The sequence below is a fragment of the Sphingomonas sp. LR60 genome, from assembly GCF_036855935.1.
Lineage (GTDB): Bacteria > Pseudomonadota > Alphaproteobacteria > Sphingomonadales > Sphingomonadaceae > Sphingomonas.
Map to the genome: position 1 here is coordinate 3654169 of NZ_JASPFK010000001.1, position 55447 is coordinate 3709615.

At 66.4% G+C, this 55447-nt stretch carries 56 protein-coding genes, 1 tRNA gene and 5 pseudogenes (2 of these 62 running past the window's edge); 38 read left to right on the top strand and 24 right to left on the bottom strand.

Going from position 1 to position 55447, the window contains the following annotated elements:
• Together QP166_RS17470 and QP166_RS17475 are read right to left on the bottom strand one after the other, a co-directional pair.
• Window positions 1-43 carry the 5' end (the start) of a S10 family peptidase gene (locus QP166_RS17470; protein WP_333917058.1) on the bottom strand. 1583 nt of this gene lie to the left of the window's left edge, so 43 of the gene's 1626 nt are visible here — the first part of the coding sequence; it begins with the start codon at window positions 41-43; its stop codon lies off the left edge, out of view.
• A gap of 188 nt (window positions 44-231) precedes the next feature.
• A complete protein-coding gene (locus QP166_RS17475) occupies window positions 232-1230 on the bottom strand; it encodes a ligase-associated DNA damage response exonuclease (protein WP_333917059.1) in 999 nt (332 codons plus the stop codon).
• Window positions 1231-1303: 73 nt separating this feature from the next.
• Here QP166_RS17475 and QP166_RS17480 point away from each other — a divergent pair, with 73 nt between their 5' ends.
• The 5 genes and pseudogenes from QP166_RS17480 (at window position 1304) to pdeM (ending at window position 7219) form a co-directional block, all read left to right on the top strand.
• Window positions 1304-1483, top strand: coding sequence for a hypothetical protein (locus QP166_RS17480; RefSeq protein WP_333917060.1), 180 nt, complete (start codon window positions 1304-1306; stop codon window positions 1481-1483).
• A 267-nt stretch (window positions 1484-1750) separates the two neighbouring features.
• Window positions 1751-4083: pseudogene (locus tag QP166_RS17485) on the top strand (ligase-associated DNA damage response DEXH box helicase).
• 113 nt (window positions 4084-4196) lie between these two features.
• Window positions 4197-5048 carry an aspartyl protease family protein gene (locus tag QP166_RS17490; protein ID WP_333917061.1) on the top strand — a complete coding sequence of 284 codons (852 nt, stop codon included), beginning with the start codon at window positions 4197-4199 and terminating at the stop codon, window positions 5046-5048.
• Between the two features lie 59 nt (window positions 5049-5107).
• On the top strand, window positions 5108-6502 hold the full coding sequence (locus QP166_RS17495) for a M20/M25/M40 family metallo-hydrolase (protein ID WP_333917062.1): 1395 nt from the start codon (window positions 5108-5110) through the stop codon (window positions 6500-6502).
• Window positions 6503-6542: 40 nt separating this feature from the next.
• Window positions 6543-7219: pseudogene (gene pdeM / locus QP166_RS17500) on the top strand (ligase-associated DNA damage response endonuclease PdeM).
• Window positions 7220-7224: 5 nt separating this feature from the next.
• Here the strand turns inward: pdeM and QP166_RS17505 are convergent.
• Window positions 7225-7917 carry an aspartate/glutamate racemase family protein gene (locus QP166_RS17505; RefSeq protein WP_333917063.1) on the bottom strand — a complete coding sequence of 231 codons (693 nt, stop codon included), beginning with the start codon at window positions 7915-7917 and terminating at the stop codon, window positions 7225-7227.
• Window positions 7917-9146 carry a UbiH/UbiF/VisC/COQ6 family ubiquinone biosynthesis hydroxylase gene (locus QP166_RS17510; RefSeq protein WP_333917064.1) on the bottom strand — a complete coding sequence of 410 codons (1230 nt, stop codon included), beginning with the start codon at window positions 9144-9146 and terminating at the stop codon, window positions 7917-7919. Before QP166_RS17510 ends, QP166_RS17505 begins: the two co-directional genes overlap by 1 nt.
• Window positions 9147-9259: 113 nt before the next feature.
• Here QP166_RS17510 and QP166_RS17515 point away from each other — a divergent pair, with 113 nt between their 5' ends.
• Complete coding sequence (locus QP166_RS17515; protein ID WP_333917065.1) at window positions 9260-11578, top strand: FtsK/SpoIIIE family DNA translocase; 2319 nt, start codon at window positions 9260-9262, stop codon at window positions 11576-11578.
• A gap of 52 nt (window positions 11579-11630) precedes the next feature.
• Here the strand turns inward: QP166_RS17515 and QP166_RS17520 are convergent, their stop codons facing one another.
• A complete protein-coding gene (locus QP166_RS17520) occupies window positions 11631-12323 on the bottom strand; it encodes a dienelactone hydrolase family protein (RefSeq protein WP_333917066.1) in 693 nt (230 codons plus the stop codon).
• A 143-nt stretch (window positions 12324-12466) separates the two neighbouring features.
• Here QP166_RS17520 and QP166_RS17525 point away from each other — a divergent pair, with 143 nt between their 5' ends.
• The 6 genes from QP166_RS17525 to QP166_RS17550 are packed head-to-tail and all read left to right on the top strand — an operon-like array spanning window position 12467 to window position 18003.
• Window positions 12467-12703, top strand: coding sequence for a DUF6489 family protein (locus QP166_RS17525; RefSeq protein ID WP_333917067.1), 237 nt, complete (start codon window positions 12467-12469; stop codon window positions 12701-12703).
• Window positions 12700-13974, top strand: a complete 1275-nt coding sequence (gene mnmE, locus QP166_RS17530) for a tRNA uridine-5-carboxymethylaminomethyl(34) synthesis GTPase MnmE (RefSeq protein WP_333917068.1) — start codon at window positions 12700-12702, stop codon at window positions 13972-13974. Before QP166_RS17525 ends, mnmE begins: the two co-directional genes overlap by 4 nt.
• Before the next feature lie 9 nt (window positions 13975-13983).
• Window positions 13984-15699, top strand: a complete 1716-nt coding sequence (mnmG, locus tag QP166_RS17535) for a tRNA uridine-5-carboxymethylaminomethyl(34) synthesis enzyme MnmG (protein WP_333917069.1) — start codon at window positions 13984-13986, stop codon at window positions 15697-15699.
• Window positions 15696-16304, top strand: a complete 609-nt coding sequence (rsmG, locus tag QP166_RS17540; protein WP_333917070.1) for a 16S rRNA (guanine(527)-N(7))-methyltransferase RsmG — start codon at window positions 15696-15698, stop codon at window positions 16302-16304. The genes mnmG and rsmG overlap by 4 nt, the downstream gene beginning before the upstream one ends.
• The gene (locus QP166_RS17545; protein ID WP_333917071.1) at window positions 16304-17086 is read left to right on the top strand and encodes a ParA family protein; all 783 of its coding nucleotides are present in this window, start codon (window positions 16304-16306) and stop codon (window positions 17084-17086) included. Before rsmG ends, QP166_RS17545 begins: the two co-directional genes overlap by 1 nt.
• Window positions 17083-18003: a ParB/RepB/Spo0J family partition protein gene (locus QP166_RS17550; protein ID WP_333917072.1), complete on the top strand. Its 921-nt coding sequence runs from the start codon at window positions 17083-17085 to the stop codon at window positions 18001-18003. Before QP166_RS17545 ends, QP166_RS17550 begins: the two co-directional genes overlap by 4 nt.
• Before the next feature lie 305 nt (window positions 18004-18308).
• Here the strand turns inward: QP166_RS17550 and holA are convergent, their stop codons facing one another.
• Genes holA through QP166_RS17570 form a run of 4 tightly spaced genes read right to left on the bottom strand, consistent with a single transcriptional unit; the run spans window position 18309 to window position 22825 of the window.
• Window positions 18309-19319, bottom strand: coding sequence for a DNA polymerase III subunit delta (gene holA / locus QP166_RS17555; protein WP_333917073.1), 1011 nt, complete (start codon window positions 19317-19319; stop codon window positions 18309-18311).
• A complete protein-coding gene (gene lptE, locus QP166_RS17560) occupies window positions 19316-19786 on the bottom strand; it encodes an LPS assembly lipoprotein LptE (protein WP_333917379.1) in 471 nt (156 codons plus the stop codon). Before lptE ends, holA begins: the two co-directional genes overlap by 4 nt.
• 38 nt (window positions 19787-19824) lie before the next feature.
• Window positions 19825-22362: a leucine--tRNA ligase gene (gene leuS, locus QP166_RS17565; RefSeq protein WP_333917074.1), complete on the bottom strand. Its 2538-nt coding sequence runs from the start codon at window positions 22360-22362 to the stop codon at window positions 19825-19827.
• A 16-nt stretch (window positions 22363-22378) separates the two neighbouring features.
• Entirely contained in the window at window positions 22379-22825 is a 447-nt protein-coding gene (locus tag QP166_RS17570) for a DUF3576 domain-containing protein (protein WP_028967403.1), read from the bottom strand.
• A 267-nt stretch (window positions 22826-23092) separates the two neighbouring features.
• Between QP166_RS17570 and QP166_RS17575 the strand changes: the two genes are divergently transcribed.
• Window positions 23093-23743, top strand: coding sequence for a hypothetical protein (locus QP166_RS17575; protein WP_333917075.1), 651 nt, complete (start codon window positions 23093-23095; stop codon window positions 23741-23743).
• Between the two features lie 87 nt (window positions 23744-23830).
• Here QP166_RS17575 and QP166_RS17580 read toward each other — a convergent pair whose 3' ends face one another.
• Complete coding sequence (locus tag QP166_RS17580; protein ID WP_333917076.1) at window positions 23831-24343, bottom strand: thiamine phosphate synthase; 513 nt, start codon at window positions 24341-24343, stop codon at window positions 23831-23833.
• Between QP166_RS17580 and QP166_RS17585 the strand changes: the two genes are divergently transcribed.
• Complete coding sequence (locus QP166_RS17585; protein ID WP_443027228.1) at window positions 24342-25025, top strand: YggS family pyridoxal phosphate-dependent enzyme; 684 nt, start codon at window positions 24342-24344, stop codon at window positions 25023-25025. The genes QP166_RS17580 and QP166_RS17585 overlap by 2 nt on opposite strands.
• On the top strand, window positions 25022-25690 hold the full coding sequence (locus tag QP166_RS17590) for an HAD family hydrolase (protein WP_333917077.1): 669 nt from the start codon (window positions 25022-25024) through the stop codon (window positions 25688-25690). Before QP166_RS17585 ends, QP166_RS17590 begins: the two co-directional genes overlap by 4 nt.
• Window positions 25691-25966: 276 nt before the next feature.
• On the opposite strand, the pseudogene ribA reads toward QP166_RS17590, so the two are convergent.
• The 7 genes and pseudogenes from ribA to hemE form a co-directional block, all read right to left on the bottom strand.
• Window positions 25967-26988 (bottom strand): annotated as a pseudogene (gene ribA, locus QP166_RS17595) (GTP cyclohydrolase II).
• A gap of 44 nt (window positions 26989-27032) precedes the next feature.
• A complete protein-coding gene (locus QP166_RS17600; RefSeq protein ID WP_333917078.1) occupies window positions 27033-27815 on the bottom strand; it encodes an exodeoxyribonuclease III in 783 nt (260 codons plus the stop codon).
• Window positions 27816-28055: 240 nt separating this feature from the next.
• Window positions 28056-28667, bottom strand: a complete 612-nt coding sequence (locus QP166_RS17605; protein WP_333917079.1) for a LolA family protein — start codon at window positions 28665-28667, stop codon at window positions 28056-28058.
• Between the two features lie 63 nt (window positions 28668-28730).
• Window positions 28731-29466 (bottom strand): annotated as a pseudogene (locus QP166_RS17610) (TerC family protein).
• 138 nt (window positions 29467-29604) lie between these two features.
• Window positions 29605-30861 (bottom strand): transcription termination factor Rho, encoded by a 1257-nt coding sequence (gene rho / locus QP166_RS17615; RefSeq protein ID WP_333917080.1) that lies wholly within the window; start codon window positions 30859-30861, stop codon window positions 29605-29607.
• Between the two features lie 450 nt (window positions 30862-31311).
• Window positions 31312-31767, bottom strand: coding sequence for a CopD family protein (locus tag QP166_RS17620; RefSeq protein ID WP_333917081.1), 456 nt, complete (start codon window positions 31765-31767; stop codon window positions 31312-31314).
• A 2-nt stretch (window positions 31768-31769) separates the two neighbouring features.
• Window positions 31770-32789, bottom strand: a complete 1020-nt coding sequence (hemE, locus tag QP166_RS17625) for a uroporphyrinogen decarboxylase (protein ID WP_333917082.1) — start codon at window positions 32787-32789, stop codon at window positions 31770-31772.
• Between the two features lie 327 nt (window positions 32790-33116).
• Here hemE and QP166_RS17630 point away from each other — a divergent pair, with 327 nt between their 5' ends.
• From QP166_RS17630 to QP166_RS17680, 11 genes are all read left to right on the top strand, one after another.
• Window positions 33117-33947, top strand: coding sequence for a pyruvate, water dikinase regulatory protein (locus tag QP166_RS17630; RefSeq protein WP_333917083.1), 831 nt, complete (start codon window positions 33117-33119; stop codon window positions 33945-33947).
• The gene (locus QP166_RS17635) at window positions 33947-34534 is read left to right on the top strand and encodes a Maf family protein (RefSeq protein ID WP_333917084.1); all 588 of its coding nucleotides are present in this window, start codon (window positions 33947-33949) and stop codon (window positions 34532-34534) included. Before QP166_RS17630 ends, QP166_RS17635 begins: the two co-directional genes overlap by 1 nt.
• 295 nt (window positions 34535-34829) lie before the next feature.
• Window positions 34830-35645, top strand: a complete 816-nt coding sequence (locus QP166_RS17640) for a shikimate dehydrogenase family protein (RefSeq protein WP_333917085.1) — start codon at window positions 34830-34832, stop codon at window positions 35643-35645.
• On the top strand, window positions 35642-36259 hold the full coding sequence (gene coaE, locus QP166_RS17645) for a dephospho-CoA kinase (RefSeq protein WP_333917086.1): 618 nt from the start codon (window positions 35642-35644) through the stop codon (window positions 36257-36259). The genes QP166_RS17640 and coaE overlap by 4 nt, the downstream gene beginning before the upstream one ends.
• Before the next feature lie 10 nt (window positions 36260-36269).
• Window positions 36270-36959, top strand: a complete 690-nt coding sequence (dnaQ, locus tag QP166_RS17650; RefSeq protein ID WP_333917087.1) for a DNA polymerase III subunit epsilon — start codon at window positions 36270-36272, stop codon at window positions 36957-36959.
• Between the two features lie 54 nt (window positions 36960-37013).
• Window positions 37014-37604 (top strand): ribosome hibernation-promoting factor, HPF/YfiA family, encoded by a 591-nt coding sequence (gene hpf / locus QP166_RS17655; protein WP_333917088.1) that lies wholly within the window; start codon window positions 37014-37016, stop codon window positions 37602-37604.
• Between the two features lie 9 nt (window positions 37605-37613).
• Window positions 37614-38084, top strand: coding sequence for a PTS sugar transporter subunit IIA (locus QP166_RS17660; protein ID WP_333917089.1), 471 nt, complete (start codon window positions 37614-37616; stop codon window positions 38082-38084).
• Window positions 38074-38526, top strand: a complete 453-nt coding sequence (locus tag QP166_RS17665; protein ID WP_333917090.1) for a PaaI family thioesterase — start codon at window positions 38074-38076, stop codon at window positions 38524-38526. The genes QP166_RS17660 and QP166_RS17665 overlap by 11 nt, the downstream gene beginning before the upstream one ends.
• Window positions 38523-38852, top strand: a complete 330-nt coding sequence (locus tag QP166_RS17670; RefSeq protein WP_333917091.1) for a DUF1491 family protein — start codon at window positions 38523-38525, stop codon at window positions 38850-38852. The genes QP166_RS17665 and QP166_RS17670 overlap by 4 nt, the downstream gene beginning before the upstream one ends.
• 174 nt (window positions 38853-39026) lie before the next feature.
• A complete protein-coding gene (locus QP166_RS17675) occupies window positions 39027-39659 on the top strand; it encodes a cell wall hydrolase (protein ID WP_333917092.1) in 633 nt (210 codons plus the stop codon).
• Window positions 39660-39724: 65 nt separating this feature from the next.
• Window positions 39725-40216 (top strand): MmcB family DNA repair protein, encoded by a 492-nt coding sequence (locus QP166_RS17680; protein ID WP_333917093.1) that lies wholly within the window; start codon window positions 39725-39727, stop codon window positions 40214-40216.
• Between the two features lie 126 nt (window positions 40217-40342).
• On the opposite strand, the gene QP166_RS17685 is transcribed toward QP166_RS17680, so the two are convergent.
• Window positions 40343-40951, bottom strand: coding sequence for an ankyrin repeat domain-containing protein (locus QP166_RS17685; protein ID WP_333917094.1), 609 nt, complete (start codon window positions 40949-40951; stop codon window positions 40343-40345).
• 65 nt (window positions 40952-41016) lie between these two features.
• Here QP166_RS17685 and QP166_RS17690 point away from each other — a divergent pair.
• The 3 genes and pseudogenes from QP166_RS17690 (at window position 41017) to QP166_RS17700 (ending at window position 42711) form a co-directional block, all read left to right on the top strand.
• Window positions 41017-41603: pseudogene (locus tag QP166_RS17690) on the top strand (SCO family protein).
• Window positions 41591-42034, top strand: coding sequence for a YcgN family cysteine cluster protein (locus tag QP166_RS17695; protein WP_333917095.1), 444 nt, complete (start codon window positions 41591-41593; stop codon window positions 42032-42034). The pseudogene QP166_RS17690 and the gene QP166_RS17695 overlap by 13 nt, the downstream one beginning before the upstream one ends.
• Entirely contained in the window at window positions 42031-42711 is a 681-nt protein-coding gene (locus QP166_RS17700; protein WP_333917096.1) for a M48 family metallopeptidase, read from the top strand. Before QP166_RS17695 ends, QP166_RS17700 begins: the two co-directional genes overlap by 4 nt.
• On the opposite strand, the gene QP166_RS17705 is transcribed toward QP166_RS17700, so the two are convergent.
• The 4 genes from QP166_RS17705 to QP166_RS17720 all read right to left on the bottom strand — a co-directional run bounded on the left by QP166_RS17705 (window position 42681) and on the right by QP166_RS17720 (window position 46793).
• Entirely contained in the window at window positions 42681-44852 is a 2172-nt protein-coding gene (locus QP166_RS17705; RefSeq protein ID WP_333917097.1) for a transglycosylase domain-containing protein, read from the bottom strand. The genes QP166_RS17700 and QP166_RS17705 overlap by 31 nt on opposite strands.
• 124 nt (window positions 44853-44976) lie before the next feature.
• Entirely contained in the window at window positions 44977-45309 is a 333-nt protein-coding gene (locus QP166_RS17710) for a hypothetical protein (RefSeq protein WP_333917098.1), read from the bottom strand.
• A 534-nt stretch (window positions 45310-45843) separates the two neighbouring features.
• A tRNA-Leu gene (locus QP166_RS17715) sits at window positions 45844-45930 on the bottom strand.
• A gap of 92 nt (window positions 45931-46022) precedes the next feature.
• On the bottom strand, window positions 46023-46793 hold the full coding sequence (locus QP166_RS17720; RefSeq protein WP_333917099.1) for an MJ0042-type zinc finger domain-containing protein: 771 nt from the start codon (window positions 46791-46793) through the stop codon (window positions 46023-46025).
• A gap of 115 nt (window positions 46794-46908) precedes the next feature.
• On the opposite strand from QP166_RS17720, the gene ftsE reads away from it, so the two are divergent.
• From ftsE to QP166_RS17740, 4 genes are read left to right on the top strand one after another with little or no spacing between them, the layout of a single operon-like run.
• A complete protein-coding gene (gene ftsE, locus QP166_RS17725) occupies window positions 46909-47604 on the top strand; it encodes a cell division ATP-binding protein FtsE (protein WP_333917100.1) in 696 nt (231 codons plus the stop codon).
• Window positions 47601-48473, top strand: a complete 873-nt coding sequence (locus tag QP166_RS17730) for a cell division protein FtsX (RefSeq protein ID WP_333917101.1) — start codon at window positions 47601-47603, stop codon at window positions 48471-48473. The genes ftsE and QP166_RS17730 overlap by 4 nt, the downstream gene beginning before the upstream one ends.
• On the top strand, window positions 48470-49006 hold the full coding sequence (locus tag QP166_RS17735; protein ID WP_333917102.1) for a YdcF family protein: 537 nt from the start codon (window positions 48470-48472) through the stop codon (window positions 49004-49006). The genes QP166_RS17730 and QP166_RS17735 overlap by 4 nt, the downstream gene beginning before the upstream one ends.
• A 25-nt stretch (window positions 49007-49031) precedes the next feature.
• The gene (locus tag QP166_RS17740; protein WP_333917103.1) at window positions 49032-49685 is read left to right on the top strand and encodes a lysophospholipid acyltransferase family protein; all 654 of its coding nucleotides are present in this window, start codon (window positions 49032-49034) and stop codon (window positions 49683-49685) included.
• A gap of 6 nt (window positions 49686-49691) precedes the next feature.
• Here the strand turns inward: QP166_RS17740 and QP166_RS17745 are convergent, their stop codons facing one another.
• Entirely contained in the window at window positions 49692-50222 is a 531-nt protein-coding gene (locus tag QP166_RS17745; protein ID WP_333917104.1) for a YceD family protein, read from the bottom strand.
• Complete coding sequence (locus QP166_RS17750) at window positions 50219-50728, bottom strand: ubiquinol-cytochrome C chaperone family protein (RefSeq protein WP_333917105.1); 510 nt, start codon at window positions 50726-50728, stop codon at window positions 50219-50221. The genes QP166_RS17745 and QP166_RS17750 overlap by 4 nt, the downstream gene beginning before the upstream one ends.
• 120 nt (window positions 50729-50848) lie before the next feature.
• Here QP166_RS17750 and QP166_RS17755 point away from each other — a divergent pair, with 120 nt between their 5' ends.
• The 5 genes from QP166_RS17755 to QP166_RS17775 all read left to right on the top strand — a co-directional run.
• Window positions 50849-51316, top strand: coding sequence for an outer membrane protein assembly factor BamE (locus tag QP166_RS17755; protein WP_333917106.1), 468 nt, complete (start codon window positions 50849-50851; stop codon window positions 51314-51316).
• Window positions 51317-51431: 115 nt separating this feature from the next.
• Window positions 51432-51977, top strand: a complete 546-nt coding sequence (locus tag QP166_RS17760; protein WP_333917107.1) for an RcnB family protein — start codon at window positions 51432-51434, stop codon at window positions 51975-51977.
• Window positions 51978-52345: 368 nt separating this feature from the next.
• Window positions 52346-53542 carry a glycosyl transferase family protein gene (locus QP166_RS17765; RefSeq protein ID WP_333917108.1) on the top strand — a complete coding sequence of 399 codons (1197 nt, stop codon included), beginning with the start codon at window positions 52346-52348 and terminating at the stop codon, window positions 53540-53542.
• Window positions 53543-53988: 446 nt separating this feature from the next.
• Window positions 53989-54564, top strand: a complete 576-nt coding sequence (locus tag QP166_RS17770; RefSeq protein ID WP_333917109.1) for a hypothetical protein — start codon at window positions 53989-53991, stop codon at window positions 54562-54564.
• Window positions 54565-54604: 40 nt separating this feature from the next.
• Window positions 54605-55447 carry the 5' portion of a sulfite exporter TauE/SafE family protein gene (locus QP166_RS17775; RefSeq protein ID WP_333917110.1) on the top strand. 72 nt of this gene lie beyond the right edge of the window, so the window shows 843 of its 915 coding nt (coding positions 1-843); it begins with the start codon at window positions 54605-54607; its stop codon lies beyond the right edge, outside the window.

Here is a 55447-nt window from a genome sequence, read left to right on the forward strand (position 1 = left end):
TCGTCGCAGCGGCGAGCAGGAGGGCGGCATATCCGAAGCGCATCAGGCGATCCCCTATAGGTCAGGGATGCTGGTGTAATCGTCGCAACGGAAACGATGCAAGCCGTTGTAGCCCCTCCGTTACTCCGTCATTCCCGCGCAGGCGGGAATCCAGACGCGCAGGTCCGTCGATGGAGACGCGAACGTCAGAGATTCTGGATTTCCACCTGCGCGGCAACGACGGAGGCGGCTTCAATCATCCTCGTCCTCAAATCCTACCAGGGCCAACGCGCGCGCGCGGATCTGGCGGGTCATACACCAATGGACCAGAGCCTCCTCGCGCCCATGCGTCACCCAAACCTCGCGCGGCGAGATTTCGCTCAGCGTCTCGGTGAGTTCGTCCCAATCGGCGTGGTCGGAGAGGATCAGCGGCAGCTCGACGTTCTTCTGCCGCGCACGCTGCCGCACGCGCATCCAGCCGCTCGCCATCGCGGTGATCGGGTCGGGCAGCCGCCTGGACCAGCGATCGTTGAGCGCCGACGGCGGGCACATCACGATATGCCCCGCCATCTCCGCCTTCGCGACGCCGGTTGCCGGGCGCAGCTCTCCAAGCGGGACCCCATGCGCGGCATAGAGGTCGCACAGCCGCTGCAGCGCACCGTGGATATAGATGGGTGCGCTATGCCCGCGCACGCGCAGCTCGGCGATCACGCGTTGCGCCTTGCCGAGCGCGTAGGCGCCGACGACGATGCAGCGCTCGGGATTGGCGTGGAGCCGCGCGATCAACTTGTCGATCTCGTCGCCGGTATCGGGATGGCGGAACACCGGCAGCCCGAAGGTCGCCTCGGTGATGAAGACATCGCATTTGACCGGCTCGAACGGCGCACAGGTCGGATCGGCGCGGCGCTTGTAATCGCCCGACGCCACGACGCGCTCGCCGCGATGATCGAGCACGATCTGCGCCGAGCCGAGCACATGCCCCGCGGGCACGAAGCCGACCTCGACATCGCCGAGCCGGACGCTCTCGCCATAGGCGACCGGTCGGCCGACCTGCTCGCCATAGCGCGCGTCCATGATCGCGAGCGTTTCAGGGGTCGCCCACACCTCGCCGTGACCACCGCGCGCGTGATCGGCATGACCATGGGTGACGAGCGCCCGTGCGACCGGGATCGACGGATCGACCCACGCATCGGCGGGGCGCACGTACAGCCCGTGCGGGTGCGGTTCGAGCCAGTCGCCGAGCGTTGCCATGCCGCAACAACCGCGCGCGCGGATCGAAGTTCATCGACGCGTCGTTGACCATCCGACATACAGGAGAGAGCCAGTGGCAGGCGACAGTTTGTGGAGCTTCGTGGTGATCGCCGGGCCGATCATCCTGGTGGTGGCATTGTTGTTCGCGATGCTGCGCAACCGCCGCAAGCCGCATGAGGAAGCGCAAACGGAACAGGCGACGCGCGAGCTGTACAAGCAGCAATCCGCCGAGGATCGTACACGGACGCCGTGACTGTTCGTCAGACGCCACAACGCCTCCGTCATTACCGCGAAGGCGGGGATCCAGAACCTCTGACCTTTGTGGCTCTCACGACGACCCGCGCGTCTGGATTCACGCCTTCGCGGGAATGACGAAGTGGTGGGCAACCGGTTGCCCATCCCGCGCCACCCCTTACATCCCTGACATGCCCACCCGGACATCCGATTGACCACCCTCCCCGCCGTCCTCACCGACTGGTTCACGCGCCGGGGGTGGCAGCCGCGTCGGCACCAGCTGGCGATGCTGGACGAGGCGCGGGCCGGGCATCACGCGCTGCTGATCGCCGCCACCGGTGCGGGCAAGACGCTGGCGGGTTTCCTCCCGACGCTGACCGAACTGATCGAGGCGCCGGTCGACGGGCTCCACACGCTCTACGTCTCGCCGCTCAAGGCGCTGGCGGTCGATATCCAGCGCAACCTGCTTGCACCGATCGAGGAGATGGAGCTGGACTTGCGCGTCGAGACGCGCACCGGGGACACGCCGTCGGACCGGAAAGCGCGACAGCGGGTCAAGCCGCCGCAGATCCTGCTGACCACCCCCGAGTCGCTGTCGCTGCTGCTCAGCTATCCCGACAGCTTCACGATGTTCGCCGGGCTGCGGACGATCGTCGTCGACGAGGTGCACGCCTTCGCCACCGGCAAGCGCGGCGACCTGCTCAACCTGTGCATGGCGCGGCTTCAGACGATCGCGCCCGCGATGCGCCGCGTCGCGCTGTCGGCGACGGTCGCCGACCCGGACGGCTATCGCGCATGGCTCGCGCCCGATGGCGACATCGACCGGGTGGCGTTGGTCCATGGCGATGCCGGGGTCGATCCCGATATCGCGATCCTGCTGCCCGAGGGTCGCGTGCCATGGGCCGGCCATTCGGGGCGCTATGCCGCCGAGCAGGTGATGGCCGAGATCGAGACGCACAAGACCTCGATCGTCTTCTGCAACACCCGCAGCCTCGCCGAGCTGATCTTCCAGGATCTGTGGAAGGCCAATGCGATGCAGCTGCCGATCGGCATCCACCACGGCAGCCTGGAGAAGGAAGCGCGTCGCAAGGTCGAAAACGCGATGGCCGACGGCCGGCTGCGCGCCCTGGTGGCGACCGCCAGCCTCGACCTCGGTGTCGACTGGGGCGACGTCGATTGCGTGATCCAGATGGGTGCGCCCAAGGGCTCGTCGCGGCTGCTCCAGCGGATCGGGCGCTCGAACCACCGGCTCGATCAGGCGAGCGAAGCGATCCTCGTTCCCGGCAACCGCTTCGAATATCTGGAGGCACGCGCCGCGCTCGACGCGGTCGAAGCGGGCGAGCTGGACAGCGACGTGTTCCGCATGGGCGCGCTCGACGTGCTCGCGCAGCATGTCATGGCCTGCGCCTGCGCCGCGCCGTTCGAGCAGGCGGCGATGCTGGACGAACTCCGCTCCGCCCTGCCATATTCGGCGCTCACCGAAGAATTGTTCGACCGCGTGCTCGGGTTCATCCGCGACGGCGGCTATTCCTTGCGCGCCTACGACCGCTTCAAGCGGCTGACGCAGGATGCCGACGGGCGCTGGCGCGTGAGCCACCCAAAGTTCGTCGCACAGCATCGGCTCAACGCCGGGATCATCGTCGAGGCGACGATGCTCAAGGTGCGGTTCCGCAACGGACGCGCACTCGGCAAGGTCGAGGAAGGTTTCGCCGCGACGCTGAGCCATGGCGACACCTTCTTTTCGCGGGGTTGAGCCTCGAGGTCGAGAAGATCGACACCGAGGATCTGATCGTCCGCGCCACCAGCCGCCCAGCGCGGATCCCGACCTATGGCGGCAGCCGGATGCCGCTGTCGACAAACCTCGCCAACCGCGTGCGGCGCTTCCTCGACACGCCCGCGGAATGGCACCGCTTTCCCGACGACGTGCGCGAATGGCTGGAGATCCAGCAGCGTCGCTCGACCCTCCCCCACCCCGAGCAATTGCTGGTCGAGACCTTCCCGCGCGAAGGACGGCATTACATGGTCGCGTACAGCTTCGAAGGCTGGAACGCGCACCAGTCGCTTGGGATGCTGGTGACGAAGCGGATGGAGACGCTGGGGCTCAAGCCGCTCGGCTTCGTCGCCAACGATTATGCGATCGCCTGTTACGGGCTGGAGAAGGTCACCGATCCCGCCGCCTTGTTCAGTGCCGATATCCTCGAACATGAGTTCGTCGAATGGGTCGAGCGCTCGCATTTGCTCAAGCGCGCGTTCCGCGAGGTGGCGGTGATCGGCGGGCTGGTCGAGCGCCAGCACCCGGGCAAGCGCAAGACCGGGCGTCAGGTGACCTTCTCGACCGACCTGATCTACGACGTGCTGCGCCAGTACGAGCCCGGTCATGTGCTGCTCCAGGCCGCCTGGGCCGATGCCCGCGCGCGGATGACCGACGTCGGGCGGCTCGCCGATCTGCTCGACCGCGCCGCGGACACGATGGTGCATGTCGATTTGCCGCGGGTCACGCCACTGGCGGTGCCGGTGTTGACGCTGATCGGACGCGAAAAGGTGGCGACCGGCAGCGCCGACGATGCGCTGCTGATCGAGGCCGAAGCGCTCGCTGCGGAGGCGATGCGCGTGGATTGATCGCGTACGCGGCGAGGCGTAGGCTGTGCGTAATGGAGAGATTGCTCGCGCTGCTGCTTGCTTGCGCTGCCGTGCCGGCGACCGCGCAGCAGGCGCCTCCGCCCGAGCCTCCCATGCCGCCGACCGCTGCCGTCGGCGAGGATCTTGCCTTTCTAGATCAGGAAGACCGGATGACCGTCCCGGTGCGGATCGACGGCGCCGGCCCCTATCCGTTCATCATCGATTCGGGCGCGCAACGCAGCGTCATTTCGCGCCAGCTCGCGACCCGGCTCGCGCTGCCACCCGGCCCGACGGTTCGGATGACGACGATTACCGGCACCAGCATCGTCGATACGGTCGTGATCCCGTCGCTGTCGGTCAGCACGCTGGGCGCACTGCGCGTCGAGGCGCCGGCGCTCGACGCCAAGGATCTGGGGTCGCTCGGTATTCTCGGCATCGACGCGATGCAGAATCATGCGCTGACGATCGATTTCGACCAGCAACGGATGGCGGTGACGCCGGCAGTGGGCGTAAAGCCGCCTCGCCCCGAACCCGGCGAGATCGTCGTGCGCGCGAAGAGCCTGTTCGGCCAGTTGGTCGTCACCAACGCCACGGTCGCCGGGCGGCGCGTGCGCGTCGTGCTGGATACCGGGACGAGCGTGAGCATCGGCAATCTGGCGCTGCGGCGTTTGCTGACGCGGCGCGGCGGCGGGATACCGATCGTCTTCACCAGCGTCACCGGTGAGAGCATCACGACCGATTATGCCGCGTTGCCGATGCTGACGCTGGGCAGCGCCACGATCCGCTCGCTGCCGGTCGGCTTTGCCGATGCGCGGCCGTTCGCGGCCTTAGGGCTGGAGGGGAAGCCGGCGCTGCTGCTCGGGATGGATGTGCTGCGGCTCTTCCGCCGCGTACATATCGACTTCGCGCGCCGCGAGTTACGGCTGCTGCTGCCGCGCGACGCGGGGCGCGCACGCGTCTTGTGAGATATTGCACCCCTGCCGTTTCGCTGCGACGGTCGCCGCAACGACGAAGGGGAATGTGGATGCATAACGTGGCGATCGCGGCCGGCGTACTGACGATGCTGGCGACGGGCGCCGCGGCGCAGACACGCCCCGACCAGAAAGCGTTCTTCGACCTCTACAAGGAGATGGTCGAGACCAACACGGTCGTGAACGTCGGCAGCTGTACGCAGGCGGCGGCGCAGGTCGGCGCGCGGTTGAAGGCGGCGGGCTTTGCCGATGCCGACATCACCAGCTTCTCCGTCCCCGAACATCCCAACGACGGCGGCATCGTCGCGATCTTGAAGGGCAGTGACGCCAGCGCCAAGCCGATCCTGTTGCTTGGCCACCTCGACGTCGTCGCCGCCAAGCGCGAGGATTGGCAGCGCGATCCCTTCAAGCTGGTCGAGGAAGACGGCTATTATTATGCGCGCGGCACGGTCGACGACAAGGCGATGTCCGCGATCTGGGCCCATGCGATGATCCGCTTTCGCCAGCAGAATTATCGCCCGAAGCGGACGATCAAGCTGGCGCTGACCTGCGGCGAGGAAACCACCTTCGCGTTCAACGGAGCCCAGTGGCTGGCGCAGAACCGGCCCGAGCTGATCGCGGCCGAATTCGCGCTCAACGAGGGCGGCGGCGGGCGGCTCGATGCGGCGGGCAAGCGGCAGTTGCTCGCGGTGCAGGTCGGCGAGAAGGCCGCGCAGAATTATGCGTTCGTCACCACCAACCCGGGCGGACACAGCTCCGCTCCGACCCCCGACAATGCGATCTACGAGCTGGCCGACGCGATCAAGGCGGTGCAGGGCTATGAATTCCCGGTGCACTTCACCGACACGACCCGCGCCTATTTCACCGCCACCGCCGCGCGCGCTGACAGCGAACAGGCGGACGCGATCCGCCGGTTGCTCGCCGATCCGACCGACAAGGCCGCCGACGCCATCGTCAGCCGCGACAAGGTGCTCCATTCGACGCTGCGCACGACCTGCGTCGCGACGTTGCTCAACGCCGGCCATGCCGAAAACGCGCTGCCGCAACGCGCGACCGCCAACGTCAATTGCCGGATTTTCCCCGGCGAGACGGTCGACGGCACGCTGGCGACGCTAGAGCGGCTCGCCGGGGACAAGGTGACGGTCACCGCCAATCAGCCGGTCCGCCCGACCGCGATCCCGCCGACGCTCGATCCGAAGGTAATCGAGCCGATGAAGCGCATCGCGGCGAAGCACTTCCCGAAATTGCCGCTGCTGCCGATGATGTCGACCGGCGCCACCGACGGCGTGTTCCTCGAGGCTATCGGCATTCCGGTATACGGCGTGCCGGGGACGTTCGTCGATCCGCAGACCAGCGGCGTCCATGGCCTGAACGAGCGGATCCGTGTCGACTCCCTCTACGATGCGCGCGACTATATGTTCGATCTGGTGAAGGCTTATGCGGGCTAAGCGGTTGATCCGCAGTGCCACCTGAGGCATGGCGGACGGCATGGTTCCCGTTCCGTTCGCCGAACTCCGCTTCGCCGGGCACGCCTGGCAGGCGTTGCCCGAGGGGGCGCTGTTCTGGCCGGCGCGGCGGGCGTTGCTGGTCGCCGACCTGCATCTCGAAAAGGCGAGCTGGTTCGCGCGCGGCGGGCAGATGTTGCCCCCTATGATTCGATCGCCACACTGACCGCGCTCGCCGCGACGGTGGCGGCGACGGGCGCGGAGGAGGTCTGGTGCCTCGGCGACAGCTTCCACGATATCGCCGGTTGTGACCGCTTGCCCGATGCGGCGCGCGAGCAACTGTCGACGCTGACGGCGACGACGCGTTGGACCTGGATCACCGGCAATCACGATCGCGTCTATGTCGATCGCTGCGGTGGCGCGGTGCGGGACGAAGCGGTGGTCGACGGCGTGGTGCTGCGTCACGAGGCTGATCCACGTGAAACACGCCCGGAGCTATCGGGCCATTATCATCCCAAGCTGCGCGTAAAGGTCCGCGGCAAGCTGGTCGCGCGCCGCTGTTTCGTGGCGACCGCGACCAAGCTGATCTTCCCGGCCTTTGGTGCGCTGACCGGCGGGCTCGACGTCACCCATCCGGAGATCGCCCGCGCGACCGGCGGCGGGGCGGAGGCGCTGGTCGCCCTGCCCGACCGGTTGTTGCGGTTTCCGGTCGCGGCCTGAACCGGTCAGCCGATCGCGAACTCGACCGCTGCTGCGGCGTGAAGCGTCGTGGTGTCGAACAGCGGCACTGGTGAGTCCGCTTGGGAAACCAATAGCATGATCTCGGTGCAGCCAAGGATGATGGCAGTGGCCCCCTGCGCAACGAGCGCCGCGATGACGGTCCGGTAGATCGTGCGGGTTTCGTCCCGCACCACGCCGCGGACCAATTCGTCGTAGATGATCCGGTGAACCTCGGCGCGCTGTGCGGCATCAGGCACCAGCACATCGAGCCCGAAGCGATCCGCTAGCCGCTCGCGATAGAAAGGCTCTTCCATTGTGAACGCCGTGCCGAGCAGCCCGACCCGACGGTGCCCGCCCCTCACGATCGCCGCGCCGGTCGCGTCGGCGATGTGAAGCAGCGGCTGAGGTTGTGCCGCGACGATCGCGTCGGCAACCTTGTGCATTGTGTTGGTACACAGCACGATCGCTTCCGCGCCGGCATCGGAGAGCGTGCGGGCTGCCGTCGCCATTCGCGTGCCGAGCGCGGTCCAGTTGCTGGCGTGCTGAAGCGCCGCAATCTCTGTGAAATCGACCGAGAGCAGGAGCAGCGGGGCGGAGTGCGTCCCGCCTTTCCGCTCTCGCACCCCCTGATTGATCAACCGATAGTAATGCGCCGAGCTCTCCCAGCTCATCCCGCCGATCAACCCGAGGGTGCGCATCACACCATCGTGCCCATCAGCAGCTTGGGCAGGTCACCGCTCTCGCCCCGCGCCTCCGCCATGAAGCGGTCCTTGAGCGGCGGCAGGCGGTCGACCGCCGTGATCCCGAAGCGCCGCACCGCGCTTGCCGCCTTGCCGGGGATGCCGAACAGCCGCGTCAGCGTGTCGGTCGCCGCGGCGACCATGAACGTGTCGAGGCTCCGCCAACGCTCATAGCGCTTGAGCAATTGTGCATCACCCGCCTCCAGCCCGAGCCGCCGCCCTTCGACCAGCACCTCGACCAACGCGGCCACGTCGCGATAGCCGAGGTTGACCCCCTGCCCCGCGATCGGATGAATACCGTGCGCCGCATCACCCACCAGCACCAGCCGCGTGTCGGTCAGCCGCGCCGCATGGTGGAAGCCGAGCGGATAGCTCGCGCGCGGCGACGCGTGCGACAGCGCCCCGAGGAACCCGCCCATGCGCTTCTCGGCTTCCGCCAGGAATCCGCGGTCGCCGAGCTTGAGCATCCCGGCGGCTTGATCCCCCGCCACCGTCCAGACGATCGCCGAGCGATGCCCGATCTCGTCACTGGGCAAAGGCAGCAACGCAAACGGTCCGGCCGAATAGAAGATTTCATACGCCACATTCTCGTGGCTCCGCTCGTGATGAAAGGCGCCGATGATCGCGGCATGATCATATTGCCAGCGCGCGACGTTGATCCCAGCTGCGGCGCGCGTCGGCGATTGTCGCCCCTCGGCGGCGACAAGCAGGTCCGCGGTGACGATTGCCCCCGACGTTAAGGTCGCACGCACCCCGTCGGCGGTGCGCTCGATCGTCGTCGCGCGCGTCTGCATCCGCAGATCGACGCGCTCGGCCGCGACCGCCGCATCGTAGAGCGATAGGCGCAGCAGGCGATTCTCGTACATCGTGCCCAGCGCGGCATCGTCAATCGCCGGGATGAAATCGAGCTTGCCGGGTGCCAGCCCGTCGCTGACGCGGATCTGCCGGATCTCGCAGCCCTTGCCGCGCAGCACATCGCCGACGCCGATCGCATCGAGCATCTTGTGGCTCGCGCTCGCCACCGCCGACGCGCGACCATCGAACGCCGCGGTCAAGGTCACCGCCGGATCGGCAGGGTCGACGACGATCGAGGACAGGCCATGGCGATCGAGCGCGACCGCAAGCGCACTGCCGACCAGCCCGCCGCCGAGGATGAGCACATCTGCCCGCGCATCTGCTTTGTCCATGATCCAGCCCTATCGTCAGTCGCACGCGATGCCAACGTCCACCGCCATCTTGACGTACAACGCGCGGGGGCGGAGAATATGGCGGTATTTTCTGACATCGTTGGGGGTTTGGGATGGCAAGCCGTGTCGATGCGCCATTGTGGCGTGAGACGGTCAAGGCCGGGGCGTTGCGCAGCGGGGCGTTGATCCTCGCCACCGCATTGTTCGTGCTGACGGTGGCGATGGCGGTCGCGCTCGTCACCTATCAGGCGGGCGACGCCTCGCTCAACACCGCCGCCGCGGGTGTGACCGGCAATCTGCTCGGCAGCCCCGGCGCATGGTTCGCCGATCTCGCGCTGACAATGTTCGGCCCGGCGGTGGCGTTGCTGCTACCGGTCGCGCCGATCGTTGCGCTGCGGCTGTGGCGCGCACAGCCGGCGGGGGACGGCTGGCGGATGCTCCGCAATGCCGCGATCGGCGTCGCGCTGATGGCGGTGACGCTGACCTGCGTCGCGCCGGGTGCGGTGCCCGCGCTGCCGTTCGGCTGGGGTGGCGCGGTCGGCTCGGGCGTCGTCGGCGCGATCCGCTCCGGAATCGCACTGATCGGCAATCCGCTGGTGACGTGGTGGAGCGTCCTCGCACTCGGGCTGATCACCGGCGTGGCGGGCGCGATCCTATGGGGCCGCAGCCTCGAAATTGACCTCGCCCGCTTCGCCCCCTCGCCGCGCCTGCTCCGCCGTCGTGCGCGCGACGACGCGGATGGTGTCGACGACATCGCGTTCGATGACGCAGAGGATGACGAGGACGCGCCGTTCTCGCTCGCGCGCAACCCCGCGCCGCGCGCGGTCGCGCAACCCGACAATCGCCCCGCCCCGGTCATCAGCGATCGCACCACCTCGCCGTCGCTCGCACCGCCGAAGCCGCAACAGCGGCTCGACCTGCGCGACACGTTCGTGCTGCCCGCGCTCGACCTGCTGACCCCGGCACCGGCAAACCAGAGCAGCCCGGTCGACAAGGCCGGGCTGGAGCGCAACGCCCGGTTGCTCGAAACCGTCCTCGACGACTTCAAGGTACAAGGCGCGATCACCGAGGTGCGCCCCGGCCCGGTCGTCACGATGTACGAACTGGAGCCGGCGCCGGGCACCAAGGCGAACCGCGTCATCGCGCTCGCCGACGACATCGCGCGCAATATGTCCGCGATCTCGGCGCGTGTCGCGACGATCCCCGGTCGCTCGGTGATCGGCATCGAACTGCCCAATACCAAGCGCGAGATGGTGTCGCTCCACGAACTCGTCGCCAGTCAAGCGTTTGAGGATCAGACCGCACAGCTCCCCGTCATCCTCGGCAAGAACATCGCCGGTGATCCCGTCATCGCCGATCTCGCGCCGATGCCCCATCTGCTCGTCGCGGGCACCACCGGCTCGGGTAAGTCGGTCGGGCTCAACGGCATGATCCTGTCGCTGCTCTACCGGCTCACCCCGGATCAGTGCCGGATGATCATGATCGATCCGAAGATGCTCGAACTGAGCATGTACGACGACATCCCGCACTTGCTCTCCCCGGTCGTCACCGATCCCGCCAAGGCGGTGCGCGCGCTGAAATGGGCGGTCGAGACGATGGAGGATCGCTACCGCCAGATGTCGTCGGTCGGCGTCCGCAGCCTTGCCAGCTTCAACGACAAGGTTCGCGCGGCACGGGCCAAGGGCACCCCGCTCGGGCGACGCGTCCAGACCGGCTATGGCGAGAACGGCCAGCCGATCTACGAGGAAGAGCAGCTCGATTACGACGTCCTCCCGCAGATCGTCGTCATCGTCGACGAGCTGGCCGACCTGATGATGACCGCCGGCAAGGAAGTCGAATTCCTGATCCAGCGGCTCGCGCAAAAGGCGCGCGCGGCGGGCATCCACCTGATCATGGCGACGCAGCGCCCCTCGGTCGACGTCATCACCGGCGTCATCAAGGCGAACCTGCCGACCCGCATCAGCTTCCACGTCACCAGCAAGATCGACTCACGGACGATCCTCGGCGAACAGGGAGCGGAGCAGCTGCTCGGGCGCGGCGACATGCTCTATATGCCGGGCGGCAAGGGCATCGTCCGTGTCCACGGCCCGTTCGTCAGCGACGACGAGGTACGCGCGGTCACCGATCACTGGCGCGCTCAAGGTCAGCCCGATTATATCGAGTCGGTCACCGAAGAGCCGGCGGAGAGCTTCGCGCTCGAGGGCGCGCCGACCGGCGAAGACTCGCCGGAAGATCAGCAATATCGCGCGGCGGTGTCGATCGTCTGCGGCAGCCAGAAGGCATCGACGTCGTGGCTCCAGCGCCAGTTGCGGATCGGCTATAATTCCGCGGCGCGATTGATCGAGCGGATGGAGAAGGAAGGTGTGGTCAGCCGCCCCGACCATGTCGGTCGTCGCGAAGTGCTCCGCGATACCGACGGCAATCCGGCATAAGCTGCCCCCTGCCCCGTCACCCCGGACCAGATCCGGGGCGACGTCGCTTTTGTCAGCCAAGGTGTTCGGCGAAGAACGCTGCCGTCCGCTGGTCCGCCAATGTCGCCGCGGCGTCCGAGCGCCGCTTGCCGAACTCGGTCGCAAAGCCATGGTCTTCGCCCTGATAATCGTGGAGCGTGACCTTCGGATGATCGTCGAGCCCGGCGTGCATCGCGGCTTGCGTGTCCTTGTCGACGAAGCCGTCATCCCCCGCAATGTGGAGCAGCAAGGGCTTGGCAATCGCGTGCTTCTCACCAAGCAATCCGTCGATGCCCACCGCATAATAACCGACGCTCGCGTCGACATCGGTCCGCGCCGCGGTCATGTAAGCCAGCCGTCCGCCCAGACAGTAGCCAACCGCGCCGACCTTTCCGACGCCTTCAGCCTTGGCGAAGCGGATCGCGGCTTCGATATCGCGAATACCCTGGTCCTGATCGAACTGCCCCATCAGCGACAAGGCGCGCTGCATTTCCGGCTCGATGTCGGGATCGAGCGAAATACCCGGTTCGATCCGCCAGAACAGGTCGGGCGCGATTGCCAGATACCCTGCCTCCGCCAGCGTGTCACACTTGCGGCGGATGCCCGCGTTGATCCCGAAAATCTCTTGAATGACGATGATGGCGGCCTTCGGCTTGCCCGCCGGAGATGCGCGATAGGCGGGAAGTGCCGCATCATCGAGGGTCGGGATCGAGATCATATCGGTCATTCGGTGCAACTCCGTTCCAGCTCGCTTCCATAAACCACCGCCGCCGACAAAGTGCCACGGCTCTGCCGTTGCGGCGCGACATGGTTCGCGCGCATAGATCGTCGGTCGCCAGGCTAGGGGCGGCGCAAGCGGGGAATGCGGCGATGAAGGTGACGATCGAAGTTGACTGCACGCCGGAGGAAGCGCGGCGGATGATGGGGCTGCCCGACCTCACTCCCCTCCACGATCACTATCTCACCCGGATGCGCGAGACGGTCGATGGACAAGGCCCGTCGCCGGAGTTGATCAACGCAATGTTCCGTAGTTGGGCACCCGTCGGTGACGCAGGCATGGACTTCTGGCGCCAGCTTTTCGCGAACGGCTCAAAGAAGAGCGGATGACCGAGACGATCTTTGCGCTGTCGAGCGGACGGCCGCCTGCAGCAATCGCGGTGGTTCGTATCAGTGGACCTGCCGCACAGAGCGCAGGCAAGGCGCTGGCCGGCAGCTTGCCACCGCCGCAAACTGCCGGAGTGCGTCGCCTCCGCGACCGCCACGATGCGACGCTCGATCAGGCGCTAATCCTGTTCTTTCCCGGTCCGAACACCGCCACCGGCGAAGATCTGGTCGAACTTCACCTGCACGGAGGTCGGGCGGTCGTGGCCGCGGTCGAGGCCGAACTGGCGTTTCAGGCCGGCTTGCGTGTTGCCGCGCCGGGAGAATTCACCCGCCGTGCTTTGTTGAATGGCAGGCTCGATCTCACCCAGGCAGAGGGCTTGGCGGACCTGCTCGAAGCCGAAACGGAGATGCAGCGTCGCGCGGCGCTGGTGATGGCCGAAGGCGGATTGAGCCACACGGTAACCGAATGGCTCGGCAGACTGAGCATGGCGGCAGCACGGATCGAAGCCGAATTGGATTTTGGCGATGAAGACGATGTGGCGGCGGCAGCGCCGTTCGACCTCTCGGTGGTGCTTCATCCGATCATCGCGGAAATGACCGCCATGCTGGCTCGTCCAACGGTTGAACGTCTGCGTGATGGCGTTGTGGTCGTGCTCGCCGGACCGCGCAACGCCGGCAAGTCTTCGCTCTTCAACGCCATGCTCGGGCGTCCGGCGGCGATCGTCACTGACATAGCGGGCACGACGCGCGATGTGCTCGAAGCTGTCGTCGTACGGGAGGGTCTTCCCTTTCGATTGGTCGACACGGCCGGCTTAGTGGAGGAAACCACCGACCCAATCGAGGCGATCGGGATCGAGCGTGCTACGGCCTTGCTGACGGTCGCTGACATTATTCTCTGGCTGGGTGACGCCGAGGACGCGCCAAACGGCGCCATGAAGATCGGTGCGCAAGCTGACGACCGGGATCGTCCAAAGGAGCTCTACGATCATGTAATTTCGATCTACGCTCCAGAGACGATTGATGCTCTGTGGGCAGGTGTCGCTGCGCAGGCAGCAGCTTTGCTTGGCGATCTTCCGGGCGTGACCCCTTACCGTCGGCATCGTGACTTGATTGAAGAAGCAGCAAAAGAGCTGCGCTTGGTCAACGGATCAGACCTGCTCCTTGATGCGGAACACCTCCGGATTGCTAACGTGGCCTTGGGCGCGATATTGGGGCGCGACGCGACGGAGGCTATGCTCGACGCGCTGTTCGGCCGCTTTTGCCTTGGAAAATGAGTGTTCCACGTGAAACAGTACGATGTTGTGGTTGTCGGCGGCGGTCACGCCGGAACTGAGGCGGCCGCTGCCGCAGCCCGGAGAGGCGCGCGGGTAGCACTGGTTTCACAAGTGCTGGCAAACGTCGGAACCATGTCGTGCAACCCGTCGATCGGAGGCCTTGGAAAAGGCCACCTTGTTCGCGAGGTCGACGCGCTTGATGGCCTCATGGCACGCGCTGCTGATGATGGCGCCATCCACTATCGCATGCTCAACCGCTCCAAAGGGTTGGCAGTCCAAGGCCCACGCGTTCAAGCCGATCGCCGCCGCTATCGCGCATCTATCCACCGTCAGCTTGCCGCCTATCAGAACATCGACCTGATCGAGGGAGAGGCAACCGCTCTCACCCTGCATGGCGACAAGGCCACAGGTCTCAGTCTCGCTGATGGTAACGAACTCAGCGCACGCGCCATCGTGCTCGCGACGGGCACCTTCCTCGGCGGCAAGATCTTCCGCGGTCGCGAGCGCGATGCGGGCGGGCGTATCGACGAGCGTCCGGCTAACGACCTTGGCAAGCAGCTTCGTGCACTACAGTTGCCAATGGGTCGCCTGAAGACCGGCACGCCGCCACGGCTTGATGGGCGGTCGGTCAACTGGGGCAAGCTCGAGCCACAGCCATCGGATACCGATCAATGGCGCATGTCGCCGATGACCAAAGCTCCCCGACTTCCGCAGCTGGCGTGCGCCATCACCCGCACGTCCACACAGACCCATGACATCATTCGCCAAGGCATCGGCGACTCCCCGTTATTCTCCGGCGACATTGAAGGCGGCGGCCCCCGCTACTGCCCATCGATCGAGGACAAGGTCCACCGGTTCGGCGATCGCGATGGCCACCAGATTTTTCTAGAGCCCGAGGGGCTGGATGACACGTGGGTCTACCCAAATGGCATCTCCACATCTCTGGACATCGTCACGCAGGACACCATGGTCCGATCGATCGCCGGCCTGGAGGCAGCGCGTATCGTGCAATATGGATATGCGGTCGAATACGACTACGTTGACCCACGGGCGCTCGATCACCGGCTGGCACTGCATGCAGTCTCCGGCCTGTTCTGCGCCGGCCAACTTAACGGAACGACGGGCTACGAAGAGGCCGCCGCTCAGGGTGTGATCGCCGGACTGAACGCCGCCGCCTACGCCCGCGACTTAGAACCAATGATCGTCGACCGCGCGCGCGGCTACATCGGCGTAATGATCGACGACCTTGTTCTTCAGGGCGTCAGCGAACCGTACCGTATGCTCACGGCACGCGCCGAATACCGCCTGGCGTTACGGGCTGACAATGCCGAAACCCGGCTTTCCGAATGGGCAGAATTGTTCGGTGCCTTGACGTCCTCCCGCAAAGAACACGTCTGCCGCCGATCGGCGATGCGAGAAGCCGTTCGTAACGGAACCTCCACTTCCGCAGACACGGACATCGTCAGGGAAATAGCGGAGAATCACCGATACGCGCCCTACCTCCACCGACAAACCGAAGAGATCGCCCGAATGCGCCGCGACGGCAATATCGCGATCTTAGCCGACAGCGGCACTCTTCGTTCAATCCCCGGGCTATCAACCGAAATGATCGAACGGCTCGAGCGTGCATCCCCCCAGACTCTCGACGAAGCGTCTAGGGTCCGCGGGGTCACGCCAGCAGCAATCGCGGCGTTATGGCTTCATGCAAGGAAGCAATCCGCATGACCGAGGATGATGCAATTGCCTGGTGCCACACGCACTTCGGCATCGGACGAACTACGATGCTCGACAACTTTCGTCAGATGGTTCTGACGGAAAACGAGCAGCAAAACCTGATCTCACCGTCGTCATGCGAGGCGATCTGGAGCAGGCACATCGTCGACTCAGCCCAACTCGTCGCACATGCGCCGACACCATCAAAAACATGGTTCGACATCGGCTCAGGTCCCGGTCTCCCCGGCCTAGTGGTCGCGATCGTCACGGATCTGCATGTCACGTTAGTAGAGCCACGAGGCCGCCGCATCGACTTCCTCCATGAAGTCGTCGCGCGACTAGGCTTGATGAACGTGTCCATCCAGAAGACGAAGGCAGAAGCAGCCATCGGCCGTGCTGACATTATCAGCGCACGAGCGGTCGCCAGCATTCCGGACATCGTCGCCATGACGAGCCACCTTCGACACACTGCCACGCGAATGATCCTTCCCCGCGGCCGGAATGGTGCTAGTGAAGTGGCAACGTTGCCCGCTAAATGGCAGTCGTTGTTTCACGTGGAACATAGCGTCACTGATCCCAACTCGGTGATCGTGATCGCAGATGGAGTGAGAAGCTGATGTTCTGCATCGCTGTCGCCAATCAGAAGGGCGGCGTTGGCAAGACAACCAGCGCGATCAACCTTGCAACCGCCCTCGCCGCGTCCGGTCACCGCGTCTTGCTGGTCGATCTAGACCCGCAGGGTAATGCCTCCACCGGGCTCGGGATCAGTCAGGCGCAGCGCCAGCGGTCGAGCTACGACGTCCTGATCGACAGCGATGGTGTTGCGGAAGCCGTCGTTGCAACGAACATCCCGCTCCTTGACGTCATGCCCGCAACGGTTGATTTATCGGGCGCTGAGATCGAATTGGTAGAGTTCGAACAACGGACGCACCGTCTGCGGCGGGCTTTCGAACTCACCACTCGCTCATGGGACATCGTCCTCATCGACTGTCCGCCCTCGTTAGGATTGCTGACGATCAACGCCATGGTCGCGGCCGACGCCTTGTTCGTCCCACTGCAGTGCGAGTTCTTCGCGCTCGAAGGACTCAGCCAGTTGCTCAACACCGTCGAACGTATTCGCTCGCGGTTCAATCCGTCTTTGTCGATCCTCGGCGTAGCACTGACGATGTTCGACCGTCGGAACCGCCTCAGCGAGCAGGTTTCGACCGACGTTCGCGCCGTTCTCGGCAATGTCGTGTTCGACACCGTGATCCCGCGCAACGTGCGGCTGTCGGAAGCACCCAGCCACGGCCTGCCCGCGCTGATCTACGATCATAAGTGCAGCGGCTCGGAAGCCTATATCGCGCTCGCTCGCGAGTTGATCCGGCGTTTGCCGCAGATGGAGAATGAAGCAGCGTGAGTGATTTCGCTTCCCGCCGCGCCAAGGGTGGTCTCGGCCGTGGCCTGAATGCGCTGCTTGGCGATGTCGCGCAGGATGAGCGCGACACCGGAGAGAAGGGTGCCGCACGTGGCGCCGTGCGGATGATCCCCGTGTCGGCAATCGCGCCGCATCCCGATCAGCCCCGTCGCCATTTCGACGAGGCCGCGCTCGACGAACTCGCCGCGTCGATTGCGCAACGTGGCGTGATCCAGCCGATCATCGTCCGCCCACATGGTCACGACTTCCAGATCGTCGCCGGTGAACGCCGCTGGCGTGCCGCGCAACGTGCACGCCTGCACGAAGTCCCGGTCGTCGTCCGCGACTATTCGGATAGTGAGACGCTGCAAATCGCCTTGCTGGAGAATATCCAGCGGCAGGATCTCAACGCGATCGAAGAGGCACGCGCCTATCAGCGGCTGCTCGACGAGTTTGGACACACGCAGGAGGAACTGGCCCGTGCGGTGCACAAGTCACGCAGTCACGTCGCCAACCTCCTGCGGCTGCTCGATCTTCCGCCCGAGGTTCAGGCTCAGGTGGTCGAGGGCAAGCTTGCCATGGGCCATGCGCGGGCGCTGGTCGGTGCCGCCGATCCCATCGCGCTCGCGGATCAGGTACTGACCCACGGGCTGTCGGTTCGCCAGACCGAAAAGCTGGCCAGCCAGGACAAGCACGGGGCGCCAACCTCGCGTGGCGGTTCGACGCGTTCGGGGCAGATCGCTTCGGCCGGCGGTGGAAGTGCCGACATCGAAGCGCTCGAGCGTCAGCTTGCCGACCTGCTTGGACTGCGCGTCACGATCGCGTTCAACGATGACGGTCGCGGGTCGATCACGCTCGACTATAGCTCATTGGAGCAGCTCGACATGGTATGCCAGCGATTGAGTGGCGAACGGATCTAGAGCGTTAGCGGATCAAGTTTGACGAGCGACGTCGCCACTCAAAACGGTTACGCGTTTTCGGCGTCATGCTGCCTTGCTCGGCGGACGCGATCCTCTGGCTGCGCTCTCGCACCTTGTGGCACACCAAAACCATCTTCGTGCCGAGCGTCCAACTTGGCACGAGCACCTTTCAGGTCAGCGGGACATGGGCCGACCTGCGTTCGTCATTGCGAGGGTAGCGAGGCAATTCAGTGTTCCGCGCGACGCCCTGGATTGCTTCGCCGCGCTCGCAATGACGGCCCTGCCCGACATGACGTCATCGCGCTCTAACGAACCGAGCGCGCCAGTCGCAGCAGGAATGTGTCAGCAACGACACGTCCGGCCGGCCCGGCGGCGATGATCTCGCGCTCCGTGCGCCGCGCAGCCCGCTGAGCGGCGGTCAGCGCCGGCAAGGTCCAGCGCCGCAACGCCGCCGCCGTGACCGCCTCCTCACGCCAGAAGATACGGTGGCGCTTCATCACCTGATCGACGCCCTCCCCTGCTTCGACCGCGCTCCGCATCTCCGCCAGCATCAACAGCCGCCGCCCGAGTGCTCGAAACACCGGGATCGGCGAGGCATCCGGCCCGTTCATCCGGCGCAATCCGTCGATCAGCGCATCGACTTGCCCCGCCGTCACCGCGAGAACGACCTCGCCGATCTCACCCTCGGCGATCTCGGCACCGATCGCCTCCAACGCCTGTTCCTCGGCGTCGACCGGCCGATCGGGCGCGGCATCCAGGTACAATGCGAGCTTCTCGACCTCCCGCATCATCACCGATCGGTCGCCATCGCTCCCGCGAATGATCCGCTGCACTGCCCCCGGCGACATTCGTAGCCCGGCGCCACGCGCCAGATCCGTGACGATTGCCGCCGCGTCACGCGCGCCCGGCGGGTAGCAGGCGAACGCCAGCGCGCGGTCCGACTCGATCGCCGCCTTCACCAGCTTGCCCGTCGCTTTCACCGTGGGTGCGAGAACGACCGCGGGATTTCCCGCGCGGTCCGCGACCAAAAGCGCCGTTACTGCTTCCAGCGACTCCTCGCCTGCGCCAGTAACCCGCAGGAACCGCGCGTCGCCGAACAGCGACAGCGCCGCCGCTTCATCTGCAAGCCGCGCCGGATCGCTGCGCAACGTCGGCCCGTCGAGATCGACGCGCTCCGCCCCCTCGCCCATTGCCTTGGCGAGCCGCCCGACGAACGCCTGCGCCACCGCTTCATCGGGGCCATGCAGCAGATAGAGGCGGATGTCGGCGGGTGGCCGGTCGAGCGCCGCGGTCAACCGTGCCTCGGTCGCCTTCATGACGCGGGTGGCTGGGTCCGCCGCGCATAAAGCGCCAGCCGCGCGACGATCTGGTCGGCGATCGTCTCCGACAGCCGCTCGAGCGCGGTACTCTCCGCCGCGATCGTCGCATATTCCGATCCGACGACGTCGATGCCGGCGTCCGACCCTGCGGTGGCATCGAGCACGACCGATCCGCTGGCGGTGTCCACCAACTGATAACGCGCACGCAGCGTCCGCCGCTCACGCGCCACCGAGTCGTCGCTGCGCGCGCCCAACCCGACGATCTTGTCATCGAGCCGGACGTTGAGCCGGTACCGCGCCGCGCCGCCACCGATCGCCTTGAGCCGCTCGTTGAGCGCCCCACCGACCAGCCAACCGGCCTTTCCGTCGATCGGCGCAACCTCGACCTCGCCGAGCGTCGCGGCGATCGGCCCGGCGCCGCCGCCGGTATAGAGCGGCGTCAGCCCGCATCCTGCAAGCGGCATCGCCGCCAACGCCGCTACGATCAAGATCGCGCGAGTCCTCACGCGACGATGTTCACGAGCCGGTCGGGCACGACGATCACCTTGCGTGGCGCCTTGCCTTCCAGCGCGCGAAGCACCTTCTCCGACGACAGCGCCGCCGCCTCGGCATCTTCCTTCGCCAGGCCCTTGGCGAGCGTCAGCGTGTCGCGCAACTTGCCGTTGATCTGCACCGCGATCGTCACTTCGTCCTCGACGAGCAACGCCGCATCGACCGTCGGCCAAGCGGCATCGGCGATCAGCCCGCCATCGCCATGCGCGGCCCATGCCTCCTCGGCGATGTGCGGCGCCATCGGCGCGACCAGCCGCATCAGCGTTGCGATCGCCGCATCGCGCGATGCCGAAGGCGCGGCCTTCTCGATCGCGGCGACGAGTTCGTAAAGCTTGGCGACCGCCTTGTTGAACGACAACGCCTCGATCGCGGCGGCAACGTCGGCGATCGTGCGGTGCAGCTTGCGATCGAGCGCGATATCAACGCCCGTACCAGCCTTCTCGCCCTCGAACAGCCGCCACAGCCGCTGGACGAACCGCCACGCGCCCTCGATGCCGTTCTCGCTCCACTCCAGATCGCGCTCGGGCGGGGAGTCGGAGAGCATGAACCAGCGCACCGCGTCCGCGCCATATTGGTCGACGATCGGTTCGGGATCGATCGTGTTCTTCTTGGACTTGGACATCTTCTCGACGCGACCACGAATGATCGGGATCGCCCCGCCCTCGGTCTGGAAGAACAATGCCCCGCCCTCTCCGACAGTGAGATCCGCAGGCGACACCCACAAGGCGCCGGGCGGCCCATCATGGTCGGGGATGTCGAGCTTATACGTCTCGTGCGTCACCATACCCTGCGTGAACAGCCCGGTGAACGGCTCGACAAGGTCGATCAGCCCGACGTGGCGCAGCGCGCGCGTCCAGAAACGCGCATAGAGCAAGTGGAGGATCGCATGTTCGACCCCGCCGATATACTGGCCAACCGGCAGCCAGCTCTCCGCCACCGCGCGGTCGAAGGGCTTGTCGTCGGGCTGGCTGGCGAAGCGGATGAAGTACCACGACGAATCCGCAAACGTGTCGAGCGTGTCGGTGTCGCGCAGCGCATCCGCCCCGCACGTCGGGCACGCGACATGCTTCCACGTCGGATGGCGATCGAGCGGATTGCCGGGCACGTCGAAGGTGACGTCCTCGGGCAGCTTGACCGGCAATTGCGCGCGCGGCACCGGCACTTCGCCACAGCTCGCGCAATGGATCACCGGGATCGGCGTGCCCCAGTAACGCTGGCGACTGACGCCCCAGTCGCGCAGGCGATAGACGGTCGATCCCTGTCCCCAGCCGCCCGCCTCGGCGCGCGCGATCACCTCGCGCTTGGCGGCGTCGATATCGAGCCCGTCGAGGAACTGCGAATTCACCAGCCGGCCGGGGCCGCTATATGCCGCATCCTCGTCGAACGCTGCGTCGGCCTTGTCGCCATCGGCAACGACCCGACGGATCGGCAGACGGTATTTGGTCGCGAAGTCGAAGTCGCGCTGGTCGTGCGCGGGAACGCCGAACACCGCGCCGGTGCCGTAGTCCATCAGCACGAAGTTCGCGATATAGACCGGCAGCTCGCCCGCGCCGAACGGATGCGCGGCGGTCAGCCCGGTATCGTAGCCGAGCTTCTCCTGCGTCTCCAATTCGGCGGCGGTGGTGCCGCCCTGCTTGCAGCGTTCGACGAACGCCGCAGCATCGGCGTCACGCGCGGCCAGCGCCTGCGCGAGCGGATGATCCGCAGCGACCGCGACGAAGCTGGCGCCAAACATCGTGTCGGGCCGCGTCGTGAACACCTCGACCGACCCGCCGTCGGACAACGCGAAGCGAAACTGCAGCCCCTGGCTCTTGCCGATCCAGTTCTCCTGCATCAGCCGGACCTTGTCGGGCCATTGGTCGAGCGACCCCAGCCCCTCGATCAGCTCGTCGGCGAACTGCGTGATCTTCAGGAACCACTGGCTCAGCTTGCGCTTCTCGACCAAAGCGCCCGAACGCCAGCCGCGCCCGTCGATCACCTGCTCGTTGGCGAGCACGGTCATGTCGACCGGGTCCCAATTGACCGCCGATTCCTTGCGATAGACCAGCCCGGCCTTGTAGAAGTCGAGGAACAGCGCCTGTTCGTGGCCGTAGTAATCCGGCTCGCACGTCGCCAGTTCGCGCGTCCAGTCGAGCGCGAAACCCAGCCGCTTCAGCTGTGCCTTCATCGAAGCGATATTGGCGCGCGTCCAATTGCCCGGATGCACGCCCTTTTCCATCGCCGCATTCTCGGCCGGCATTCCGAACGCGTCCCACCCCATCGGGTGGAGCACCTCGTGCCCGGTCATCCGGCGATAGCGCGCCAGCACGTCGCCCATCGTATAGTTGCGGACGTGCCCCATGTGGATCTTCCCCGACGGATAGGGGAACATTTCCAGCACATAGGTCTTCGGCTTGGGGCTGTCGTCACGCGCGGCGAAGGTGGTGCGTTCGTCCCAGACGCGCTGCCAGTGCGCGTCGGCCTTCAGGGCATTGAAGCGGGTGGTCATCTCGGTGGTCGTCGCCTCAGCCGGTCACTGCACCGCGGCGCAGGTCGCGGGCGCGCGTCAGGATGATGTCTTCCAGCTTCTGCGTCGTCGCCGCCTCGACCGGCGACGCCACCCACTGCCCACCGCGATTCACCTCGCGCAGCGCCGCGACCCGCACCGCATCGGCACGCAGGTCCTGGTCGAGGATCGAGACGGTCACCTTCATCCGCTCGGTCGGGGTCTGCGGATTGACGTACCAGTCGGTGACGATCACGCCGCCGTTGGAATCGGTCTGGAGCAGCGGCATGAAGCTGAGCGTGTCGAGCGTCGCGCGCCACAGATAGCTGTTCACACCGATCGTCGTCACCTTCGACGCGGCGAGGTCGCCGGCCGGCTTGCCGCCGCGTCCGCCGCACGCCGAAAGGCTCAACGACAAGGCAACAGCGGCCGACAGGCCAGCCGCAAGGCGCAAGGGGCGGAACATCGGCATCGTCCTTACAGGGAATTCGGTAATCCTGCCCGCTCTACCCGCACCCTTTGCCCCCGGCAAGCGCGCCACCATGTGGACATGATGCAACAGGTGCTGGAGAAAGCGCAGCGCTGGTCATGGACTCGGAACGGATTCCTGTTAGGCCGGCTTCATTGGTCGGACAGATTCGTCCGGCACAAAGGGGATGGAAAAGATCGTGGCCGTAACGCGCCGCATCGCTGCATTGATCGGGGGGGCCTGCTGGCCGTCGCCGTTGCAGCCGTGCCTGCGCTCGGTGCGGCAGATTCGTCGCAGCGATCGACGCGCAAGCTGGTCGCCGCACCGCGGATTAGCGGTTCGTTCACCCCCTCCGCTGCCGATCCCAAGCTCGCGGCATTGTTCGCGCGCGGCGGGCTCGACGCCAGCGGCTTCCGTTTCACGCCGTCCGAGTCGCGGATCGGCAATCGCGCAGTCACCGTCGCGGTTCGCGCACGGTCGAGCCTCGCGGCGCATGACAATTCCCGTTATGCCGCGGCGACGACGCCGGCGACGGTCGGCCTTGCGCCGATCGCCTATAATCTCGGCGTGTCGGTCGGGTGGAAGCGGTTCGCGATTTCGGGTGACGTCGCCAAGGTCGATCTTGCCGGCATCCCGGGCAGCCGCGAAGCCGCGGATGTCGCGCTCAGCTATTCGGGTGCCAAGTGGACCGGCCGTGTCGGCGCCACGGCGGATCGCCCGCTCCCCGGCACGACGCGCGCGCTTACCGAGCCGAACAGCTATTCGATCGATGTCGGGGGCAGCTACTCGCTCACCCGCAATCTCGATCTGACCGCCGGGATGCGGCTGAAGACCGATCGTGATCGCCTGACCCGCGCCGATGACGATCGCCGCGACAGCCAGGCGATCTACGTGGGCACTGCCTTCCGCTTCTAAGGCGGCGGCCGCCTGAAATAGGCTTTCACTAGAGGTCCTTGCGTCGCCCCGGACATGATCCGGGAGGACGAAGCGCTGTGGGTCCCATCAGCGCGACCACGCATCGATCGCGGCATAGCCATCGAACCCCAAAGCCGCCACCCGCCGCCAGCGCCACGCGTCCATGCCGCCAAGCGCAATCACCGTCACCGGCAGCCCGCGCGCGATCACGGCCGCCCGCCATAACCCGAGCGCCGGCGCCCCCGGATGCGATCGCGTCGCGAACACCGGCGATACCAGCACGACATCGGCCCCTGCCCGCACCCCCGCCAGCGCCTCACGCCGGTCATGCGCAGGCCACGTCACCACGCCACGTCCCCGCCTTGCATGGACACCCGCTGCACCCGGCAACGTCGCCGCGCCCGCCACCACCAGCACCAGCCCACGCCGACGCGCCACGCGCCGCACACGCTCGTACAGCGCCCGACGCTCCGCCGGTGGCGTCCGATAGTGCCGAAAGATCACCCCCGCCCCGCGCGGCACCCGGTCGAGCGCCGTCCACAAACGCTCGCCCTGACGCTCGTCGGTCATCAGCCAGCGGACGGGGTGGCGGGCAGGCATGGCGCTCCCTATAGCGCGGTCGATGACCCCCGACGACCGTCTCGCCGCCCTCCACGCGCGCATTGCCGCCGCCGCCCGCATCGCGCGGCGCGACCCTGCCGACATCACGTTGGTGGCGGTGTCGAAGACCCACCCCGTCGAGGCGATCCGTCCACTGCTCGCCGCCGGGCAGCGCGACTTCGGTGAGAACCGCGTCCAGGAAGCCGCCGCGAAATGGCCTTCGCTGCGCGAGGAATTTGCCGATGCGCGGTTGCATCTGGTCGGACAATTGCAATCGAACAAGGCCGCCGAAGCAGTGGCGCTCGCCGATGCGATCCACAGCATCGATCGCCCCTCGCTGGTGGCCGCGGTGGCACGCGCGATCGACGCGACCGGCCGCCGCCCGCACTGCTTCATCCAGGTCAATATCGGCGACGAGCCACAGAAGGGCGGCTGTACGGTGGCGGAGCTGCCCATATTGCTGGCCGAGGCGCAGAGCGCGAACCTGCCCGTCGCCGGGCTGATGTGCGTGCCCCCGGCCGCGATCGAGCCCGCGCCCTATTTCGCGCTCCTCGCCAAGATCGCGCGCGATGCCGGACTCACCGGGCTCAGCATGGGTATGTCCGACGATGTCGAACAGGCGGTATCGCTCGGCGCCACCCACGTCCGCGTCGGCTCGGCGCTGTTCGGAGACCGTGCATGACTGGCTTCGACGCCCTGCTCTTCGACTTCGACGGCGTGCTGATCGAGAGCGAGGCCACCGGCAATCGCCATCTCGCGACCTATCTGTCCGGGATCGGCTATCCGACCACGCCGGAGGAGACGATGGCACAGTTCATGGGGCTCGCCGGCAAGGACTTCCTCGCCGCGATCGAGGCGCATATCGTCGGTCCGATCCCGCCCGACTTCCAGAGCGCGCGCCGCGCCGAGGATGAGCGCTGCCTGCTCGAAGGGATCGCCGAGGTTTCCGGGGCGACCGCCTTCGTCCGCTCGCTGCCCGAAGGCTTGCCGCGTGCCGTGGTCTCGTCGAGCCGCGTGCGCTGGATCGCCACCCATCTCGAACATCTCGGGCTCCGCGCCGCATTTGGCGAGCATCTCTATTCGGGTGCGGAGCATGTCACCAACGGCAAGCCCGCGCCCGATCTCTATCTCTATGCCGCCGAGAAGCTGGGCGTCGCGATCGACCGCTGTGCGATCATCGAAGACTCACCGGTTGGCGCGACCGGCGCGGTAGCGAGCGGCGCGTTCGTGATCGGTCTGGTCGCCGGCGCGCATTGCGCACCCAATCACGGCGACCGCCTCCGCGCGATCGGCGTCGATGCGGTTGCGAGAAACTTCGACGAAGTCGCGACGATCCTAAGCCTCTAGAACGTGACCCATCAATGCTGATGTGTACCCCGACGAAGGCCGGGGCCCAGCTGGGCATCGCTAATGATGTGCCTCGCGCTTCAACTCCCAAGCCTTCCCAACTGGGCCCCGGCCTTCGCCGGGGTACAAATAGAGATGGTTCAAGCCAGCTGGATCAGACCCGAAAGACACCCGTCATTGCGAGCGAAGCGAAGCAATCCAAGGCGTCCTAGTCCGACTCTGGATTGCTTCGCTACGCTCGCAATGACGAAGAGCGACTATCCGATCGCACGTCCTTCAAAGCTGATGCCCCGTACGATCGCGCTTGGTAGCCAAGTAACGTTCGTTGTGCGGGTTCGCCGGCAGCGCATGCGGAACGCGCTCGACCACCTCGACCCCCGCCGCCTCCAGCCCGGCGACCTTGGCAGGATTATTGGTCAGCAATCGCACACGGTCCTGCCCCAACAACCGCAACATCCGCGCCGCGACTCCGAAGTCGCGCGCGTCGATCGCAAACCCGAGCCGGACATTGGCATCGACGGTATCGAAGCCCTGATCCTGCAACGCATAGGCGCGCAGCTTGTTGACCAGCCCGATCCCGCGCCCCTCCTGCCGCAAGTAAAGCAACACCCCCATCCCGCGGCGGAAATCGCCTCGATCGCGGCGTGCAATTGCGGCCCGCAATCGCATTTCAGGCTGCCGAGCACATCGCCGGTCAGGCATTCGCTATGCAGCCGGACGAGGGGCGGTTCGCCCGTCGCTGTGCCGATCACCAGCGCGATATGTTCGTCGGCGCTCTCCGGGGAGCGGAAGGCGACGATCTCCGCCTGCTCGGCCCCGGCAACCGGCAACCGCGCGCGCACCGCGATCTGTAACGCCTGCGCATCCTCATGCGCCGCGATCGCGCGCGCATCGACGGTCTGTACCGACTCGCCACGCCCGACGGCGAAGGCAGGAAGCAGCCCGGCGATCCGCGCAAGTTGCAGCGCAGCGCCCGCCGCTCCCGGCGCTGTCACCGGAATCGTGCGGAACGGTCCCTTCAGCGGCGTCGCGAGATCGAGCTGCGGGTCGGCCAATGCGGTCGCCAGCGCCATGTCGAACCACGGGGCATGTTCGACCATCACCGGCCGATCGGGCACCGCCGCGTCGAGTTGGTTCGCAAGCTTGAGCGTCGCGGCGCGCCCGCTCGACAGCAGCACGTCGAAGTGACCGTCCACGGCAAAGCGCGCCAGCCGCTCGCCATCGGCGGTTTCGATCGCCAGCAGGGTCAGCGACGGTTCGTCGTCCGCGGTTACCGTGATCGGCCAGCCGCGCCGCATCGCGTCGATCGCGCGCGCCGCGTCGCGCGCTTCGGCAGCGTGGGTCACCACGCGAATTCGGTCATGATCGGCACATGGTCCGACGGCTTGAGCCAGCTACGGCACGGCTCGAAGACGGTATGCGCGGTCGCGGTCGTTGCGACATCGCCGGTCGCCCACATATGGTCTAGGCGGCGGCCGCGATCGTTCTTGGTCCAGTCGGGCGAGCGATAGCTCCACCACGTATGCAGCCGGGCCGGCGCCGGATGGAAATGTCGTCCGAGATCGACCCAGTCGTTCGACGCCTTGAGTCGGTCGAGCGCCTCGACCTCGACCGGCGTATGGCTGACGACCTTCAGCAGCGCCTTGTGGCTCCACACGTCGCTTGGCAGCGGAGCAATGTTGAAGTCGCCAGTCAGGATCGTCGGCTCGGTCAGCGCTTCCGACCAGCGGGTCATGCGTTCGACGAAATCGAGCTTCTGCCCGAACTTGGCGTTCAGCTCGCGATCGGGGACGTCGCCGCCAGCCGGAACATAGACATTCTCCAGCCGCACGCCGTTGGGCAGCCGGACCCCCAGGTGTCGCGCCTCGCGATTGGCCTGCCAGTCGAGCCGATCGTCGGCGGTGACGGGGACGCGCGCAACGATCGCGACGCCGTGATGCATCCGCTGTCCGTGCAGCAGAATGTGATCGTAACCGAGGGCACGAAAGGCTTCGATCGGGAAGTCGGTGTCGATCACCTTGGTTTCCTGCAGGCACAGCACGTCGGGCTGCGCCTCGCGAAGGAATTGCTCGACGATCTCGATGCGGAACCGGACCGAGTTGATGTTCCAGGAGACGATTTTCACGACCGGCTAGGTAGCTTCGCGCCGAAGGGTCGACAAGGCACGCCGATGCAAGGCGACCGAACGAGAAAGGCCCTCGCTCCGGGGGCATGGAGCGAGGGCCGACTCAGCGTTCGTCACGCAAGCGGTAGGCAGGAGACCGGGCAACAGGGGGAAAATCCCGGCGGCCCGCCGACCGTGCTCATTGCTCTAAGGCCCGCAGCCTTTCGCGGACATGAACGAATTGGACAAAAATGCCGAAATTTAGCTCGATCGACCCTGTCGACGCGGATCGACCCAGCGGAACGCGGAGTCGGCGACCGGTACGTTGAACTTCTGATCGGTCAGCCGGATCGTGGTGCGATTGCCCTGGCTGTCGAGCGCCGCCCACCCCTGCAGCATCAACCCGCCCGGCGCCGCGGCGCTGCGCGCGAACACCAAGGTGATCCGCCCATATTCGGGATGTTTGTCGTCATAGGCTTCGACCGACAGGACCCCCGGATTGGTCGACGGCACGACCTTGGCATAGCGCGAGATGTCGCGGGTCGGATCGAGCAGCACACCCAAGGGTGAGTTGCCGATCGGCCAGCGCTGCACCTGCTTCACCGAATAATCGATGAAGGTGAGCGCCTTGCCGTCCCCGACGATCAGCAGCGGCACGCCCTTCTGATATTGGAAGCGGATCTTGCCCGGCCGCTTGAGCGTCAGCGTGCCGGTCAGCACCTGCCCGTTGCGATCGGTCTGGCTGAACGCCGCCGTCATCGAGTCGAGTCCGGCGATCGAGCGCTGCACCGCCGCCAGATCGGTGCCGGTCTGCGCTATCGCCGGAGTCGCGACCGCGACCAGCGCGGCGAGCGGCAGAAGATATTGCGACATGACGTCTCCACACAGCGTTACGGCGGCGAGACCTGCCCGCCGGCCATTGAACCCGCGCTGAACTCAGGTGAACAGCGTCGCCAGCCCCGGCGTCGTGTCGCTGCCGACCCAGCCTTCGTGGATCATGCGGAACGCCACGAACACGATCACTGCCAGCCCGACATAGGCGATCCAGCGATAGCGATCGATGATCCGCGCGATGAAGTTCGCAGCCAGCCCCATCAGCGCCACCGACAGCAACAGGCCGATGACGAGGATGCCGGGATGCTCCCGCGCCGCGCCCGCGACCGCCAGCACGTTGTCGAGGCTCATCGACACGTCGGCGACCGCGACCGCCCAGGCCGCCGCGGCGAAGCTCTTGACCGGCTTGACCGCCGCAGCGTCTTCGGCGGCATCGATCTCAGAGTGCCCGCCGCTCCGAGATCTCGCGCCAGAACTTCCAGCTGACCCACAACAGCAGCAACCCGCCCGCGAAGATCAGCCCGACGACTCCCATCAGCCAGGTGACGATCAACGCGAAGAAGATCCGCAGCACCAGCGCCGCGCCGATCCCGATCAGGATCACCTTCTTGCGCTGTTCGCTCGGCAATCCCGCGGCCAGCGCGCCGACTACGATCGCATTGTCGCCCGCCAGCACGAGGTCGATCATCAGCACCGATCCGAACGCAGCCAGCGCGGCAGGATCGGACAGGTTCGAGAAATCGGCGACGATATGCTGCCAGATGTCACCCAGCGAGCCGGGTCCCTGGATCGCCGCACCGGCGGAAGCCGCGGCGGCAAGCGTGGCGATAAGGCTCAATTAGGTCACTCCCCGTCTGACCGCATCAATGATGCTGGCCGGCATAACGTTCCGGGCGTGGAATGCCATGGGAAACGGGGAACCGTGGCCCCAGCCGTTGGTCGGGCGGGTACGCACCGCGGCGTACCCGACGGCCGGTTACTGGTTCATGGAATCGAAGAAGTCGTCGTTGGTCTTCGAATCCTTCATCTTGCCGAGCAGGAACTCCATCGCATCGACGGTGCCCATCTGCATCAGGATCCGGCGCAGCACCCACATCTTCGACAACTGGCCCTTCTCGACCAGCAGCTCTTCCTTGCGCGTGCCGCTCTTGCCGACGTCGATCGCCGGGAAGATGCGCTTGTCGGCCACCTTGCGGTCCAGCACGATCTCGGCGTTGCCGGTGCCCTTGAACTCTTCGAAGATCACTTCGTCCATGCGGCTGCCGGTATCGATCAGCGAGGTCGAGATGATCGTCAGCGATCCGCCTTCCTCGATGTTGCGCGCCGCACCGAAGAAGCGCTTCGGCCGCTGGAGCGCATTGGCGTCGACACCGCCGGTCAGCACCTTGCCCGACGACGGCACGACGGTGTTGTAGGCGCGACCCAGACGGGTGATGTTGTCGAGCAGGATGACGACATCCTTCTTGTGCTCGACCAGCCGCTTGGCCTTCTCGATCACCATCTCGGCGACCTGGACGTGGCGCGTCGCGGGTTCGTCGAAGGTGGAGCTGACCACCTCGCCGTTCACCGTGCGCTGCATGTCGGTGACTTCCTCGGGCCGCTCGTCGATCAGCAGCACCAGCAGGAACACTTCCGGATGGTTATGCGCGATCGCCCTCGCGATATTCTGCATCATGATCGTCTTGCCGACGCGCGGCGGGGCGACGATCAGGCAGCGCTGCCCCTTGCCGATCGGCGCGACGACGTCGAGCACGCGGCCCGACTTGTCCTTGATCGTCGGATCCTCGATTTCCATCTTCAGCCGCTCGTCGGGATAGAGCGGGGTGAGATTGTCGAAGTTCACCCGCTGGCGAACGCGCTCGGGGTCCTCGAAATTGACCTGCATGATCTTGACCAGCGCGAAGTACCGCTCGCCGTCCTTCGGCCCGCGGATCTCGCCTTCGACCGTGTCGCCGGTGCGCAGGCCGTGCTTGCGGACCTGATTGGGGCTGACATAGATGTCGTCCGGTCCGGCCAGATAGTTCGACTGCGGCGACCGCAGGAAGCCGAAGCCGTCGGGCAGCACCTCGATCGTGCCCTCGCCCATGATCTGCTCGCCGTTCTCGGCCTGCACCTTCAGGATCGCGAACATCAGGTCCTGCTTGCGCAGCGTCGAGGCGCTCTCGACGCCCAGCTCCTCGGCAAGCTGCACCAGCTCGGCGGGGGCCTTCTTCTTCAAATCCTTGAGATGCATGTATCTGTCCGATGTGATCGGGGGTCGGGGAAAGCTCGGCCGGCGATGGAAAACGCTCGAGAAACGAAGCTGTAGAGGATGCGGCGCGCACCGAGGACCGGCGACGTCACGGGCGCGAGGTATGATTCATGGTCGAGATAGTCAAGCGCCGACGTCGCCAGCGCCGTCATTCGCGCGCACCTTCGTCATCCGCGCGCACGCCCGTCGTTCTCGCCGCTTTACCGTCATTCCCGCCCCTCTTCGTCATTCCCGCCCCCTCTTCGTCATTCCCGCGAAGGCGGGAATCCAGACGCGCAGGTCCTCGTAAGAGCCGCGACGTCAGAGGTTCTGGATCCCGCCTTCGCGGGAATGACGAAGGGACAGAGCCTCAGAAGCACCGCCTCCGCCGCAACGACGAAGGGGCAGAGCCTCAGAAGCCCCGCCCCTCCGCAACGACGAAGGCGCAGCGCCTCAGAACGGCTTCACGATCACCAGGATCACGATCAGCGCGGTCGCGAGCGCCGGGATCTCGTTCATCATCCGCAGCGCCTTGTTCGACACCCCCGCCTGCCCGCGCGCCAGCTTCTTCGCATAGCCCACCGCCCAGCCGTGATAGCCCGACAGCAGCAACACGATCGCCAGCTTGGCGTGCAACCAGCCGAGCCCCGGCACGCCATCGGCGATCCCGGCGTTGAGCGCGAGCGCGAGGCCCAGCACCCACACCACGATCATCGCCGGGGTCAGGATGATCGCGCGCAGCTTGTTCTCGCGCTCGACCCAGCGCGCGGCGTCGGCGGCGTCGGACAGCCCTTCCTGATGATAGACCAGATAGCGCGGCAACATGAACAGCCCGGCCATCCAGAAGATCACGAAGATGACATGCGCAGCCTTCACCCAATCATAGGTCGCGCCAAGAAACCCGACCATGTTCAGCCCCTTATCCGATTCAGCAGATGCTCGACATGCGCGATGGGCGTGTGCTGCCCGATCCCGTGGCCGAGATTGAAGATGTGCGGCCGTTCCGGGAACGCCGCCAGCACGCGGTCGATCCCGGCATCCAGCGCCACACCGCCGGTCAGCAGTGCGAGCGGGTCGAGATTTCCCTGCACCGGCAAACCGGCCGGCAGCACGGAATCGGCCCACAGCGGATCGACCGTCTCGTCCAACCCGATCGCATCCACCGCCGTGCCGCTCGCATAGGCTGCCAGCTTGCCGCCCGCGCCCTTCGGAAAGCCGATGATCGGCGTGCCGGGGCAGCGGGCGCGAACGCCGTCGACGATCGCGCGATTGGGCGCGATCACCCAGCGCTCGAACTGCTCGGGCGATAGGCTCCCCGCCCAGCTGTCGAAGATCTGCACCGCCTCGACGCCATTCTCGATCTGCGTCGCGAGATAGTCGATCGTCGTCGCCACGATCGCCTCGACGATTGCGCCGAACGCCGCCGGATCGGCATAGGCGAAACGGCGCGTCACTTCCTGATCGCGGCTGCCCTGCCCCGCCACCATATACGTGGCGACGGTCCATGGCGAACCGGCGAACCCGAGGAAGGTCGTCTCGGCGGGCAGTGACCCGGCGACCCGCCGCACCGTCGCATAGACGGGATCGAGCCGCGTCGGTTCGGGAGTCAGCGCCGCCAGCGTCGCGTCGACCAGTGCAGGGGTGAGCCGCGGCCCCTCACCCGCCCCGAAAGTCAGGTCCTGCCCCAGCGCCCATGGCACCATCAGGATGTCGGAAAACAGGATCGCGCCGTCGAACCCGAAGCGACGGATCGGTTGCAGCGTCACCTCGGCGGCGGCGACCGGATCGGTGGCGAGCGCTAGGAACCCGCCCTTTTCCGCGCGCAACGCCCGATATTCGGGGAGATAGCGCCCGGCCTGCCGCATCAGCCACGTCGGCGGGCGGTCGGCACGGTGGCCGTTCAGGACTCGCAACAGGGGTTTGCTCACCATCGGGTGCGATCCTTCTACCCTTCTAGGAAGATTCAGAGAGTCTGGTTGTTGCTGTTGTAGGCGCGTGGATCGCGGGGGCTTATGCGTCACCACCGGAATTGCCAACAGCTTGACTCGATCGACTCTGGCGCACGCCGACGGATTCGCATCGGATCATCCCCGCTTTCCACACCCTGTGGATAAAATCACGGGTTGGGGACGGCGCTGTGGATGGAATCCGGGTTTTCCACCGATCGGGGTCGCGCTTGGCGGGTCGATGAAGTTACGCTAGCGGCTGTCCACGACTTATCCACAGATCGGTCCACCCCACCCGATGTCCGGCTCCTGATGCTCCGCCTCCACCTCCACTTGCTGTCGGATTCGACGGGCGAGACGCTGGAGAACATCGCCAAGGCCGCGCTCGCGCAATATGACGATGTCGAGACCGTCCGGCATTTCTGGCCGATGGTGCGCACCGAAACGCATCTCGACCGCATCCTTCAGGAAATCGCGCAGAATCCGGGGCTGGTGATCTTCACGCTCGTCAATCCGGTGACGCGCACCGCGCTTGAGGCGCGTTGCAAGGCGCTCGGGCTGCCGACCGTCGCCCCGCTCGATCCGGTCAACGATGCGCTGTCGATGCTGCTCGGACAGCAGGCCAAGGCACGGCCGGGTCGGCAACACGTCCTCGACGCCGCCTATTTCGAGCGTGTCGACGCGATCCAGTTCACGATCGCGCATGACGACGGGATCGCGCATGAGGAATGGGAAGAGGCCGACATCCTGCTCGCCGGGGTCAGCCGCTCGTCGAAGACTCCGACCTCGATCTATCTCGCCAATCGCGGCTACAAGACCGCCAATATCCCGATCGTCGTCGAAAGCCCGCCGCCGCGCGCGCTCTTCTCGCTCAAGAATCCGCTCGTCGTCGGGCTGACCACCAGCACCGACCGGCTGATCCAGATCCGCCGGAACCGGTTGCTGTCGCTCAACCAGGCGACCGAAACCAATTATGTCGACCAGGATGCGGTGGCGCGTGAGATCGCCTATGCTCGGCGGATGTTCGCCGATAACGGCTGGCCGGTGATCGACGTCACCCGCCGCTCGATCGAGGAAACCGCCGCCGCAATCATCGCTCTGGTCAACGAACGCCGCGGGCTCGCCGCACGGAACACCGATTGATGCTGATTCTCGCCTCGCAAAGCGCCTCGCGGACCACGATGCTCGCAGCCGCCGGGGTGCCGTTCACCGCCGAGCCGGCCTATGCCGACGAAGCCGCGCTCAAGGCGGCGATGGCGGGACGACACCCGCGCGACATCGCCGACGCACTCGCCGAGCTGAAGGCGCTCAAGGTGTCGGCGCGTCACCCCGGGCATCTGGTGCTTGGGTCGGACAGCCTCGCGGTGCTCGACGACGGGACGATCCTCGACAAGCCGACCAGCCGCGACGAAGCGCGCGATCACCTGACGCGCATGTCGGGCAAGCGCCACGATCTCGTCAGCGCGGCGGTGATCGCCGAGAATGGCCAGGCGGTGTGGCGCATCGTCGACAAGGCCAAGATGTTCGTCCGCGCACTCTCGCCCGCGTTCATCGAGACCTATCTCGACGCCGAATGGCCGGAGATCGCGGGCTGCGTCGGCTGCTACCGGATCGAAGGCCCGGGCGCGCAATTGTTCGCCCGGATCGACGGCAGCCAGTTCACCGTACTGGGGATGCCGTTGCTCCCGGTGCTCGATTATCTGCGTGTCCGACAGGTGTTGCCGGCGTGAGCGTTGGTCCCTTCGTCACCCCCCATTACGCCGTCACCCCGGCGAAAGCGCAACCTCTACAACAGTCCCCTTCTTGTACCCCGGCGAAGGCCGGGGTCCAGTTGGGAGACGCCTGTAACTATCGGAACGTCCTCCACAACTGGACCCCGGCCTCCGCCGGGGTACGGTCTGAAAAAGACTCAACCCGGCAGTTTCGCAGAGGCGTCGACCTGTTCGGTGGATGCCGTGACGCACCCGGCTCGACGGACAGACGCTACGCAAACGCCCCGATGACCGCACCGGCCAAGGTAGCATCATGACCAACACCCACTATGCCGAGGTGATCGGCGATCCGATCGCGCATTCCAAGTCGCCGCTGATCCACGGCTTCTGGCTCGAAAAGCTCGGGCTGGCCGGCGACTATCGCGCGACGCGGGTCGCCGATGCCGACCTCGCCGACTATTTCGCGCGCCGCGCCGGTGACGCCGATTGGCGGGGGTGCAACATCACCGTGCCGCACAAGGTGGCGGCGCTCGATCACGTCCCCGATCCCGGTGACGTACGCGGGATGATCGGCGCGGCGAACACCGTGTTCCGCGGCGAGGATGGCGCGCTGATCGCCACCAACACCGATGCGGCGGGCTTCCTGTCGCCGATCGCCGATCTCGATCTGTCCGGCCAGCCGGTGGTGGTGGTCGGCGCGGGCGGCGCGGCGCGCGCGGTGCTGTTCGCGCTCGCGCGCAGCAAGGTCGGGCGCGTGACCTTGCTCAACCGCACCCCGCTGAAGGGCGCGGCGTTGCTGGCGAAGTTCGGGCTCAAGGGCGATGCGCTGCCGCTGAACGCGCGGCTGCCGGCGGCGGCGCTGCTCGTCAACACCAGCGTGCTCGGCATGACCGGGCACGACCCGCTCGACCTCGATCTTGCGCCGCTCCCCGACGACGCGGTCGTCTACGACATCGTCTACGCTCCGCTCGAAACCCCGCTGCTGAAGGCCGCGCGCTCGCGCGCGCTGGAGACGGTCGACGGGCTGGAGATGCTGGTCGGGCAGGCGGCGGTCGCGTTCGAGTTGTTCTTCGGCGCCGCGCCACCCCGCGAGCATGACGAGGAACTGCGCGCACGCCTGCTCGCATGACGATGCCTCCCTCGTCGGAAAGGGTGATCCTCGGCCTCACCGGCTCGATCGGCATGGGCAAGTCGACGGTGGCGGCGATGTTCGCCGACGCCGGGGTGCCGGTGTTCGATGCGGATGCGACCGTCCATCGCCTGCAAGGACCGGGCGGCGCGCTGGTCGCGGCGATCGAGGCACGCTTTCCGGGCACCACCGGCGCGCAGGGCATCGACCGCGCCGCGCTCGGCGCCTCAGTGCTCGGCGACGATCAAGCGATGCGCGCACTCGAGGCGATCGTCCACCCGGCGGTTCGCGCCGAGCGCGAATCCTTCCTCGCCCGGCATCGTGACGCACCGCTGGTCGTGTTCGACATCCCGCTGCTTTTTGAAACGGGCGGGGACCGCGAGGTCGATCGAGTCGTGGTCGTGTCCGCTTCGGCCCCGGTGCAGCGCGAACGGGTTCTGGCGCGCCCCGGCATGACCCCGGCCCGCTTCGATGCCATCTATTCTCGGCAATTGCCTGACACCGAGAAGCGCGCACGTGCCGATTTCGTGATCCCGACCGACGTGTCGCTCGACGAGACGCGCGCCGCGGTGATGCGCGTCATCGCTTGCGTGCAGGCCGGACAGGGTCGATAACGACGCGATCATGCGTGAGATCGTCTTCGATACCGAAACCACTGGCCTCAGCTTCGCCGGCGGGGATCGTATGGTGGAGATCGGCTGCGTCGAACTGGTCAACCGCGTCGAAACCGGCCGCACCTTCCACGCCTATTTCCACCCCGAGCGCGACATGCCCGCCGAGGCAGAGCGCGTCCACGGGCTGTCGGCCGTTTTTCTCGCCAAACATCCGGTATTTGCAGCGGGAGTTTCGGCGCTGTTGGAGTTCATCGGCGATGCGCCCCTGGTTGCGCATAATGCCGGATTCGACTTCTCGTTCCTGAATGGCGAGCTGGAACGCTGCGGCAATGTCGCAGTTTCGGCGTCGCGGATGATCGACACGCTGGCGATCGCGCGCACCCGCCATCCGGGCGCCAAGCACACGCTCGACGCGCTCTGCAACCGCTACGGAATCGACCGCTCGCACCGTGTATTACACGGCGCGCTGCTCGATGCGCAGTTGCTGGCGCAAGTCTATGTCGAGCTGATGGGCGGGCGACAGATCGGGCTCGGGCTGGTCAGCGAAGCCGCGCCGATCGTGGTCGAGCAGGTCACGATTGCGCCGGCCCGCGTCCGCCCGCTGCGGGTCTTTTCGCCGAGCGATGCGGAACTGGCCGCGCATGCTGCGTTTCTTAAGAAGGTCAAAGAGCCTTTGTGGGGGGTCGCCGCGTCCGAATGACGCGATTGTACGGCCGGATCGCAGGGGGCGAGACGGCATAAATGGAGGTAAAGTATGGATATCCGGATCTCAGGTCACCAGGTGGCGATCGGCGACGCGCTGAAGGCCCATGTGCAGGACCGACTCCAGGGTATCGCCGACAAATATTTCGCGCGCGCCATCTCGGCGGAGGTCACCTTCGGCAAGGGCCCGCACGATAACGGCTTCACCTGCGACATCGTCGCGCATGTGACGCGCGGCTTGATCCTGAAGGGCCGTCATGATGCGCATGACGCGCATATCGTTTTCGATGGTGCCGCCGAGAAGATCGAGAAGCAGCTGCGTCGTTACGTGCGCCGGCTCAAGGATCGCCACGCCGCGCATACTGCGACCGAGGAGGAGCAGGCTCGCAACGGCTATGACAATGCCGGCTATACGCTTTTTGCCGAGCAGATCGGCGAGGACGATGCGGGCGATGCGCCGCTGGTAATCGCCGAAACGCGTGTCGACGTGCCCGATGCCAGCGTCTCCGATGCGGTGATGATGCTCGACCTGCGCAACACGCAGGCATTGCTGTTCAAGAATGCCGGCACCGGCTCGTACAACATGGTCTATCGTCGCGGTGACGGCACGATCGGCTGGGTGGAGCCGCAGCGTGGTGGTTGACCGGACCTGATGGCGAGCGATCTCAGCGACTTGCTCGTCCCCGAATTGATCGTCGTCGGACTGCCCGCCGCTTCTAAAAAGGCTCTCTTCACCCAGATCGGGGCGCTCGCCGCCCCGATACTGGGCATCGAGGCGCGCGCGCTGGCGGACGGGCTGGCGGCACGTGAGAAGGAAGGCTCGACCGGCTTCGGTGGCGGTGTCGCGATCCCGCACGCGCGGATCATGGGACTGCCACGGATCGCGCTCGCGGTTGCGCGGCTTGCACAACCGCTCGACTATGGCGCGATCGACGATACTGCCGTCGACGTGGTGGTGGCGATGTTTTCGCCGCCCAAGGTCGGGAGCGACCATCTGAAGGCGCTTGCCCGCGTCGCCCGGCGGTTGCGCGATCGCGCGCTGGTCGCCAAGCTGCGCGGCGCCGGCTCACCCGATGCGATCTATGCATTGCTGTCCGATCATGGCGTCCGTGATGCCGCCTGAAGGCGCCGCCGCCCATTATCGGGCGCTTGAGTCGCTCTATGCCGCAGCCCCAATCAACCGCTTCTTCGAATCACGCCTGGAGCTTGTCGCGCCGGGCGAGTCGCGCATCCATTTCGCTGTCGACGAACGCCATTTCCACGCCGCCGGCGCGGCGCACGGCACCAGCTATTTCAAAATGCTGGACGATGCGGCCTTCTACGCCTGCAACAGCCTGGTCACCGACCGCTTTCTGCTGACCACACAGTTTAGCCTGCTGCTGACTCGCCCGCTCGGAGTCGGCCCGGTGGTGGCGGAAGGTCGCTGGATCAGCGGGCAGCGCCGTGTGTTCGTGGCGGAGGCGCGACTGATCACCGCCGATGGTGAAGAGGTTGCGCGCGGTACGGGCACATTCATGCGATCGCGAATCGCGCTGGCATCGCTCCCCGGATATGCCGGACTATGAGCGCGCGACTACCCACCCATCTGGCGATCGGCGCATTGCTGCGGCGAGTAAACGATGCGGGCGGCCTCGCAGTGGTGCGCGCACGTGGTGAGCCCCAAAGCGGCGCGTTGCTGATCCTGATCGCCGAAGGTCGCGAGATGCGTGCGCTCGAGCGGATGCGAGGACTCGACGACCTGGACTTGCTGATCCCCGCTGGGCCGGCTGCAGACGGTCCGGCCGCGATCGAGGAATATTGGCGAAACCGGCGCCAACGTGACCCCGATCTCTGGGTGATCGAACTGGACATCCCGGACGCCGAACGGTTCGTCGCTGAAACGATCCTGTAGCATTGACCCTGTTAACCTGTTGCCCGTAGCCGAACTGCATCGACAACATGCGTTGTGCCGATGCGGGGTGCGATCCCGACGGTGACGCAGTCGGGGGGACCCGGAGCGATATCGAACAGCTAACGCTGCTTCAGCGATCGTATCCGCGCACTCACCGCATAAAAATGATGTGGAATGCCGTTCAGTTCGCGCGTTGCAACTTTCGCGACGCTTACTTTCTCGGTCCTTGCTCTGGTTGCGCAGAGCGCTCCCGGACTGGCTGCTGAACTCCCGGCGGTTCCCGCCGCGTCTACTGCGATTCAACTCGCTCTCCCCGCTCAGGTTCCCACGATCGCCCCAGCCGCACCGGCTGCGCAGGAAGCGACGGTAACCGCGGCGCAGGTCGAAGAGCAGATCGCCTATCCTACCCTCGCCGCGGCGGTTGCCGACCAGTCGATTCGTTCGGACGCCGACGAAGACCTGCGCTGCCTTGCTGGCGCCATCTATTTCGAAGCACGCGGGGAGCCGCTCAGCGGTCAGCTCGCCGTTGCCGAAGTGATCCTCAACCGCACCCGCTCGCACCGCTTCGGCGGCAGCGCGTGCGACGTCGTGACGCAGAAGGGGCAATTCTCCTTCGTTCGCGGTGGCCGGATGCCGGCGGCACCGAGCAACGACGATTGGCGCACCGCCATGGCCGTCGCCAAGGTCGCGCTAAAGGACGCGTGGGAGAGCGATGCCGCCAACGCATTGTATTTCAACCATCGTCGCGTCGGCCATTCGAATGGCGTCCGGGTCGCGTCGATCGGGAACCACATCTTTTATCGCTGATCGCGATCGAGCGCCTGCGAACGAAGGCGTGGCTTTTGTTCGCATGATGTTCTAATCGGGTGGCCATGCTGACGCCGCCCGACACCTGCCATCAAGAAGAAACCGTCGCGTTGTGCGCGCGAGACGTCGCCCGCGGTGTGACGCGCATGCTGTTGCGGCATGATCTGACCGCAATCGCCGAAGTGCCGCTGGATGGCGGCCGTCGCGCCGATCTGATGGCGGTCGATCCACGCGGACAATTGGTGATCGTCGAGATCAAGGTCTCGCGCGCCGATTTGCTGGGCGACGGCAAGTGGCAGGATTATCTCGCGCATTGCGACCGCTTCTACTGGGCGGTGCCCGCCGGCTTCGACACGTCGCCGATTGCCGGTGAGGCGTTCCTGCCGGAGCGCACCGGCTTGATCATTGCCGACCGCTATGACGCCGCGATCGTCCGCGAAGCCCGCACCGATCCGCTACCTGCCGCCACGCGTAAGCGCTGCACCCTCGCCTTCGCGCGCCGTGCGGCCCGCCGCGTCATTGCGGTGCACGATCCGGAAGCGATCGGCGGCTTTTAAAGGCTGTACCCGGTCGCAACCAGGATTGTGATCGCCAGAGAGGAACTCAGCGCAGCCGGATAGCTAGGCTACCCGCCAGCAAATGCTTCGTGCTTGAATACAAGTGCCTAGGCTGGCGGGTGCGAGTTAGAACTTCGGTCCGGCGACTGCGCGTTGCGGCTTGCTCGGTGTGTCATCGAGGATCTTCAGAATGACGGTCGATCGGGTGTCACGCTTGGCGTAATCGCGCGCTGACATGCCCGCGACATTGTCCGTCTGGTCAGGATTGCCCCCCGCGGCAAGCACAGCACGGACCAGCCCCAAATCGCGACGCTGCACCGCACGGATCAGCGGCGTCTCGCCGCTATTGTTGCCGAGATTCGAATTAGCCTTCGACGCGGCGAGAACTTGGATCAACTCGGGCTGGTTGGCCTGAACCGCGAGGAGCATCGCCGTATTGCCGTCGCCGTCCCGCAGGTTCGGATCGGCACCCTTGGCGAGCAGATAGCGCAGATAGGCTGCATCGCCCCGCTTCACGACGATGTGAATCGCTCCCTCGCCGGTCGTGATGTCGCGCGCGTTGATGATCGTCTGGCCGGGTTGGTCGAGCATCCCGATCACGGCGTTGCCATCGCCCTTCCGCACCGCTTCGAGGAACTTGTAGCTCTGCGATTGTTGCTGCGCCGCTGCCGGGAGCGCTGAGACGGTCGGTAGCGCGGCGAGCAGCGCGAAATTCAAAAACGGGCGGCGATGCATCTGATGGTTCTCGCGAGGGCTTAGGGTTGCGCCTTTGCCTATAACGCATCACATCTGGCGTCGCCATGAACATGCGCTGTTTCGCCACCACGCTCGCGCTGCTGCTCGCTGGGCCCCTTTCGGGTTGTGCGCAGGAGCCTGCGAGCACGCCACCGCTGGCCGGTGCGCGGATCGGCGGAACTTTTCCCTGACCGATCAGGACGGGCGCACCGTCACCGATCGCGATTTTGCCGGACGCTACCGGATCGTCTATTTCGGCTACACCTTCTGCCCCGATGTCTGCCCGACCGACGTGCAGAACATCGCCGCAGCCCTCAAGACGATCGAGCGCGACGATCCGGAACTCGGCAAGAAGATCGTGCCGATCTTCATCACCGTCGATCCGGCACGCGATACGCCTGCCGCGCTCAAGCGCTTCGTCTCCGCTTTCCACCCGCGGTTGGTCGGCCTGACCGGCACGCCCGAGCAGATCGCGAAGGTGGCGAAGGAATATGGCATCTATTTCGCGCGCGGGGCCGGAACCGACGGCGGCTATCTGATGGATCACAGCCGCCAGATCTATCTCTTCGATCCGGACGGCAAACCGCTGGCGCTGCTCCCCGAAGGACCACCCGCCGCCATTGCCACGGAGGTGAAGAAGTGGGTGCGCTGACCGGTCGCTTCTGGGAGACGACGCCGCTCGACAAGCTCGACCGCGCACAATGGGAGGCATTGTGCGACGGCTGCGGCAAATGTTGTCTCCACAAGCTGGAGGATGAGGAAACCGGCGAACTGGTCGCAACCAACGTCGCATGCCGGTTGCTCGACCGACGCAGTGGGCAATGCTCCAACTATCGGCATCGCCGCGCCTATGTCAGCGAGTGTGTGCGGCTGACGATGGGCAACGTCCATGCGATCGACTGGCTGCCGACGACCTGCGCCTATCGCCTTCGCGCGGCGGGCGAGGCGCTGCCCGACTGGCATTATCTCGTGTCGGGCGACCCCGAGGCAGTGCATCGGGCCAAGCAGTCGGTGCGCGGCTGGACGATCAGCGAGGACGATGCCGGCGACCTCGAGATGCATATCGTCGACCGGGAATTGTGACCGAAGACATTACCGTGGTGCGCAATCCGCGCGCCCGCCGCACGCGGCTGTCGTTCGATCCGGTCGGTGGGCAGGCGCGGCTGACGCTCCCGCCCCGCGCACCGCTCGCCAAGGCGCTGGCGTGGGCGCGCGCGCAGGAGGCATGGATCGCGCATCAGCGTGGGCGCCTGCCGAGTGCCCGGCCATTCCTGCCGGGCGCGACGATCCCCGTCGACGGAGAGATGCTGACGATCGACTGGCGCGCCGATGCGCTGCGGACACCGAAGGTCGATGACGGACGTCTGGTGGTCGGCGGCCCGGCCGAGAGCGTGCCGCGCCGTGTCGAATTATGGTTACGCCGCCGTGCGCTCGCGTTGCTCGAGGAGGATACCGCCTTCTATGCCGCACGTGCCGGCGTGTCGGTCAGCGGCATCGCGATCGGCGACGCGCGTGGGCGCTGGGGCAGCTGCGCGCATCATGGCGCAATTCGCTATAGCTGGCGGCTGGTGCTCGCCCCGCCGGAGGTTCGCCGCGCAACCGCCGCGCACGAGGTCGCGCATCGCGTCCACATGAATCACGCGCCTGCCTTCCATGCGCTTGTGGCCGAACTATTCGGTCGCGATCCGGCGGCCGAGCGGCAATGGCTGCGCGCGAACGGCGCCGCCCTTCACTGGTACGGGCGTTCGCCAGTCGGCTGAGCCGGGACCTGCGGGCGGGTCGGCTGCGTATTGCGTGCCGGTGGAGGAGTCCGAACGGCATCACGCCGCGGCTGGCCGGTCACGCGATCCAACCATTCCTGATCGAGCCGCTCGTCAGGGCGCTGTGGCGCAGGCCGGGGCTGCTGCGGCTCGTCGCCTTGCGGCGGTAGCGGCTGAACCACCGGCCGCTCGGGGCCATAGACCGGAGCCTGATCAGGGACGGCCGGCGCTTCCACGCCATAGCCGTCCTCGTCGACGAACGTCGAATTGTCGGGCGCGCCGTAATAGCTCTCCGCATCCGGCTCGAGTTGCGCCTCGGGCAGCGTGACCGCGGTTTCGAACTGCTCGATCGGGCGCTTGGCGACGGCCTTGACCATGAACTCGCGGAACGCGCGGGCGGGGGCCGTACCACCGTGAAGGCCAGCGATCGGGCGCGCGTCATCGCGACCCATCCACACGCCGGTGGTCAGCCCCGACGAAAAGCCGAGGAACCAGCCGTCCTTGCTGCTGGTGGTCGTGCCGGTCTTGCCCGCCACCGGTCGCCCGATCTGCGCCGCGCGCCCGGTGCCGGTGTTGACTGCGGTCTGCAGCAAGTCGGTCATCTCGGCGGCCACGTTCGGGGCGACGAGCACCTGGCTGCGATCGACCTCGTGGCGGTAGATTTCCTCGCCATCGGCAGTGACGCGCGTGATCCCGAACGGGGTGATCGCGACGCCCTTGTTGCCGACGCTGGCGAAGGCCCGCGTCATGTCGATCAGCCGCACGTCGGACGTGCCGAGCACCATCGACGGATGGGTGTTGACCGGCGTGCTGATCCCGAAGCGTCGCGCCATGTCAGCGACGGTCTGGAACCCGACCGCCTGTCCCAGCTTGGCGGCGATCGTGTTGAGTGAATAGGCGAAGGCGGTGCGCAGCGTGACGCTGCCCGAGAATCGCCGCGAGTCATTGCGCGGGCTCCAGCCATCGATCGTCACCGGTTCGTCGACCTCGCGATCCTCCGGCGTCTTGCCCGCCTCCAGCGCGGCGAGATAGACGAACAGCTTGAACGATGACCCCGGCTGACGCTGCGCCTGTGTCGCGCGATTGTAGATCGAGCTGACATAATCGGTTCCCCCGACCATCGCGCGCACCGAGCCGTCGCGGTCGATCGACACCAGTGCCCCCTGGGCGCCTTTGGGGACATTGGCGCGCACCGCAGCGTCGGCGTCGCGCTGCATCGCCGGGTCGAGCGTCGTCCACACTTCCAGCGGCTTCTCGGTCTCGTCGATCAGCAAATCGAGCTGCGGCAGTGCCCAATCGGTGAAATAGCGAACGCTGTTCTGGCGTGGCGCGGGCGCGAGCTTCACCCCGACGTCATTCGCCTCGCGCGCCTGATCGACCGATATGAAGCCGTTGCGCACCATCTGCTGGATCACGATACCGGCGCGCCCCACCGCGGCCTGCGCATCGGCGGTCGGGGAGTAATTTGAGGGCGCCTTGACCAGCCCGGCGATCACCGCCGCTTCGGGCAGGCTCAGGTGATCCGCGCCATGGCCGAAGAATTTGCGGCTTGCCGCGTCGATCCCGTACGCACCGCCGCCGTAATAGACCTTGTTGAGGTAGAGCTCGAGGATCTGTTCCTTGGAGAACTTGCGCTCCAGCGCGAGCGCCAGGATCCCCTCGCGGAACTTGCGGCCGAACTTCTTCTGGTTGTTCAGGAAGATGTTGCGTGCGAGCTGCTGGGTGATGGTCGACGCGCCCTGCACCCGCCGCCCGCGCTCGTAATTCACGTAGAGCGAGCGCAAGATCCCGACCGGATCGACCCCGACGTGGCTGTCGAAGCGCCGGTCCTCGACCGCGACCGTCGCCTCGCGCATGACTACCGGTATCCGGTCGTAGCTCAGCCACTCGCCATAGCTCGGCCCGAGCGACACCAGCACCGAGCCATCGGCGGCATGAACGCGGATCATCTGCCCGTTGGGTGACGACTTCATCGAGTCAAAGCTGGGGAGTTGCGAGCGCGCGATGTAGACTGCGGTGAGCAGCGCCACGAACGCCAGCACGATCGCTCCGAGCGCGAGTTTGACGGCAAGCCCGGCCCGGCGACGCCACGGCGAGCGGGTCTTGGACGAAGCGGAGCGGGAGGTACGGGCACGGGCCATGGTCAGCCCCGTGGCGGATAGCGGCTTGAGCGGGTGTGAACAAGATATTTGGGCGGCGGGCGAATAGGCCGCCAAGGGCTGCTGTGCTTGCCAGCAGCCCGCTGGTGCGATCCTTGATCGGCGCTCAGGTGACAGTGGCGCGCAAGGCGTCCAGTTCGGCAAGCCGCACAGGGTCGTCGGCGGCGAGTACCTCTTCGAGATAGAAGCTGTGCGGAATAGCAGCCACAACCTCGCCTGCTACGCCGCTATATTCCTGGGCGACAAGTGGAAATGCTTTTATCATCTCGCAGAGGAAAGCCTTGTCTAGCGCGGCCACTTCCGGCCCCAAAGCCTCCAGCATCTTGATCGCGACGTCTGGATTGAGATTCTCCTCGTCCATCAATTGCAAGAAAACGACATATTGCGCGATGATCCTTGCAACCTGCTGCGCGATCGAGGCTACTCCGCTATTCGTCATGGGACGACCATCCTGACTTTGATGTTGCGGATGCCCAACTTCCGGAGAAGAGCGACAGCCCTGACCTTCTGTTGCGGGCTCGGAACTTCCCAGGTCGCGAACAATCGATGCTCTTCCAGAACCGCCGACTGCCGCAATGCCTGGTCCCATCCGCAGGCGCCGTCCACAATCGACCATTTCCGATCGATGACATAGTCTCCTTCGATGCCATCGAATCCTACGGGTTGCTTCGAACCGTCAGGCAAGGTGAGCATCAGGACAAGGGCGTAGCCCGGCCGAGCACCGGGCGCAGTGTCGCTATATTCCTTCCAAGGTGGCATCTCTTACCCTCGCAGCGCGATGTCGTCGCTGCGATGATAATCTCATGCTGTCGGTATCGGGCTGACCTGGTGACCCACCTTGACGGTGCGACCTGCGCTGGTCGGGAAGGAAAACAATCGGAGCAGAAAGGCCGATGCCCTGAGGGGGGCCGCAAGATCCGCAGCCTGGACGGCTGGCGCGTCGACGGCGCGCTCAATCACATTTCGGAAAAACTGGTGCGGTCGAGAAGACTCGAACTTCCACGTCCTTTCGGACACAACGACCTCAACGTTGCGCGTCTACCAATTCCGCCACGACCGCACGTGTTGTCCACCGGGCAGACCCGGCGTCTGGTAGGCGAGGGCCCCTAGCAAAGCCGATCGGGGCTGGCAACGCCCTTTATCGCTTCGATCTCAACTCGCCTCTCCGACGAAGCTGAGATCGAGCCGCTTCGAGCTGGCGGGAACGTCGACCTGCGCCGAATTGAAGTCGATCGCGCCGCCGGGGAGCAACGTCCGTTGCTGCGGCGTAATCGTCCAGCTGAAGACGATGCGGTTCTGCGAATCGCGCAGGTCGGCGCGGATGTCCGGCACGCGCTGACGCGTCGAGGACGGATTGGTGATGCGGCCGCTGACCGCAAACAGCTCCGACCCGTTCGCCATCTTGCGGCGCTGGATCGGATTGTCGGCGATGCGCAGCGGCAGTTCCTCCGGCCCGATCGACAGGCCGATCTGCTGCGCGAGGCCCGGGGCGGTGGTCCACAGGATCACCGCGACCGCCGCCAGCATCAACAGGCCGGCGGCGATGCTGGCGATCGTCCGGATCCGCCCATTGCCACGCGGCGATGCGCGAAACGGCGGACGATGCGCGAAGGCGTCGTAGCGCTCGGGTTCCGGGTCCGGCTCGACGGCGGCTGGCGGGGGCGATTGCAGCGGAAGGCCAGGCGAGGGCGGCGGTGCCTCCTCGACCGCTGGGGAGGGTGGCGGACCGGGCGGCGGGGAGGGCGCTGCCTCCGCGATCGGCGCAGGTGCTTCTTCCGCGTCAGGCTCCGGCTCGTCGGCGTAGCTGACGTCCTGATACCAGCTATGGCCACAATTGGCGCAGCGAACCGTGCGTCCCGGCGGCGCGATGGCGTCGTCCGGCACCAGATAGCGGGCGCGGCATTCAGGACAATCGAGGATCATAGGCGCGGCACCGGCAGAACGGACGAACCGAATCTAAGCACGCGTGCGCCCCGCAACGCAAGCGGGAGTCGCGATGCTTGAAGCACGCCGGCCCCGCGTGCAAAGGCTGTGGCCGATGGCGGCGATCGTGCAGTTCGAGAATGTGGGACTTCGCTATGGTCATGGCGAAGAGGTGTTGCGCGATGTCACCTGCTCGTTCGTCGCCGGTGCCTTCTATTTCCTGATCGGGGCGAGCGGGGCGGGGAAGACCTCGCTGTTGCGGTTGCTCCATCTGGCGCAGCGTCCCAGTCGCGGGGTGATCCGGCTGTTCGGCGCCGATATCGCCTCCACGCCGCGTGCGCGGCTGCCGTTGCTGCGGCGGCGGATCGGGATGGTCTATCAGGACTTTCGGCTGATCGCGCATCTGTCGGTGGCGGACAATATCGCGCTGCCGCTGCGGATCGCCGACGCGCCCGATGACGAGATCAATGAGGCGGTCGGCGAAATGCTGGCATGGGTCGGGCTCGCGCACCGCGCGGCGGCGAAGCCGGAAACGCTGTCGGGCGGCGAGCAGCAGCGGGTGGCGATCGCGCGCGCGGTGGTGGCGAGACCCGACATCCTGCTCGCGGACGAGCCGACCGGAAACGTCGACGACGCCATGGCCGACCGACTGATCCAGCTGTTCGCGTCGCTCAACCAGCTCGGCACGACGGTGGTGGTCGCGACGCACGACCTGCATCTGCTGTCGCGCGTTCCCGGTGCGCAGACGATGCGGATCGCTGCGGGACGGCTGACCGAGCCAACCAACCTGCTGCGACGCGAGCGCGCATGAGCACCGCCACCAGCCGCCTGCTTGATACCGCACGTCACGGCTGGACGATGGCCGGTGTGTTGGCGGTGATGATCTTCCTGGCAGTGCTGGCGACCGCCGGCGGCATCGCCACTGCGGGCGCCAGTGCCGCGTTGCGCACTGCGCTGGGTGGGCAATTGACGGTGCAGATCGTTTCCGGTGACGCCGAGACGCGCGTGCGCCACGCCGCGCAGGTGGTCGCCGCCTTACGTCGTTCGCCATCGGTGGCGCATGTCGCTCAGGTGCCCCGCACCGAGTTGACGCGGCTGCTTGGACCATGGCTTGGCAATGAGGCGGGCGAAGACGATTTGCCCGTCCCAGCGCTGATCGATGTGACGCTGACACAGGGACTTGATGGTGCCGCTCAGGTTCGCCGGATCGTCGCGCCGATCGATCCCGCGATCCGGGTCGATGCGCAGGGCGCAGCTTTGGCGGGAACCGAAACGCTGCTCCGCGCCGTGACCTTGCTTGCCGCCGCCACCGTCACGCTGATGATCGGCGCAGGAAGCGCGATGGTATTGCTGTCGATCCGCGCCGGACTGGCGGCGCATGAGACGACGATCGATGTGATGCACCGGCTCGGCGCGACGGACGCGCAGGTGGCGCGGCTGTTCTGCCGGCGGATGGCGCGCGATGCGGCGCTGGCCGCGGCGATCGGCGCACCGATCGCCTGGGGGACGCTCGCGCTACTCGGGCGGGTCGGGGCGGGGACCGGCGCCGAGCTGCTCGGCGGGATGACGCTGGGACGCGTGGGTTGGGGCAGTGCGGTCATCCTGCCGGTCGCGTTCGTCGCGCTGGCGGCGTTGGTCGCCTATATCGCGGTACGCCGCGCGCTGGGGCGGCTGGTATGATCCGGCGTGTGGTCGCGCTTGCGCTGTTGCTGTGGACGCTCGGCTTTGCGGTGTTCATGCTGGCGCTGCCGCCGCCCGCCGACCCGACCATCCGAACCGATGGGATCGTCGTACCGACCGGGGCGGCGGGGCGGACGGCGCGGGGGCTCGACTTGCTGGAACATGGCCGCGCCCGGCGGATGCTGGTGACCGGCACTGCGCCGGGGGTGACGCGGGCCGATCTGGCGCGGGTAGCCGGGCACGCCGCGACGATCGCCTGCTGCGTCGATCTCGGCGCGGAGGCGGTCGACACGCGCAGCAATGCCGAGGAGACCGCCGCCTGGGTGCGCGCGCGCGGCTATCGCTCGATCCGGCTGGTCACCTCAAATTGGCATGCACGCCGCGCCGCGCTGGAACTCGGGCCGGCGCTGGGCGACGGTGTCTCAGTGCTGGTCGACGGCGTCGACGCGCAGCCGACGCTGACGCAGGCCTTCAACGAATATAACAAGCTGCTGCTGCGCCGACTGGTGTTGTGGGGAGAGCGACTCAGGTGAACTGGCTGCGCACGATCCTCTTCGAGTGATCTTCTACATCGCTTCGGTGCCGATCGTCGCGACGACACCAATCGCGGCCTTGTTCGGGCAGCGCACGGTGATCGCTCATGCCGATCGCTGGTCGCAGCTTCACCGCGTGCTGATGCGCTGGATCCTCGGCATCCGCGCGCGAGTCGAAGGCGAAGTGCCGGTCGGGCAATTCCTGTACGTCGCCAAGCATGAGGCGATGTACGAGACGCTGGAACTGCAATTAATTCTCGGCTCGCCCGCGATGGTGCTCAAGCGCGAGCTGATGCGTATCCCGCTGTGGGGGTGGTGCGCGGTGAAATACGGCGCGATCGTCGTCGATCGTGAAGCGTCCGCGAAGGCGCTGCGTGCGATGATGAAGGAGGCGGCGGCGGTGCGTGCGACCGGGCGATCGGTGGTCGTCTATGCGGAAGGTACGCGCGTTCCCCATGGCGAGACGCCGCCGCTCCGCTCCGGATTCGCGGGCCTGTACAAGGCGCTGGCGCTACCGGTGGTGCCGATCGCGCTCGACAGTGGACGGCTGCTGCCGAAAAAGGGCCCCAAGCGTCCCGGGATCATCACGATCCGCATCGGCGAACCGATTCCGCCGGGGCTTCCGCGCGCCGAGGCCGAGGCGCGCGTCCACAGTGCGATCAACGCGCTCAACCGTTGAGCGCGCTCAGGCCTTCCCTTCCAGCTTCGCCTTCAGTCCGGCTAATGCGCCGAACGCGCCAGCCTCTTCCTCGCTGATGACCCCGGCCTGTTTCAAAACGTCCTCCGCATCGGGGCTACGGGGAAAAGGATCGAGTGCGAGTGCCATCGTCTCGGCCGCCGCTTCGCCGAGATCGACACCGCCGCCCTCGATCTCGATCGTGTCGAGCGCGTCGCCGGATAGTTCGACTTCGTCATCGCCGCCGACATCGCCAGCCGGCTCGACGAAGCGCAATTCGACATCTTCCTCGACGCTGGCGGGCAGCGGGGTGCCCGTGACGGTGCAGCTCTGCACCACCGCCGCGCTGACATGGCCACGCGCGAACACCGCGCCGCCCTCACGGCGGATCGCAAAGGTCCCGGTCAGGCGCTCGAGCGCGATGAGCCCGAAGCGGCGCGCGAGCGCGAGCCGCTCGGCATCATCGGCTGCGATCGTCACCTGACGATCCTCCCCGCCGATCGTGTCGAGCCGCTCGATGCGCGAGAATTCCGTCGTCATGCCCATCGTCCTTCCATCAGCTGCGGCAGCGGTGCGCCGGCAAGTGCTTCGCGCAACGCGATCAATTCGCCGCGCACATGCGCGACCGCCGCGGTCTCGGGTGCCGTGCCGCGATACAGGTTGCGAACCAATGCCTCGTCGAGCCCGCCGTTCGCCAGCCCGTCACGATATGCACCCAGCCGGCCGCCGAGCATCCCCATCATCTTTCCGACATGCTTGCCGACCACCATGTCGCCGAAGCCGATCTGGCGGACCTGCGCATCCATGTCGTCGACGAAGCGCTCCGTAAGCTGCGCGATCGGTTCCGCGCCGTCCGGATCGTCCTCCAGTCGCAGCAGCACCATCGCCAGTACCGCCGCGACCATGTCGAAACGCCCGTCGAGCGTGTCCGGCACCGCGCCCTCGAGATACCAGTGCGGCGCCCGCGCCCGCGCGACCACCGCATCGTACAGCGGCAGGGCGGCGGTCCGCTCGCGTCGCCCCAGTACCTTCGTCAACCAGCCCACCACATCATCCCTTTATCGTTCCGCGCGATCCCGTGCCGGCACGCGCTTGTTTCGCCGCGCTGGTGGGCATATTGAGGCGGACGGCCGCAAAGTCCACGCGCGCCTGTGACCGGAGTACCGATGCGCCCGCTGATCTTCCTCGCCCTGGCCGGCGTTCTTGCCGCGGGCTGTGCTCCGCTCCGCTCGCATCAGGGCTATATCGTCGACGCCGATCTGGTGAACGCGATTCAGCCTGGGGTCGACAACCGCCAGTCGGTGCTCGCCACGCTCGGCACGCCCAGCTTCGCCAGCCAGTTCAATCAGGGCGACTGGTATTATATTGCCCGCGACAGCCGGAACTACGCGTTCAATGCGCCGCGCCCCAAGGAACAGCTGACGCTGCAGGTCAGCTTCGATCAGGCCGGGAACGTCACGGCGATCCGCAAGTCCGGGGTCGAGCAGGTCGTCAGCCTGAAGCCTTACGGCAAGACCACCCCGACGCTCGGCCGCGAGCGTGGGTTCTTCCAGGATCTGTTCGGCAATATCGGCGCCGTCGGTGCAGCCGGCGGGCCGGGCGGAGCGGGGCCGACCGGGCGTAACGGCCAGTAAGAACACGTTTCTGTCGTTTCGCTGACGACGGCGTTCTCGGCGCGTTCAGCGCCGGTGCGGCAAATCCTCCGGCAACGATGCGGCGCGGGTCGCGTCGTCGCATGGAGGAAAACAGATGCGTCATCTTGTCACCGCTGCGCTGCTCGCCGCGACCGCATTGTCGGGCGTCGTCGCGTCGGCACCGGCCGCCGCGCAGTCGCGGGAGGAGCTGCTGCGCGATCGTCAGGACATCCGCCAAGAGCGACGCCAGCTCGACCGGGCACGCGAACGGGGCGATTGGCGCGACGTTCGGGCGCAGCGTGGCGACCTTCGCGACGCGCGGCAGGAATATCGGGAGGATCGCCGCGACTATCGCCAGCAGCGCCAGTGGCAGCGCGATCGGCGCGTCTGGCAGGGCGATATGCAGCGATGGCGCGCCGGGCACCGCGACCTATACGCGCGCGGCGGCTGGCAGGCGCCGTTCCGCTATCAGGCGTTTCGACCAGGTGTCAGCATTGCGCCGTCCTATTATGGGACGCGATACGTGATCGCCGATCCGTGGCGCTATCGCTTGCCGGCGGCACCAAGTCGCGCGCGTTGGGTTCGCCACTATGACGATGCGTTGCTGGTCGATCAGCGGCGCGGAATCGTGCTCGACGTAGTTCGAGGCTTCTACTTCTAATCGCCCCGGATTCGGCCGCGCCGCCAGTAACGCGACGGCGCGGCCGGTACCGGCTTGGGTCGGCACCGGTCCCGAAAGGGGGAAAGGGGACCGCGTCAGCAACGCTCGGTTAACTGTTGGGTTCGTGGGTCAGTAAGCTTCTTTCGCGTCGTTGCCATTGTGCCACACTCTTGCCATCGATGTGGCGGTGCGGGGGCAAGAATGATGGATCGAGCGGGACGATGAACGGCGTGCTGGGCGTGTTCGATCGCGCGGTGGCAGAGCTGGCGCTATTCGCCGCGGTCGTCATCCTGCTTGGCGGCGCCGACGATTTCCTGATGGATTTGCTCTGGTGACGGGTCCGGCGGCCCGAGCCGGATCGGCTTACGATGGTGCCCGCACCGCCTCTGCCACTGGCGGTTTTCGTGCCGGCCTGGGAAGAGCAAAGGGTGATCGGCGCGATGTTGCGCGCGACGCTGACGCGCTACGACCACCCCGATTATCGCCTGTATGTCGGCTGTTATCCCAACGATCCTGGGACGTTGCAGGAGCCACGGGCGGTAGCGGCCGAGGATGGCCGTGTACGCGTGGTGGTGGGGGCACATGATGGCCCGACGACCAAGGCCGACTGCCTCAACCAATTGTGGCAGGCACTGCTCGCCGACGATCTCGGCAGCGCCCGGCAGACCGCCGCGATAGTCCTGCACGATGCGGAAGATGTCGTCGATCCGGCCGAGTTGCGGGTGTTCGACGATCATCTGCGCGATGTGGCGTTGGTGCAACTTCCGGTCGTGCCGCTGATCGATCCGCGGCGGCGCCTGATTTCCGGCCATTATGCCGATGAGTTTGCCGAGTCGCACCGGCGCGATCTGGTGGTTCGGTCCGCGCTGGAGGCGGCAATTCCCCTCGTCGGCGTGGCATGCGCGATTCGTCGCGATGCGCTCGACCGGCTCGACGACGGCAGCGGCACGCCGTTCGAACCGCAAAGCCTCACGGAGGATTACGAACTGGGGCTGCGGGTTGCGGCGCTGGGCTTGCCGGCCCGTTTCGTGCGCCTGCGGGAGGGAGCGCAAGGCCGGCTGATCGCAACCCGCGCGTTCTTTCCGGACACGATCGACACCGCGGTGCGCCAGAAAGCACGCTGGGTGAATGGAATCGCGCTTCTGGGGTGGGATCGGACCGGCTGGGGAGGGCGACACCACGCAGCGGAATATTGGATGCGGATGCGCGATCGACGCGGACTGCTGGCAGTGCTGGCTTTGATCGCGGCTTATCTGGCGCTGGTCGGCTGGGGGCTGTCGTTTCTGGCCCACCTCGTGACCCATAGTTCGGCCGCGCCCCTCGCCACCGGCCTGCGCATAATGCTAACGCTCAACGGCGGATTGTTGTGCTGGCGGCTGGTCGCACGGGTGATGCATACCTCCGCCGAACACGGCTGGGGTGAGGGAGCCCGGGCAGTGCCGCGTGCGATGGTCTCCAATTATGTCGCGATGCTGGCGGCACGACGCGCGCTGACCCGGTATCTCGCCTCGTTTTTCGGGCCGGCGCCGCGCTGGGAAAAGACGGTGCACCGCTTTCCGGATTAGTTGCCTGCAACGTCATGAGGGCAAGAGGACGGCCGCTACGGTTCCTGCTTCTGGTGCTCGGTGGTTGGATCGGCGTACGAACGTGGCAACTCTGGCCCGCGCCACCGATGCGACACGCGGCGCCGCTCGGGACCGGCCGGGTCGAGCATCGCGATGATCGACCCGCGGCACGTACAGCCTTCGGCGGTACCGCAGCGACAATCGTTACCCATGCGATCCCGTACCGCCCTGGTGCTCCCTCGACGCGCGTCAGGCTTGCCGAGGCGGACTCTTCATTCATGATCCCATCGCAGCCCTCGATTTCGCGGCCCATAGAATCACCGACACCGCGACCGCCCACGACCTTCGCAGCCATCGCCGATGCGCTTCCCGCGCCGTCAGCGCCGCAGCGGCGGTGGTCGGCGAGCGGCTGGGCGGTGGTACGCGGAAGTGGCGCCGGGAGCAGCGTGTCGACCCCGCAGCTCGGCGGTTCGCAGGCGGGTATCAGGATCGCGCGAACGCTCGATGCGCAGGGACGCGTCGCGATCGTGGCACGGGTCGCGGGGGCGCTCGATGTCCGCCAGCAGGAGGCGGCGGTGGGGATCGAGTGGCGACCGGGTGCGCTGCCGGTCCGGCTTGTCGCAGAGCGACGCTTTGGCCTGTCCGATCAACGCAGCGGCACGGGATTGGGGCTGATCAGCGGCGTAAGCGATGTGGCTCTGCTGCTGGGCTTTCGTCTGGATGGCTATGCGCAGGCTGGGGCGGTGCTGCGTAACGAGGTCGACGGCTATGCGGATGGCGCCGCGCGCATCACGCGTTCGGTCGTCGGAAGTCCCGGCAAAACGCATGTCTCACTGGGGCTAGGCGTCTGGGGCGGTGCGCAGCGCGAGGCGCAACGGCTGGATATCGGGCCGGCGGCGACGATCGATCTGCCGCTCGGTCGCGCGCCGCACCTGCGTGTCGCGCTCGAGTGGCGACAGCGGATCGCCGGGATCGCGCGACCGGGCTCGGGCCCGGCGCTGTCGATCGGCACAGACTATTGATGGTATCGAGGCTGCGAACCCGCTAGCGGTTCGACCAGTCATGGACATCTATCTGCCGATCGCGAACCTGTCGGTGAACGCGCTGGTGATGATCGCGCTGGGCGCGGGCGTCGGTCTGCTGTCGGGGATGTTCGGGGTGGGCGGCGGCTTCCTGACCACCCCGCTGCTGATCGTTTACGGCATCCCGCCCACCGTCGCCGCCGCCTCGGCCGCAAGTCAGGTGACGGGTGCGAGCGTGTCGGGCGTGTTCGCGCATTTCCGGCGCGGCGGGGTCGACACGCGGATGGGGACGGTGCTGGTGATCGGCGGCGTCGTCGGCTCGCTGTTCGGTGCGTGGCTGTTCCGGCTACTCCAGCAATGGGGCCAGATCGATACGACGATCGCGATCACCTATGTGCTGCTGCTCGGCTCGATCGGGTTCATGATGCTCAAGGAAGCGGTCGACGCGATCCTGGTCGCCAAGGGACGGCGCAGTGCGCCGGCGCGGCGGCGGCGGCACCATCCGCTGGTCGCCAGCCTGCCGTTCCGGACGCGCTTCTATGCCTCGGGGCTCTACATCTCGCCGCTCGCGCCGCTGCTGCTCGGCTTCTTTACCGGCATCCTGACGATCCTGCTCGGGGTCGGCGGCGGGTTCGTGCTGGTGCCGGCGATGATCTATCTGCTCGGCATGTCTACCGCGGTGGTGGTGGGGACCAGCCTGTTCCAAATCCTGTTCGTCACCGCGGCAGCGACGTTGGTGCACGCGACCACCACCAAGGCGGTCGATATCGTGCTCGCGGGACTGCTGCTGGTCGGATCGGTCGTCGGCGCACAGGTCGGCGCGCGGTTCGCGGCCAAGGCGCGGCCGGAATATCTGCGGCTGGCGCTCGCGCTGATGGTGCTG

Coding starts and splice junctions, on each gene's coding strand:
- QP166_RS17475 (WP_333917059.1), bottom strand. CDS start 1,230: ATGGCAACGCTCGGCGACTGGCTCGAACCGCACCCGCACGGGCTGTAC.
- QP166_RS17490 (WP_333917061.1), top strand. CDS start 4,197: ATGCCGCCGACCGCTGCCGTCGGCGAGGATCTTGCCTTTCTAGATCAG.
- QP166_RS17495 (WP_333917062.1), top strand. CDS start 5,108: ATGCATAACGTGGCGATCGCGGCCGGCGTACTGACGATGCTGGCGACG.
- QP166_RS17505 (WP_333917063.1), bottom strand. CDS start 7,917: ATGCGCACCCTCGGGTTGATCGGCGGGATGAGCTGGGAGAGCTCGGCG.
- QP166_RS17510 (WP_333917064.1), bottom strand. CDS start 9,146: ATGGACAAAGCAGATGCGCGGGCAGATGTGCTCATCCTCGGCGGCGGG.
- QP166_RS17515 (WP_333917065.1), top strand. CDS start 9,260: ATGGCAAGCCGTGTCGATGCGCCATTGTGGCGTGAGACGGTCAAGGCC.
- QP166_RS17520 (WP_333917066.1), bottom strand. CDS start 12,323: ATGACCGATATGATCTCGATCCCGACCCTCGATGATGCGGCACTTCCC.
- QP166_RS17525 (WP_333917067.1), top strand. CDS start 12,467: ATGAAGGTGACGATCGAAGTTGACTGCACGCCGGAGGAAGCGCGGCGG.
- mnmE (WP_333917068.1), top strand. CDS start 12,700: ATGACCGAGACGATCTTTGCGCTGTCGAGCGGACGGCCGCCTGCAGCA.
- rsmG (WP_333917070.1), top strand. CDS start 15,696: ATGACCGAGGATGATGCAATTGCCTGGTGCCACACGCACTTCGGCATC.
- QP166_RS17545 (WP_333917071.1), top strand. CDS start 16,304: ATGTTCTGCATCGCTGTCGCCAATCAGAAGGGCGGCGTTGGCAAGACA.
- holA (WP_333917073.1), bottom strand. CDS start 19,319: ATGAAGGCGACCGAGGCACGGTTGACCGCGGCGCTCGACCGGCCACCC.
- lptE (WP_333917379.1), bottom strand. CDS start 19,786: ATGCCGCTTGCAGGATGCGGGCTGACGCCGCTCTATACCGGCGGCGGC.
- leuS (WP_333917074.1), bottom strand. CDS start 22,362: ATGACCACCCGCTTCAATGCCCTGAAGGCCGACGCGCACTGGCAGCGC.
- QP166_RS17570 (WP_028967403.1), bottom strand. CDS start 22,825: ATGTTCCGCCCCTTGCGCCTTGCGGCTGGCCTGTCGGCCGCTGTTGCC.
- QP166_RS17585 (WP_443027228.1), top strand. CDS start 24,342: ATGGCGCTCCCTATAGCGCGGTCGATGACCCCCGACGACCGTCTCGCC.
- QP166_RS17580 (WP_333917076.1), bottom strand. CDS start 24,343: ATGCCTGCCCGCCACCCCGTCCGCTGGCTGATGACCGACGAGCGTCAG.
- QP166_RS17590 (WP_333917077.1), top strand. CDS start 25,022: ATGACTGGCTTCGACGCCCTGCTCTTCGACTTCGACGGCGTGCTGATC.
- QP166_RS17605 (WP_333917079.1), bottom strand. CDS start 28,667: ATGTCGCAATATCTTCTGCCGCTCGCCGCGCTGGTCGCGGTCGCGACT.
- rho (WP_333917080.1), bottom strand. CDS start 30,861: ATGCATCTCAAGGATTTGAAGAAGAAGGCCCCCGCCGAGCTGGTGCAG.
- QP166_RS17620 (WP_333917081.1), bottom strand. CDS start 31,767: ATGGTCGGGTTTCTTGGCGCGACCTATGATTGGGTGAAGGCTGCGCAT.
- hemE (WP_333917082.1), bottom strand. CDS start 32,789: ATGGTGAGCAAACCCCTGTTGCGAGTCCTGAACGGCCACCGTGCCGAC.
- QP166_RS17630 (WP_333917083.1), top strand. CDS start 33,117: ATGCTCCGCCTCCACCTCCACTTGCTGTCGGATTCGACGGGCGAGACG.
- QP166_RS17635 (WP_333917084.1), top strand. CDS start 33,947: ATGCTGATTCTCGCCTCGCAAAGCGCCTCGCGGACCACGATGCTCGCA.
- QP166_RS17640 (WP_333917085.1), top strand. CDS start 34,830: ATGACCAACACCCACTATGCCGAGGTGATCGGCGATCCGATCGCGCAT.
- coaE (WP_333917086.1), top strand. CDS start 35,642: ATGACGATGCCTCCCTCGTCGGAAAGGGTGATCCTCGGCCTCACCGGC.
- dnaQ (WP_333917087.1), top strand. CDS start 36,270: ATGCGTGAGATCGTCTTCGATACCGAAACCACTGGCCTCAGCTTCGCC.
- hpf (WP_333917088.1), top strand. CDS start 37,014: ATGGATATCCGGATCTCAGGTCACCAGGTGGCGATCGGCGACGCGCTG.
- QP166_RS17660 (WP_333917089.1), top strand. CDS start 37,614: ATGGCGAGCGATCTCAGCGACTTGCTCGTCCCCGAATTGATCGTCGTC.
- QP166_RS17665 (WP_333917090.1), top strand. CDS start 38,074: ATGCCGCCTGAAGGCGCCGCCGCCCATTATCGGGCGCTTGAGTCGCTC.
- QP166_RS17670 (WP_333917091.1), top strand. CDS start 38,523: ATGAGCGCGCGACTACCCACCCATCTGGCGATCGGCGCATTGCTGCGG.
- QP166_RS17675 (WP_333917092.1), top strand. CDS start 39,027: ATGCCGTTCAGTTCGCGCGTTGCAACTTTCGCGACGCTTACTTTCTCG.
- QP166_RS17680 (WP_333917093.1), top strand. CDS start 39,725: ATGCTGACGCCGCCCGACACCTGCCATCAAGAAGAAACCGTCGCGTTG.
- QP166_RS17685 (WP_333917094.1), bottom strand. CDS start 40,951: ATGCATCGCCGCCCGTTTTTGAATTTCGCGCTGCTCGCCGCGCTACCG.
- QP166_RS17705 (WP_333917097.1), bottom strand. CDS start 44,852: ATGGCCCGTGCCCGTACCTCCCGCTCCGCTTCGTCCAAGACCCGCTCG.
- QP166_RS17710 (WP_333917098.1), bottom strand. CDS start 45,309: ATGACGAATAGCGGAGTAGCCTCGATCGCGCAGCAGGTTGCAAGGATC.
- QP166_RS17720 (WP_333917099.1), bottom strand. CDS start 46,793: ATGATCCTCGATTGTCCTGAATGCCGCGCCCGCTATCTGGTGCCGGAC.
- ftsE (WP_333917100.1), top strand. CDS start 46,909: ATGGCGGCGATCGTGCAGTTCGAGAATGTGGGACTTCGCTATGGTCAT.
- QP166_RS17730 (WP_333917101.1), top strand. CDS start 47,601: ATGAGCACCGCCACCAGCCGCCTGCTTGATACCGCACGTCACGGCTGG.
- QP166_RS17735 (WP_333917102.1), top strand. CDS start 48,470: ATGATCCGGCGTGTGGTCGCGCTTGCGCTGTTGCTGTGGACGCTCGGC.
- QP166_RS17745 (WP_333917104.1), bottom strand. CDS start 50,222: ATGACGACGGAATTCTCGCGCATCGAGCGGCTCGACACGATCGGCGGG.
- QP166_RS17755 (WP_333917106.1), top strand. CDS start 50,849: ATGCGCCCGCTGATCTTCCTCGCCCTGGCCGGCGTTCTTGCCGCGGGC.
- QP166_RS17760 (WP_333917107.1), top strand. CDS start 51,432: ATGCGTCATCTTGTCACCGCTGCGCTGCTCGCCGCGACCGCATTGTCG.
- QP166_RS17765 (WP_333917108.1), top strand. CDS start 52,346: ATGGTGCCCGCACCGCCTCTGCCACTGGCGGTTTTCGTGCCGGCCTGG.